This window comes from Streptomyces sp. NPDC001700, from assembly GCF_053596435.1.
Genome location: NZ_JBSFGE010000006.1, coordinates 1 through 56,488, shown reverse-complemented (window position 1 = coordinate 56,488; position 56,488 = coordinate 1). Strand labels below are relative to the sequence as shown.

Genomic DNA, 56,488 nt, shown 5'->3' with positions numbered 1-56,488 from the left:
TTCCTTGACCTTGTCGAAGACAGGACGGTAGGTGCCCCACTGCGCGTCGGGCGCCGAGAGGTAGATGTCGACCTCCCTTTCGCCCTCCCGGCCGAAGCCGAGGTCGATGGCGCGGAAGGTGCGCACCCTCCCGGCGAACGTGCACTCCCATATCGCCGCGGGCTGCCCCCGAAACGTGGTGCGGTCCAGGCGCAGCCGCCGGTACACCTCGTAGTTCTTCTTGGTGTTCGCCTCGATGTCCCGGAAGTGCGCCACGGGCGTCGGACCAGCCGGGTCCACCGTGCCGATCGAGATCTGGACCAGACGGGAGGGGTCGATGTAGCTGACCCCGTCGCTGGTGCGCTTGTCCAGCTTCCACCCGTTCGGTACGGGGAAGGAGACGCCGAGGTTCTTCTCCTCCACCAGGTGGTAGCCGTGGGGGACCGCCGGGGCCTTCGCCTTGCCGTCGTCGCTCGGCTGTACGCCGCCGTCGTTCGGCCATACGGCGTAGGCGCCCGCGACCGCCGCGGTCGCCAGCGCCACCGCCATGGCACTCCACACCACGCGGCGGCGCCTCGGACGGGTGCCGCCGCCTCGCTCCGGGGTGTCCTGCCGCGACGCCGGAGCATCTCGCCGCGGTGCCGGAGTGTCTTCCCGTGGCGTCCGGGCGGTACCGGTCGGACGCAGCGCCGTCGGCTCCTCCGCCGCCACGGCCTTCAGCTGCCGCTCCGTCTCCTCCGCCGACGGCCGCTCGCCGGGCTCCTTGGCCAGCAGCGCCTCGATCAGCGGCGCCAGCGGCCCGGCGTGCCGCACGGGCGGCAGCGGGTCGGCGGCGGTGGCGTAGGCCGTCTCGATCGCCGTATCCCGCCGGAACGGGGGAGCACCCTCCACCGCTTGGTACAGCGTCGCCCCCAGTGCCCAGAGGTCCGAGTGGGGACCGGGCTTCTGTCCCCTGATCCGCTCCGGCGCCATGTACTCGATGGAGCCGATCATCTCGCCGGTCCGGGTCAGCGTCGATGTTCCACTGGCCACCGCGATGCCGAAGTCGGTGAGCACGATCCTGTCATCGGCGCCGAGCAGCACGTTGCCGGGCTTGACGTCACGGTGCAGCACCCCCGCCGCGTGCGCGGCCCGGAGCGCGGCGACCATCCCCCGGCCCATCCGTGCCGCCTCCTGGGGCGGCACGGTACCGCGCTCCTTGAGCAGCGCGCCGAGCGTCGTGGACGGCACGTACTCCATGACGATGCACGGCAGCCCCTCCTCGTCGTCCACCACATCGTGGACGACGACGACACCGGGGTGCGTGATGCGGGCGGCGCTGCGCGCCTCACGGCGGGTGCGCTCGTACAGCGTGGAGAGTTCGTCGTCGGAGAGGTGGTGCGGGGCGTGCAGCCGCTTGACCGCCACCTGGCGGCCCAGCACGGTGTCCTCGGCCCGCCACACGGTGCCCATGCCGCCGCTGCCGATGCGCTCGGTCAGCCGGTACCGCCGTGCGACCAGCCGCTCCTTGTCCGACACCGCGTCCCTCTTCGTTCCGCCCTGCGCGTGCTCGATGTGCCTCGACACGATAACCGGCCCGACCAGCCACGTCCCCATGGCCCTCCCCGCGCGCCGGGTACTGTCCCGCGCATGGCGATGATGACGCAGCCGGACGGCAAGTGGCTCGACCGCGCCCTGCAGTTCGCGGGGCTGACCTGGACGTACCCGCCCTATGAGGCGCTTTTCGTACGCAACGGCTGGCATCTGTCGGGGCCCGATGGCGAACCCGTCATCCATGAGATGGAGATATGGCCACCGCCCGGAGAGGACCACGACGAGGGCTGGCACCTCTGGATCGGCAACCACCCCGGCTGCGAGGAAGACGGCGCGGAGGTGGCGTGCGCCCACCCCGCGTGCCGGGAGGACCGCGGGGTGCTGATGCCCCTGGCGTACAGCGCGTTCGAGGTGTGCGAGCCGGACGGGACGCCGTTGCCCCCGGAGGAGGTCTGGGAGTTCGACGCCTTCACCGGATGGCGGTGGCGGCCGGAGGCCACCGAGGACGACTGGACATCCGCGTACCGGGCGGCCGGGGAACTGCTGCGCACCCGGCTGGGCGAGCCGGTGCCCCGGCCGCCGGACGAGGCGCTGGACGCCGAGCGGGGCGTGGTCTGGGTGTACGGCGATTCCGTGGTGACCCTCTTCGAAGGCCCCGAACTGCTGAGTGACGGCCAGTACGACTGGATCTGCGTGGATGTGAGCCCCCGGCGCACACCCTGAGCCGAGGCGTCAACACCACGCACCCCGCCCGGCCCCCGGAACCGCGCGCCCCCGAATGGCGACCTGTCAGGGTAAGTCGGGGGACGGACGAAGGGGCGTGGTGGCATTGAGAGGGTTAGCCGTCGAGGACGGGCGCGGATTCGGCACCACCGACGAGATCCGCTGCTGATGGCGGGCGAGCGGGCGGGGCTCTGGGGCCGTCTGGTGGGCGCGTTATCCGGGCGGAGCGAACCCGGGCGGCCCACGGCGGAGGGGGAGGTCTGGACGTACACCCCGCCCGGCGTCCCGGCCGGTTGCCGGGAACTGCGGGTGTGCCAGGTGCCGGAGGGCGAGGACTTCGCCCGGCTCACCTGGCAGGTGTGCGGCGTGTGCCGCAGGGGTCTGATCCGGAAGATCCAGGTCGCCGACCGGTGGCAGCGCCGGGGCTACGGGAGCCGCATGATGATGCGGGCCCTGCGCGGCGGCGAGACGTACACCTGGACGACCACCAAGCAGTCGGAGTTCGGCGAGAGCTTCTTCGCGGCGCTCGAGGCCGCCACCGGCATCGAGTTCAGCCCCGGCGCCCGGGCCTGCGACCACATGCGGGCCGCGCGGAGCGCCGTCCGAGGTGAGCCGAGCAGGGAGCCCCCGCAGCCGTACGACAGCCCCGGTGAGCCCCGTTGGTCCCACCGGGACGGGCTGGGCTGAGCCGCGGGGGCGGCGCGGGGCTCACCGTCCGCCCGCGCCCTCCACCAGCACATCGCTCGCCGTGCGGCGCATCACGACACGTGGGGGCTTCCGGGCTGGCGCCGGGGGTGCCGCCGCCCCGGCGGCGGACGGGTGGGGCGGCTGGGACGGTACGAGGCTGCGCAGCGCCTGCGAGGGCTCCAGGCCCAGTTCGTCGAGCAGCACCCGGCGGCACTGCTCGAACTGCCGCAGCGCCGCGCCTCGGTTCCCGGCGGCGAGATGCGCCGTGATCAGCACGCGGTGAGCGCTCTCCCGCAGCGGCTCCGCCCGGACGGCGGCGAGCCCGGCGGCGACGGCCTCACCGTGGCGGCCCGCCGCCGTCAGCCGCTCGGTCATCGCCTCCAGGGCGTACAGCCTCAGTTCGTGGTACTGCTCCTGCTCGATCAGCACCCACTCGTTCTCCGACCACTCCGGTAACAGATCGGACGAGAGGTCGGCCCGCGTCTGGGTGGTGAGGATGTCGTCGCACGGGCGTGACATGTCGAGCAGCCGGTGCGCGCGCGTGGCCGCCGCGTGAATGTCCACGTCGATGTGTTTGGCGATCGCCAGTTCCTGTGAGGACGCGTCGATGACCTGATGTCCCGTCCGGGTCGCGCGCCACAAAGACGATCTGAGGTTGGCGTTGGCGCGGGACGCCGTGACGTCGGGCCACAGCATTCCCGCCACATAGGTGCGGGTTCGCGGCATGTCCTGCAGGGCGAGGAAGGCGAGGAGGCGTTGGGCGCTGGAAGAAAGGGGAACGCGTTTGTGATCGACCGATAGCGTGAAGCTTTTGAGCAGCCTCAACGTTAGGACGTGGCCTTCTGCGGTCATCGGCCCCCCGGGCGATATCAGCTTCGGTGAAAGATCCCCAGCAAAAGATCCCAGCAAAAGATCCTCAGTGAAAGATCCCCAACCGGCAATCGGGATGCTGCCCAGCCATGTTACGAGCAATTCATGATCGTGTGTCCAGCCCTTCGGGTACAGAATGTTATATGGCCGGGCATCACCGGGGCGTCGCGGAAACGTCACCTCTCGGGTTCGAGTAACTGATCGAGCCAGGCGCGCACGGTGCTGAGCACATCGTCCACCGCGCTCACCGCGGTCGGAGGCACCTGGTGACGGCCGCCCGTCCACACAATGCGCGCGCGGAAGCCGTCCGGCCTTCCCTCTTCCACCCACACTCGGAGGATCAGGACGCCGGCCTGCTCTGAGTGGATTTCCATGGAAGGAAAATATGCCTTATCCGTGTCACCCCGGCGTTGTCGGCGCGTGACCGCCGACGTCATCGCCGGGCGACGGAACGGGCTGGTGACGCTCGTGTGATGGATGAATCGCGATGGAGTCACGCGGGGCCCTGCATCCTCGTCGAGGCACGCTTTCGGGTGCGGAGCGCGGGGAGGATTCGCATGGGTGACTTCGGCGTCATCGCCGACGTCTCGACGGTCATCGTGGAGACCCTGACCCAGTCCTTGCGCGGGCTCAGCCAGGTGGAACCGCCGATCGCGGAACTCAACGATCTCTCCGAGACGGTGCAGACACCGCCGCCGAAACTCACCGTGTTCCTTTACGAGATCGCCGAGGACCCCACCTCGCGCAACCGGCCACCGGTGCGCTCCCAGCCGCCCGACCCGCCGGTCACCCGCAAGCCGCCGATGGCGCTGCTGCTGCGGTACCTCGTCACCCCCTGGGGCGGCGACCAGGAGACCCAGCACCGGATGCTCGGCCGGGCGATGCAGACGTTCTACGACGACGCGATCCTGGACGGCGTCCAGCTGTCCGGCAGCCTCGCGGCGAGCACCGACTCGCTGCACCTCAGCCTGACCCCGCTCACCCTCGACCAGAAGTCCTGGGTCTGGTACGCGATCCAGAAGCCGTACCGGCTCTCGCTGAACTACGAGGTCCGCGTCGTCAACCTGGACTCCGCCACCGCGACGGCGGTCCGCCCGGTGCAGAACCGGGTCATCAGCGGGGCGGCGACGCCATGAGCCGTTTCAGACCGCTGGAGCGCTCCACGCTCCACAGCCCCGCCTGGTTCATCCCGTACGACGAGTACGCCCGGCGGGTGCGCGGCGCTGGGGTGACCGTCCAACTGGACCGGTTCGAGGACGGCGCCTGGCTGCCGCTGGACGACGCGGCGGTCCGTACACCCAGCGCCGCGTTCGCCTACCCGGGGCTCGGCCGGTGCGCCGAGCCGTGGGCGGCCCCGCCCCGGCGCCACCGGGCCCGCTTCGCGGCCGCCGGATACCAGCCGCTGTACCCGGCCGACGGCGAGCCGTTCTCGTCCGGTCTGGTGGGCGTCGAGTTCCTGGTGCACCCGTACGACCACGCCCACCCGCCCGCGGTGGCGACCGCGCCACGGCTCGTCCGGCTGCTGCCGGGCGTCTCGTTCCCCTATCCGCCGGGTGTGCGCACGGTGCACGGCGCCGTGGTCGACGCGGCCACCGCCGCGCCGGTCGCGGGCGCGCTGGTGGAGGCCGAGGGGCACACCAGCCGGGACCTGACGCCCTGGCACGAGCGCACCTTGTCCGACGCCACGGGCACCTTCCGGCTGGCCCTGCGGTGGGAGGGCGAGAAGGCCGGTGAACACGCCGTCGAGGAGACCTTCCAGCTGCGGGCCACCGAGCGGCCGGGCAGGTCCGGATCGCTGGTCGTGCGGCTGCCCCAGGACGCCGAGCGCCGGCACGTCATAGAGATCCGCGAGAGTTGAGGAGCCGTCCATGGCGGAGTATCTGAGCCCCGGGGTCTACATCGAGGAGATCGATGCGGGCCCACGGCCGATCGCGGGGGTGAGCACCAGTACGGCCGGTATGGCCGGGGTCACCGTGCGCGGCCCGTACAGCGGCAAGCCCAAGCTGGTCACCAACTTCCTGGAGTTCCAGAACACGTTCGGCGGCTTCGTCCCCGAGCCCGACCCGCTCATCCGGGACACCTGGGCGGGTGATCCGGCCGAAGGCGGCCGCTGGTGGCTGTTCCCGCTGGCGGTCAAGGGCTTCTTCGACAACGGCGGCCAGCGCCTGTACATCAAGCGCGTCGCCAGCAGGCAGGCGACACCGGCCTCGGGCGTCCTGGGCCACGGCCTGGTGTCCCCGGTCGCCGGTGACGCCGCCAAGGGCGCCACCCGCCTGGAACTCGGCCACCTCATCGGGTTCACCGGCGTCGGGCAGCAGATCCAGATCTTCCGTGGCGACGACCAGCAGGCGATCCACACCGCCGGTGTCGCCGCCTACGACGCGACCGCCCGCCGGATCGAACTGGACGCGGCGCTGCCCGCGGAGGTCAGGACGACCCGCGGCGACTATGTGCAGATCGGGACGCGCGACACGGAAGAGACACTGGAGTTCAGCGCCGTCAGCCCCGGCTCGTGGGGCGGCGCCGTCCAGGTGCGGATCCAGCCGATGGCCTCGGCCGCGCTGCCGGTGCTGCCGGAGCCGCAGGAGGGCGCGCTGTTCGTCACGCAGCTGGCCGCCGACGCCGCCGCGGACAGCGAGACGGTCGAGGTCGCCGCGCGCACCGGACTCGACCCCGACGACCTTCCCGCCGAGGTGTGGGTGCAGATCGGCTCCGGCCGGTTCAAGGTCCAGGTCAGCCAGCCCGCCGACGGGAAGGTGACGCTGACCCTGCCGTCCGGCACCTCCCATGCGGCGTGGCGGCGCGGGCTGCTGGTGCGCCGGGTGCGCCGGGGCAACACCTCGGCGGGCCCGACGCTGCGGGTCGGCGGGGCGAGCAGGCTGTACGAGGGCGCCGTCGTCCAGCTCGACGACGGCACCAACCTGACCGTCCGCACGGTCGAGTCGGTCGCCGCGGACGTCGTCACCCTCGACGGGAACGTGCCCGGGACGCTGTTCGAAACCGACCGACTGCATCTGGTCGAGGCGCGGGTCGACGCCCGGTTCACCGACCCTTCGGGGGCGGTGGTGACGGAGTCGTACCCGGGCCTGCGGCTCACCGGCGACGCGCCGTCGAACCTGGTGACCACCCTGGCCGGACGCTCCCAGCTGGTGCGCGCGACCGCGCTGTCCGGCCTGTCCACCGACCCGGCGAAGTTCCCCGTGCCCGCGGTCGGCTCCTGGCTCACCCTGGCGGACGGCGACGACGCCTACGGAACCCTGAGCGTGGCCGACTTCGTCGGCGAGGACGGCGGCAGCGGCAAGCGCACCGGGATCGCCTCGCTGGAGGACATCGACGAGGTGGCCGTGTGCGCGGTGCCCGGGGTCTGGTCCGGGACCGTCGAATCGGCCCTGGTCACCCACTGCGAACTGCTGCGGGACCGGTTCGCGATCCTCGATCCGCAGGACGGCCTGGACACCGAGGGCATCCAGGCGTTCCGCGAGCCGTTCGACACCAAGTACGCGGCGCTCTACCACCCCTGGCTGGTCACCCGCGACCCGTCGACGGGCCGCGACACCGAGGTGCCGCCGTCGGGCCACATGGCCGGGATCTACGCCCGCACGGACGTCGAGCGCGGAGTGCACAAGGCACCGGCGAACGCGGTCATCCGCGGCATCCGGCTGACCGACGGCATCGCCCAGGACGTCACCAAGCGCCATCAGGACCTGCTCAACCCCAAGGGCATCAACGCGCTGCGGTTCTTCCCCGGAATGGGCCACCGGGTGTGGGGCGCGCGCACGCTCTCCTCGGACAGCTCGTGGAAGTACGTCAGCGTCCGGCGGCTCTTCCTCTACCTGGAGGAGTCCATCGACGAGGGCACCCAGTGGGTGGTGTTCGAGCCCAACGACGAGGCGCTGTGGGCCCTGGTCCGGCAGACGGTCACCAACTTCCTGACCACCGTCTGGCGCAGCGGCGCGCTCGCGGGCACCACCGCCGACGAGGCGTTCTTCGTCGCCTGCGACCGCACCACTATGACCGAGGACGACCTGGCCAACGGCCGCCTCATCTGCGTCATCGGCGTCGCGCCGGTCTTCCCGGCGGAGTTCGTCATCTTCCGGATCCAGCAGAAGACCCGCGAGTCCCAGCTCGCCTGAGCGCCCGACCGAGGACTGAGGAGAGGCCACCATGCCGCCCGTCACCAGGGACGATCCCTACGCGTCATATAACTTCCAGATCATCGTGACCAACGTCAGCGACGACGGGGTCGCGGTGAGCGGGTCCTTCACCGAGGTGAGCGGTCTTGAGCTGGAGATCCCGCCGATCGAGTACCGCACCGGGAGCGAGGACATCACCGTCCGCAAGATCCCGGGGCTGAAGAAGTTCACCAACCTCACCTTCAAGCGCGGCGTCACCGGCCACGTCGGCTTCTGGAACTGGATCGTCGAAGCGCTCAACGGCAAGGTACGGCGCACCTCCGGATCGATCGTGCTGCTGGACGAGAACCGCCAGGAGGCCATGCGCTGGAACTTCGACCGGGGCTGGCCGACCAAGTACACCGGTCCGACGCTCAGCGCCACCAAGAACGAGATCGCCATGGAGACCCTCGTCCTGGCGGTCGAGAAGCTGGAGATCGACGCCTGACATGACCGGCGAAGCGCTTCCCGGCGTATCCCTGACGTCCGCGCCCCGTGACCCGGGCACGGAGCCGCTGCGCACGGACGTGGCGGCGTTCCTGGGCCGGCTCCGCCGGGGCCCGGTCGGCACTCCCGTGCGCGTGGAGAGCTGGAACGACGTCGTGGCCGCCTTCGGACCGCCGGAGGGCGCCTTCGCCACCCCGTACGCCCTGCGCGGCTTCTTCGAGAACGGCGGCCGCACCGCCTGGGTCATCCGCGTGTCCGGGCCCGCGACCACGGCCCGGACACCGTGGGAGGCCGGACCCTTGCGCGGGCTGGCCGCCACCGGCTTCCAGGTGGTGGCCACCAGCCCCGGCGCGTGGGCCAACGGCGCGCGCGTCGCCATCCGTTACCAGGCCAGCACGGTCGCCGGACCGCCCACCGTGGGCGTACGGGTCATGCTGCCCGGCGAGCCGCCCGAGACCTTCCCCGGGCTGCCGCTCGGGGAAGTGGCCGACCGGCTGGCCGCGTCCCGTTACATCCGGCTGCTCCCGGACGGCCCGCCACCACCGGCGGGACCGCCCGGCCCGATCACCGCGTCCTGGGACCTCACCCTCACCGGCGGCACCGACGCGGCGCCCGCCCGCGACGCGTACACCGGCGCCCTGACCGTACAGGCCGAGCTGCCGGAACCGGCGCTGGTGGCGCTGCCGGACCTCGGCACCGATCTGTCCGGCACCGCCCACACCGATGTGGTGCTCGAACTGCTGCGCGGCATCGAGCCGTTGCACGACCGCCTCGCCGTCCTGGACGTACCGCCCCGGCTGTCCTCCGTGGACGAGGCGGCGGGCTGGGTCGGCGCCCTGGCGGCCACCGGCGACAGCGGGCTCCTCGGCTGCGCCGCCGTCTACCACCCGCCGCTGCGCGTCCCCGACGGACACGAGCTGCGGACCGTGCCGTCCTCCGGACACGTCCTCGGCGTCATCGCCCGCCTCGACGGCGAGCGCGGCGCCCACCACACGCCCGCGAACGCCGTGATCCTGGAGGCGGTCGACCTCGCGGCCGAGTACCCGGAACCGCAGCAGGTCCGGCTGTTCGACGCCGGGATCGACCTGATCCGCTGCACCCGGGGGCGGGGGCTGATGGTGTGGGGCGGGCGCACCCTGTCCGCCGATCCGCGCACCCGCTACATCGCCCACCGCAGGCTGGTGCACCTGCTGGTGCGGGCCATCCGGCGGGCGGCGGGCCCGCTGGTGTTCGACGTCAACTCGCCCGAGCTGCGGCTGACGCTCGTGCGGGCGCTGACCTCCGTACTCCTGGCGGCCTTCCGCGCCGGGGCGCTCGCCGGTGACCGGCCCGAGCAGGCGTTCCGGGTGCTGTGCGACGACACCAACAACCCGCCCGAGCAGGACCCGGGGCAGCTGGTCTGCGAGATCGAGGTCGCCCCGGCCGTCCCCATGGAGTTCATCCGGCTCCGTCTCGTACTCGGCCAGGACCGAGACCTGGAGGTAATCGAGGCATGACCCTGGACCCCCTGCCCAAATACCGCTTCCTGGTCACCCTCGACCCCGGCGACGCCTATCTGCCGCCCGCGCAGGCACTGCTGCTGCCACTGGCCGCGTCCGGCGCGTTCCAGGAGGTCACCGGGCTCGGCGCGCAGCTGGAGGTGACCAGCTATCCGGAGGGCGGCCGCAACGACTCGGTCCACCAGCTACCGCTGCGCCACTCCTGGAACCGGATCACGCTCAAGCGCGGCGTGGTCCGCGACCCCGGGCTGTGGTCCTGGTACCAGGCAGGGCTCGCCGATTCGCTGGGCGCCCGCCGCGACGGCGCGGTCATCGTGCTGGGCCCGGACGGGGTGCCCGGCGCGGCATGGGCCTTCCACGGCGGGCTCGCCGCCAAGTGGAGCGGCCCGGACCTGCACGCGGAGCAGAACGCGATCGCCGTCGAGTCGCTGGAAATCGCCCACGAGGGGCTGACGAAGGTCCTGCAGGACGCCGCGGCGAACGCCCTGTCTCGCCTGAGCCCGGGGAGGTGACCGGCGTGCCGAAGGTGACCATCCACCACCTGGAGGTCCGGTTCCAGGTCGACGGCGACGACGGCGCCGTCTTCACCCGCCTGTTCAACAAGCACATCCAGGCCTGGGCGAAGCTCTACGAGGACCAGTGCGCCCGCGCCGAGCACACCAGGGCCGAACGCCGCTTCGGCGACGAGGAGGTGCCGCAATGAGCGTGACGCCCGTGTCCTTCGCGAGCCAGGGCGCCGCCCGGGCCCGGCTGGAGATCGTCCGCCCGGTGATCGCCGACGAGCGGAAACGGCGGATCCCGCTGCGCTTCAACCCCACCGACTACAAGCTCAGCAAGAGCAACACGTTCGCCGAGATCACCATCCCCGGCCTGGAGACCCCGCCCCTGCAGTACGTGCGCGGCGGCACCGAAACCCTCACCGTCCAGGCCCTGGTGGACACCTCCGACACCCTGGAGAACGTACGCACCGCCTACGTCAACGCGCTGCGCGACCTGCTGCGCCCCGACAGCCGCGAACACGCGCCACCGGTCGTCCGCTTCGTCTGGGACGAGGAGGTCTTCACCGGCGTGGTGGAGAAACTCGACGTCAACTACCAGCTGTTCCGGCCGGACGGGGTGCCGCTGCGCGCCATGCTGGACCTCTCGCTCAAGGAGTTCCGTACCGCCGCCGTCCAGGTCGCCGAGACCCCGCGCTCCTCGCCCACGGTCGAGAAGAGCTATGTGGTGCGCCGAGGCGACACGCTCAGCTCCATCTCCGCCGCGCTGTACCGGCGGCCCGACGCCTGGCGGGAGCTGGCGCGCGCGAATGGCATCAGCGACCCGCGCGACCTGCGGCCGGGCCGGGTGCTGACCGTGCCCCGGCTGCCGTGAAGGGGGCCCGATGAGCACCCCGGCACCCGAGGTCGCGTCGCCCGACCGGTACGCGCCCGAGTTCGATGTGCGCATCGAGGGCCTGGAGGTGGACCCGTCCACCAAGAACGACATCATCGACATCAAGGTGAACCGGGACATCGATGAGATGTCCGGGTTCGACCTGACCCTGAACAACTGGGACGACGCCAACCTGCGGTTCAAGCACAGCGATTCGCCGAGCTTCCGGCTCGGCGGCCGGGTCTCGGTCCGGCTCGGCTACGCCGACAAGCTGCTCACCGTCGCCACCGGGACCATCTCCACGCTCAGCCCCAAGTTCACCGACGCCGCCTCGCCCACCGTGCAGGTCAGCGGCGTGGACGGGCTGCTGCGGCTGAAGGACCGCAAGCCCACCGAGAACGAGACCAAGACCTACCGCAATCTGCCCGACTGGCGCATCGCCGAGCAGATCGCCCAGCGCAACCACCTGCGCATCGAGGTCACCCGGGAGGGACCCACCCACGACCTGGTGGTGCAGAAGAACCAGGACGACGCCACGTTCCTGCTGGAGCGGGCCAAGCGGCTGGACTTCGACTGCTACATCCTGCCGGATGCGAAGACCGGCGAGGACACGCTGTACTTCATCAAGCCGACCGACGGCCGCGACGGCCGCCCGATCCGGCTGTACCGGCTGGCGTACGCGCCGGGGCTGAGCACCGGCCCCACCGGCCAGCCCGCCGGGCTGATCCCCAACCTCATCGAGTTCACCCCGACGCTGACGGTGTCCCAGCAGGTCAGCAAGGTCACCGTGCGCGGCTGGGACCCCCGCACCAAGCAGGCCATCGCCTTCACCGCCACCGCCGAGAACCTTCCCGCCGGGCAGAACACGGCCGATGGGCAGAGCGGCCCGCAGGTCGCCGAGTCCACCCTGCAGGGCCGCCAGGAGGTCATGGTCGACGCGCCGGTCGGCAGCGACCAGGAGGCCCGCGAACTGGCGATCAGCCTGCTGCGCGAGCGGGCGTACGAGTTCATCACCGCCACCGGCAAGGTGGCCGGACTGCCCGAGCTGCGCCCCGGCGACAACCTGGAGATCTACGGCCTGGGCCGCCGCTTCTCCGGCACGTACTTCGTCAAACGGGTGGAGCACACGCTCAACTCCAGTGGTTTCTTCACCCAGTTCACCGGACGGCGCATCCATCAGGGGGACCAGTGACCATGAGGGGCACGCCACGCGCACGCTCCACCGACAAGCGCTACTACGGCGTGGTCGAGGCGCTCGTCGTGGAGAACGAGGGCGACGACGAGGGCCAGGTCAAGCTGAAGTTCCCGTGGTTCGACGACACCACCGTCACCGACTGGGTCCGGGTCAGCCAGCTGTACGCGGGAAACGGCTACGGCTCGGTGTTCGTGCCCGAGAAGGGCGACGAGGTGCTCGTCGCCTTCGTTCACGGCGACATGCGCTACCCGATTGTCCTGGGTGGCCTCTACAACGGCGCGGACAAGCCGCCGACCGCCCGCACCGACGGCCGCGACCAGAAGACCATCCGGACCAAGCACGGCCACCAGGTGCTTCTGGACGACACCGAGTCCCAGGCCGCCGTACGCATCACCTCCGCCGCCGGACACGTGGTGGAGCTGGACGACCAGGGCAAGGCGATCAAGATCACCGCGGCCGAGGGCGGCAGCGTCACCGTCACAGCCCAGGGCGACATCACCCTCAAGGCGCCCAAGGTGACCGTCGATTCGCCCTCCATCGACCTCGGCGGCGGCGCCACCGAACCCCTCGTCCTCGGCAACGCGCTGCTCCAGGCGTTCAACACCCACACCCACCCCTCCGCCGCCGGGCCGACCGGCCCGCCGACGCCGCCACTCACCCCGGCCGTGCTGGCCAAGAAGGCGAGGACGGCATGAGCGAGGAATTCCTCGGCACCGGGTGGCGGTTCCCGATCCTGCCCGACGCGTCCGGGCGGCTCGGCTACGCCACCGGCGAGGAGAGCATCGAGCACTGTCTGCGGGCGCTGCTGCTCACCGGCACCGGCGAGCGCGTCATGCGGCCCGAACTGGGCACCCGTGCCCACGAGTTGCTGTTCGCGCCGGGCAGTGTGCAGAACCTGCGCGACCTGGAGCACTCGATCGCCGCCGCCGTCCGCGACCACGAGCCGCGCGTGGACCTGGAAGAGGTCCGCGCCGAGGCCGATCCCACCGACGAATCGCGGATCACCGTCTCCGTCGTCTACCGCATCCGGCGCAGCAACACCAAGGCGAACCTGGTGTTCCCGTTCTACACCGGGCTGACCGACCTCACGGGCTCCACCGGCCTCACCGGGGGGACGTCATGACCCTGCCCGCGCCCAAGCTGGACGACCTCACCTGGGCCGACATGATGGCGGCCATCCGCCGCCGCATCCCCGCCGAGTCCGACGGCACCTGGACCCTGCACGCGCCCGTCGACCCCGGCGTCACCCTCCTCGAACTCTTCGCCTACCTCCTCGAACAGCGGCTGTACTGGCTCGACCAGGTGCCGGACGCGCTCGTCGTCGCCATACTGCGTCTCCTCGGCCTCGAACCCCCGCGCCCCGCCCGCCCCGCCGCCACCGTGCTGCGCCTGACCGCCCGGCAGGAGGACACCGACGTACCCGTCGTCCCCGCCGGGACCGCGCTGACCCGCGACCCCACCGGCCGGATCGTCTTCACCCTCGACGACGAGGTGGCCGTCCTGCCGCTCGCCGAGGGCGGCGAGATCACCGTGTGGACCGACCGCGACCGCACCGCGGACCTGCGGGCCCGGCGCGGCATCGCCCTGCTCGCGAGCGACGGCGCCCCGGCCGAGGCCCGGTTCACCCTCCCGCTCACCGGGGCGCACTCCGCGCCCGGCCCGATCGGCCTGCTGGTCGAGCTGGACGCGCCCGCCGCGTCCGTACCGTCGTGGCTGCCCGGCGCGGCCGACGGGGTGCCGCCGCCCGCCGAGCTGACCTGGTCCTGGTTCCGGCCGGGCACGGACATCACCGGCGCCTTCGAGAAGGTCGAGGACGGCACGGCCGGGCTCCGCCGCTCCGGCGTCGTGCGGCTGCACCCCCCGGCCGACTGGACCACCCAGGACAGCGGGCTGCTGCTGTCGACCCCGGCCGCCACCTACGCGGCCCCGCCCCGGCTCCTCCAGCTCGCCGTCAACGTGTCCGCCGCACACCACCGCACCCACCGCACCGCGAGCGGCGCCGACCTCCAGGAGCAGACCGCCGCCTGGCTCCGGCTGCCCGGACAGCATCTGATCCTGCCGGACGCCGCCGACCGCCTCCTGGAGGCCACGCTGAGCCTGGCGGGCCAGGAGTGGCAGCCGGTCCCGGACTTCACCTTCGGCGCACCGGCCGACCGGACCTTCGTGCTCGACCGCGCCGAAGGCGCCCTGGTGTTCGGCGACGGGCTCACCGGGCGCATCCCCCGCCCCGACCCGGACGTGCGGGTCGCGTACGTCACCGGCGGCGGCCGGGACGGCAACGGCGGCATGACCGGCAACTGGCTCCCGGCCGAGGACACCCCGGCCGCGGGTGCGGTATCGGCCGCCAACCTCGTACGGGCCGAAGGCGGCGCGGACCCGGAGACGATTCCCCAGGCCCGCCAGCGCGCGGCCGCCTCCCTCGGCGAGGTGACCCGTGCCGTCACCGCCGACGACTTCGTCACCCTCGCCCGTACGACCCCGGGCGTCGCCGTCGCCCGCGCCTACCCGGCCCTCGGCAGCCACCCCGGCTTCCCGTGCGCCACGGTGCCCGGCGCGGTGACCGTCCACATCGTCCCCGCCGCACCCCGGGACGACCTCGGCCGCGAGGACTTCGTGGCCGCGCCCGTACCCGACCCGGGCATGCTGCGCGCGGTCGCCGCCCGCCTGGAAGCGGCGCGGCTGCTCACCTCCGAGATCTTCGTCCGCGCGCCCCGCTACCGCGATGTCGCCCTGCGCGTCGACCTGTCCGGCGACCCGGCCGACCGCACCCGCGTGTCCGCCGTGGTCACCGCGGCGCTGCGCCGCTTCCTCGACCCGCTGGCGGGCGGCGACGACCAGGACGGCTGGCCCTTCGGACAGCCACTGCGGCCCTCGGCCCTGCTGCGCGCCGCGCAACGGGCGCTGGGCGACCTCGCCGACATCGCCGCCGTCGCGATCGGCCTCGACGGAGCCGACGCGGCCGAGACATGCGACGAAGTGCCACTCGGCGCGGGGGAGTTGCCCGTCCTGCGCACGGTCCGCACCCGGATCGTGCCCGCCGTCGAACCGGGGGAGGGGCTGACATGACCGGCGACGTGTGGTGGGAGCGGGACGCCCGCGAAGAGGAGCGGGCGGACGGGCGGACCGTGCCAGGACCCGGACCGACCGGCGTCCAGCCCGAACTGGTCGACGCGACCCGCGAGGCGGTCCGTACCGCCGTACGCGGCCGCATCGCGGGCTACACCCCGGACTGGACCGACCCCGACCGGCAGGACGCCGGGGTCGCGCTCGTCCGCCTCTTCGGCACCCTCGCCGAACCCGTACTCGGCCGCGTCAACCGGCTGCCGGAGAAGGTGCTCGCCGAGCACCTGGCCACGGCGGGCGTACGGCGGCGCCCGCCCGGCGCGGCGGCCGCGCTCCTGGAGTTCACCGTCAACCCGCCCGACGGCTCCTCCGTGCTCGTCCCCGCCGGGTTCCAGAGCGCCGCCTCCACCCCGGCCGGGCAGGTCGTCTACGAGACGGACCAGGACCTCTACGCCACCCCGGCGACCCTCGGCGCCCTCGCCGTCCAGGAGTCCGGACGGCTGGAGACCCTGCCGCTGGGGCCGTCCGGGCCCAGCCGCCCCTTCGCGCCCTTCGGCCGGGACCCGGAACCCGGCAACGGGCTGTGGATCGGACTCGCCGGACCGGCCGGACCCTATCCGCGGCTCTCGCTGGGCTTCGTGGTCGTCGCCGCGCCGCCCGCACCCGCGGCCTCCGGCGGGCTCGTACCCCTGCCGCTGCCGCCCGCGCCGCTGCTGCGCTGGGACGTCCTGGACGGCACCCGGCTCGTCCCCGCCGAGGTGCTGCGGGACTCCACGACCGGGCTCAGCGCGAATGGCACCGTCGAGCTGAGGGTGCCGCGCTCATGGCAGCCGGGCAGCCCGCCCGGCACCCGGCCCCGGCCCCTGCTGCGCTGGCTGCGGCTGCGCATCGCCCACGGCGCCTTCCCCGGAGCCGCGCCCGTGCTGTCCGGGCTGCGGCTCAACGTGGTCACCGCCACCGCCGCCCGCACCATCCGCGACGAACCGCTGCAGCCCGTCCAGGACGCCGCGGCGACCGGGCGGCGGCGCATGAAGCTCAGCCAGGTGCCCATCCTCGCCGGGTCGGTGGTCATCGAGGTGGACGACGACACGGGCGGCGACGTGTTCGGCACCAGCGCCGGAACCTCCAGCCGGTGGCGCGAGGTGGAGAGCCTGGCCGGATACGGCGCCGACGACCGGGTGTTCACCGTGGACCACGACACCGGCGAGGTGACCTTCGGGGACGGCGTCAACGGCGCGGCCGTCCCGCCCGGCTTCCGCAACGTCCGCGCCGTGCGCTACCGCGTGGGCGGCGGCAGCGCGGGGGCCGTACGGGCGGGAGCCGTGAGCGGGGTGGTGACCGCGCTGCCGTTCGTCACCGGCGTGGCCAACCCCTTCCCGGCCTCCGGAGGAACCGACGCCGAACCCGACGCCGACGCCATGCGCCGAGGCGTCGGCGAACTGCGGGCCCGTGGCCGGGCCGTGGCCCCCGCCGACTACGGACAGCTCGCCCTCCGCGCGCCCGGCGCCTCGGTGGCCCGCGCCCGGGGCGTGCCCGGACTGCACCCCGACTTCGCGGGGGCGCCGATCCCCGGCGTCGTCGGAGTCCTCGTCGTACCGCCCGTACCGCCGGACGGCGTCACCGGCGATCCGCCCGTCCCCACCGCCGCGACCCTGCGGGCCGTGGCCGACTTCCTCTCGCGTGAGGCCGCCCCAGCCGGGGTCACCGTGGTGGCCGCCCCCGCGCCGTACCGCCGCGTCGGCGTGGAGTCCTGGGTCACGCTCGACCCGGACCTCGACCGGGCCGCCGTCCTCGCCCGGGCGGGCGACGCGGTACGCACCTATCTGGACCCGCTGCGCGGCGGGGAGGACGGCGCGGGCTGGCCGTTCGGCGGCGCGCTGCGGCATACGGCGCTGGTCCGGGCGCTCCTCGCGGTCGACGGGGTGCTGGCCGTCACCCGGCTCTCGCTGACCGTCGACGGCATGCGCCTGCCGCCCTGCACCGACCACGCTCTCCCGCCCCACACCCTCGTCTGGCCGGAGCGCCCGCTGCTGATCCCGGTAGGAGACCAGCCATGACGTGCACCCCCCACCCCGCGACGTTCCGGCTGCTCGACGCCTACACGGGCTGGGACGAGCAGGAGACGCACGGCACGGTCGGTTTTGACGACCCGTCCGGCCTCCGCCTCGCCTACGGCGGCAGCGTGCCGGAAGGCCCCACCCGCGGCCAACTGCTGCCGTGGTTCCCCGACCCCCGCCTCGCGCCCGGGTGCGGGCCGTGCGCCTGGTACCTCCTCGTCCCGGGCGAGCGGCGGTTGCTGCGCCGCGACGCGTGCGGCGCCTTCACCCCCGTCTGGCCGCCCGGCTGCGACCCCGGCCTGCTGCGCGCCCCGGTCTCGGTCGCCGCGCGCGGACACCGGCTGACCGTGGTGGACTCCGGCCGCGTCCTGGTGTGGCGCCGCGAGGGCGCGCAGCTCGCCGGGGTGATCCGCGCCGAGCGGGCCCGCTGGGCCGCCCCGGCCCCCGGCGACGAGATACTGGTGGCCTGTCAGGGCAGCACGGCCCTGCTGCGGTACGACCAGGCGGGCCGCTTCCGCGGGGTGCTCCGCACCGGAGCGCGCGGCGAGGTCGTCGGCCTGCGCACCGGACCCGAACGCAGCGTGTGGCTGCTCACCGACGACGGCGGACGGCTCACGATCCACCGGGGCGGCCACCGAGGCCCCTTCCGTACCGTCACCGTCGAAGAACTGGCCGCCGCGCTGCCGCCGTCCTCGCTCACCTCGGCCGGTGACGACGGGTTCTGCCTGCACGAGCAGGGGCCGGACGGCCCGGCCGCCACCTGCCACACCTGGCAGGGCCTGCCCCGGGACCCTGGGCCGTCCGCCACCGACGCGTACGAGACCAGCGGGTCGTACGTCACCACCCTGATCGACAGCGGGATCTCGCGGTGCCGCTGGCACCGCGTCCGCGTGGACGCCGACGTGCCCGACGGGACGACGGTCGCCGTGGCGATCGTGGTGAGCGAGGACGGGCGGTACGAGGACAGCGACTGGCAGACCTCTGCCCCGGGCATCACCGACTTCCTCGTCGACCAGCCGCCCGGCCGCTTCCTGCGGTTGCGGCTCCGGCTTCTCGGCGACGGCGCCACGACTCCGGTCGTACGCCGGATCCGCCTCGACTTCCCCCGGGCCACCAGCGCCGATCTACTGCCGCCCGCCTTCCGTCAGGACCCCGCGGCCGACGACTTCACCGAACGCTTCCTGTCGCTGTTCGACGCCACGCTTTCCCAGCTCGACCGGGTCATCGAGCGGTATCCGTCCCTCCTGGACCCCGCCGGGGTCCCCGACCGGGTGCTGCCGTGGCTGGCCGGGCTGCTGGGCCTGTCGTTCGAGGCGGGCTGGGACGCCCGCACCCGGCGCGCGCTGCTGGCCGCCGCCCCGGAGCTGTACCGGCGCCGGGGCACACCGTGGGCGCTGCGGGAGGCGGTGCGCATCGTGTTCGGCGTGACCCCGGTCATCGACGAGCTGGCGACGGACCGCCGCTGGGCCCACTTGCGCGCGGCCATCGAAGGAGCGGGACAGGGGCCGGGGCGGGACCAAGGGCTGGGCGCCATAAGGCTGTTCGGTCGGTCGGCGAGCCGGTTCCGGGTCGGCGGCTCGGCACTGGGCGCGGCGCCGCTGCGCGCGTTCGGCGCCCCCGACACCGACCCGTTCACCGCGCACGCCCACCGGTTCCGGGTGGCCCTGCCCGCCGGATCGGCGGACGGGACGGCGCTCGCGCGGCTGGTGGAGCGACAGGCGCCCGCGCACACGGTGGGGTCGGTACGGACCGGCGGCGCGGGGTTCGTGGTCGGGTCGCGGTCCACGGTCGGCGTGGACACCGCGTTCGTCCCGCTGCCCGCGCCCGTACTGGGCGGCGCGCGCCCCCTGCGGCTCGGCCGCGACGGGGTGCTGAGGCCGGGACCAAGAGGATTGCGCCGAGGGGTGGGCGTGGGAGCCGTCTCCGCCGTCGGTGTGCACACACAGGTGTCGTGAGAGGACGGGGCATGACGGAGACAGAGACATCACGGTCCGGCACGGAGGGGTTCGACGCGCCACCGCTGCGCCGACTGCGGTACTTCCACGGCCAGATGCTGGGCGCCCGGGACTTCCAGCGCGAACAGGACTACCACCGCGAGAAGTTGAAGCTGCGCATGCGCGCCCTGCTCGGCTACGGCGTGGTGTGCGGCCTCCACGTGGAACCGGCGCGGCGGGACGAGGACGACTGCCCGCCGGACGACGGCGGGGAAACACCATCCGCCGAGCAGAGCGGTACGGAAACACCCGCCGAGCAGAGCGATACGGAAACAGCGCGGCACCACCGGCGCCGGGCCAAGGTGACGATCACCCCCGGCCTCGGCGTGGACTGCGATGGCAACGAGGTCGTGGTGCGCGGCGGCTGCGTGATCGACCTGTGGAAGGCGCTGCCCCCGCACGAACGGGACACCGACACTGTCTGGGTCGGCGTCGAGTACGCTGAGCGGCCCGTCGAACCCACCCGCGCCGTCTACAACGACGCCTGCGCGGACACCTCCGACTGCGAGTTCGGCTGGACGGAGGAGTGCTACACGGTACGGGTCACCGGGTGCGAGCCCCCGGCCGACGAACGCTGCGACACCTGCTGCTCGCCGTGCGAGCACAAGGTGCTGTGGCTGGCCAGGATCGACTGCGTCGACTGGTACGAGCCGGTGCGCTGCGACCAGATCCATATGAACGTTCGCCGCGCCTTCGGCCGCCACGTGCCCACCGTGATCACCGGCATCAACTGGATCCACGGATACACCTACACCATCGACGAGGCCAAGGCCCTCCTCGGCACCCAGGACGAGGACGGCGGCCTCGTGGTGCGGTTCTCCTCCGGCGTACGGACCGACACACTGCGGCCCGGCGTGGTGGAACTCCAGGTGATCGAGGGCGGCAGCGGACGCAACGCCTCCACCTGGTACATGGGCGGCAGGTTCGCCGAACCGGACCTGGAAACCCCGGACCTGGAGACCGAGGACGGGTGCGGCGAGTTCACCGACCATTTCCGCTACCGCCAGACCACCCGCGAGACGCTGCAGGACGGCGACCGCGTACTGATCACCGTCCGGGCCGCGTTCATCCTCGACCGCTGCTGCCGCCCGGTCGACGGCACCCATGTCGGCGGGCGCGTACCGACCATCGACGACCACAACACCCGGTCGGCCGCGCACGGCGGCGGCTGCGACCTCCCACCCTCGGGCATCGGCCCCTGGACGTCCGGCACCGGAGCGGGCGGGGACGTCTTCGAAAGCTGGTTCTTTGTGAAGGAGCGCTGATCATGCGAACAGACTGCGGATGCGGCTGCGGTGGCGACGCCACCCGGACCTCCGCCTTCGTACGTCCTCGCTTCTTCGCAGGGCAACTGCTGACCGAGGACGATCTCAGCCTGCTGCTGGACTACACGACGGCGAAGCGCAGACTGCACAACCGGTCGCTCTACGGGCCGGGCGTCATCTGCGGCCTCGGCGTCACCTGCGACCCGTGCGGCGGCGGAACCGTGGCCGTCCATCCCGGGCACGCCCTCGACTGCGCCGGGAACGACATCGTCGTGCCCTGCACCGAGCGCGTCGACGTCCGGGCCCTGGTGCAGGAGCGGCGCATCAGCGCCCTCGGCGTGGACTGTGGCGAGGACTGCGACGATGAGGGGGACCGGCGCTACGGGCTCTACGTGCGCTACCAGGAGCTGCCCGTCGAACCGGTGGCCCCGTACGCCACGGAGGAGCCCTGCCCCTCACCCGGATGCGTGCCCTCCAGGATTCAGGAGGGATTCCGCTTCGTCGTCAAGTGCGACGACTCCGAGGACCACCGCCACAACCCCGGCACCCGGCTCCTCGCGTCCATCGGCGACCTCCCGCGCGCGGACCGGGCCCGCATCCGCGACCGGCGGCTCGGCCTCTACACCGACGCCCTCAACCTCGCCTCGACCGGCATCGGCCGCACCTTCCGCTTCGACGCCGCCGACGCCCAGCGGTACGCCACCGCCCTCGCCTGGCTGCGCGAGAACGCGGCCGGAGAGGGCCCGCCGCCCCCGCCGACGGCCCGCGAGATGACCGAGCACGTGCGCGCGCTCGCCGCCGCCGTCGCCCGGTTCGACACCTACGATGCGGCCGGGCAGGGCCAGCTCCGGCATGACTACCCCGACCTCGCCACCGTCCAGGAGGCCCGAGGCGTCCTGGGCACGGCGTGCGAACGGCTCCGAGCCGCCGACGCGGAGGCGGCGTGGCCCGACCCGCTGCACGCCACGATCGCCCACGCCGTCGTCACCGAGACCGCGGCCCGGGTCGTACCGCAGCGCGGAAACGAGGACGCGCCACTCGAACTGCGCATGCTCGCCCAGGGCACCCCGCTCGGCCACGCGCTGCGGGTGGAGTTCCGCGCGGACCTCGGCCTGATCCGCGAGTGGCTGCTGTGCCGCCTGGACCAGGCCGACGGCCTCGCCGACTGCGCGCTGCGCACGGACGTCGCCGCCGCCGACGTACCACCGCCCCTGCCCGCCCCGCCACCGGACAGCACCGAGACGGCGACCATCGCCGAGGTGCAGCAGATCGCGGAAGCGGCCGCGACGCTGGCCACCGCCCTCCGCCGGTTCCTGACCGACGCGGCGTGCGCCACGCTCAACCCGCCCTGCGGCGACTGCACCGACACCGATGTCCTGCTCGCGCGGGTGGAGCTGGACGGCTGCGACGTCGTACGGGTCTGCTCCGCCACCCGGGAACAGGTACTGCCCGGTGGCTCGGCCTACGGCGAATGGCTGCCCAAGCTCTACCGGCTGCGCGAACTCGCCGAGCGCGTGTGCTGCGCACCCCTGCCGCGATACCAGAAGCCCACCCTCCCGACCGAGGGCCCGGTGGCGCGCCCGTACGCGGACGGGCTGCTCGGCGACTGGCCACGCGGCGGCGACCTGGAGGAGATGCTGTCCCTCCTGCTGACCCCCGCACCCGGCGAGACACCGCCCAAGGCACTGCACGAACAGGTCTACACGACCCCCAGCGAAGTCACCGACAGCATGCGGGAACTCGCCCGGCTCAGGACCCAGGTCGCCGACCTCACCGCCGCCGTGGAGGGCCTGCGCGCCCACCTGGGCAGCACCGAGACGCAAGTGGCCCACCTGGAGGAACACCTCGGGCCGCGCGACGACACACCGGACGCGGACCCGGACGAGGGCGCGGGAGCGGACCAGGCGCCGGATCGTTCGGACGCGCCCGCCAAGCCCCCGGCCAAACGCACCCGGTCGCCCCGCCCCCGTACCCAGAAGCCCGGTGAGACACCATGACGGGCCCCCTGCGCCCCGCCTTCCACGAGGGCCAGGTGCTCGCCGCCGCCGACCTGTCGGCCACGGTCGAGTACGCACGCGGAAGCGCCGCCCGGCACGCCCGCCACCTCCACGAGTGGGGCGTCGTCGAAGGCCTCGCCCTCGCCACCCAGCCCCGCACCGACCCACTGACCAACGCCCGCTATACGGAGGTGAGCGTCGCGGCGGGCATCGCCGTCGACGGCACCGGCCGCGAGCTGGTCGTCACCGGTCCGGTCGTGCTGCGCGAAAGCGACTTCGAAGAGGTCAACGGCGCGGACCAGCCGACGGACGAGCCCTACCCGGTCTTCCTCACCTCCGCCGACCGCGAACCGGCCCAGCGGCCCGGACCCGTCTCCTGCTCCGGCGGCGCCACCAAGACCCGAGTGGAGGAGTCGTACCAGATCCTGTTCGGCCGCCTCGGCGACGAGCGGCTGGTCGCGGAGCAGCGGCCGCCCGCGATCGGCGACCCACCGGCCGACCCGCCCGCCCGCTGGCTCGTCCTGCTCGGCTACGTCCGCTGGACGGACGGCCACTTCAGCGGCGTCGAGACCACGGCGCGCGGTGTCGGGGTCCGTTACGCGGGCGTGCGCGCGGACACCGTATCGGCCCGGTCGGGCGCACTGACCCTGCGGACGGGAGCGGAGGCCGAGGAGGGCAAGCCCGCGCTCGTCCTGACCGGCGGCGACACACCGAACCTGGTCTTCGGCCTCTACCAGGGCAGTGGCACGGTCGCACCACTGATGACCGTCGCCGCCAATGGCAACCTGACCATCGAGGGCAGCTTCAGCGGCCGGATGCCCGCCGGGAGCACACTGGTGGCATCCGGCACCGCCACCGACGGCATGCTGCTGCCACTGCCGTCCGGCATCACCCCGGAACAGGTGGCGGACGGCCGGGTCGTGATCCACGTCCAGCTGACCCCGCGCATACCGCCCCTGCCGGAGGCGACGCTCTACAGCCCGGTGGAGGCCACCGTGGACGCCGACCGTCGGGTCCGGTGCCGGGTGCGCCTGCACAACCCCCTGGTCACCCCGGCCAAGGTGACCGAAGCGCCCGGGGCGGTCGACTTCCTCGTCGTGGCGACGGTCGCACCAACGAACGGCGGTGGCTGACGATGGCTCTTACCGTGGTGTACGCGGCCGACACCGGCCATGTCGTGGGCGCGCTGGCCCTGACCGGCACCGCCACCGCCGCCTTGCCCGAGGCGGCCGACCTCGTCGGGGCCGGGCTGCCGCTGCGGGTCGCCCTGGGCGACGGCCGTATCGCGACCCTTCCGCTGAGCGCCAGGGAACTGGCCGTGGCGGCCGTGGACGACGAACCGGGCGCCCTCGCCGAGCCGTTGGCCTTTGGCGTCGAGGTGACCACCGACGGCAAACCCAAACCGGCGCTGGTGCGCCTCGCGTCGTGGCCCGACGACATCGCGCTGGCCACGGACGGGCTCACCCTCACCGTGAAGGTCGCCGTGGCCCGCCCGACGCCCGTGGTCGCCCTGGTGTCCGACGAGCAGAACACCCATGTGCTGGCCGGGGAGATCCCCGCTCAGCAGACCCAGGTGAAACTGCCGGTGACCCTCGTCGCGGGCGATGTCCACGGTGTGCTGGTGCTCGCCGCGGGCTGGGCGGGCCACCTGACCATGGAGAAGGTGACATGAGCGCCCCCACCGCGCCGGACACCGGCGAGACCGGAGGTCCCGGTGAGATCACGGTGCACCGCTGCACCGTGACCGTGGTCCGGCGCGGTGGGTGGAGCTGGGGGCCCGATCCACGCGGCCTCGTCCGCCACGTAGTGGACTCCCTCCCCGAGCTGCTGGCGGACCACTTCGCCGAGCGGCTGGGGACGGACGGACCGGACGTGGAGATCACCGAACCGCTGACCGTCACCGTCCGGCCGGGCCGGACGGGCAGCACCGGCCAGGTCACGAGCGGCGGACCGCCCGTCGAGGTCCACTTCGCTCCCGTGCCGATGGTGGAGATCCCCGCCGACGCGCCCGACACAGACCTGGACCGTGTGTCGTTGGAGGAATCCTTCGCGGCGGCCCCCGTCCCGCCGACCGCACCGAGTGCCGCCGCGCTCTTCGCCGAACTCGCCGAGCGCGGCGAACTGGACGCGCTGCTCGCGCTGTTGCCCGACGCGTCCGTACGGGCGTATCTGCCCGCCCTCCTCGGCGCCGACGACGCGACGGCCGCCCGGCTGCTCGCCGAACTCGTCGTACGGACCCTCGCCACCGGGACCGCCGAAGCGCTGCCCGAGCCGCTGCGCACCGCCTTCGCGGCCGTGGGCACCGACGCCGCCGACCTGCCCCGGGCCCTCGCCGCCTACGTGGCGTCGGCAACCCCCGACGAGACGCTACGGCTGGCCCGCACCCTGGCCGCCACACCCGGCCCCTCCACCCAGCAGCCACCCCCTCCGGACCGCACCACTGATCCGCCACCCACCACCACAGACGGCGACACCAGAGCGGTGGAACCCAAGGCGGCGCGCGCCACACCGATGGTGCCGCGCACCACCGGCGAGGTACGGGTGTGCTCCGCGCTGCCGTTCCTCCTCGCCGGGCCCCTGGGCCGCATCGGATACCTCGACGCGATCGGGCCCGCCCTGGCAGGTCTCGAACTTGCCGAGGACGCACCGCTGTTCGCGGCGGCCCTCGCGTACAAGGTGCTGGGTCCGACCGCGCGCGGCTGGCGCCGCACCGAGCGGGACGGCGAGGCGGCGGCCGCCTTCGCCGGTCTCCACCCACCCGTCGCCGAGGAACAGCTGACCGCCTTCGCCCGCCAGGTGCGCCCCGCGCTCCCGGTCCTCGACGGCGTCCTGGCGCTCTCGGTGTGCCGTGGCCACGACCCCGCCGATCCGCTCCTGATCACCGGCGCCGACGACGCGCTGCTCCTGATCGACGCCCAGGGCATGTTCCCCATCGCCTGGGCCACGGACGCCACCGGGCTGCTGCCGTACTGGCAGGCGTCCGGGCGGCCGACCGTACTGCTCTGCGACGGCCCCCTGCCGCCCGGCACCCTGCGCGACCTGGCCACGGGAGGCGTACCGTTCCTTACCGGCGTACGGCCGCTGCGCGGCGATCCGGTGGCGCGGCTGCCCTGGCGCACCCCGCTGTGGACTGCGTCAGGCGTCACCCCGGACCTGCGTCACGCCGCCGAACTGCCCGCCCACGCCGAGCGGTTCGCGGACCTGGCCACCGCCCTGGTCACCGAGCGCCGGGCGGTACCGCTCGCGCCGGACCGAGGCCTGGAACGCACCGTCACCCTGGCCGCAGCCCTCGGCCTGGCCACGATCGCCTGGACGCTCTGGCGCGACCGCGAGACCCCCGATCCACTGCTGGCCCTGCGCCGCTTCGCCGACCTGGAGGCCACCGTGCGATTCGAGTCCGAGGCCGTCCGGGTCCGCGTACCGATGGGACGGCGCCACACGGACCTCCTGCGCGGCGGCCTGCTCGCCGACGTACCCGACGTGGTCTGGCTGGGCGGCCGGACCCTGACCTTCTCGGCCGGGTGAGGCACATGGGCGAACCAGCGGTCGAACACCTGCGCATGCGGCTGGCCGACACACACAGGGCCCTGCACGCCGCCGTCGAACGGCAGGCACAGCTGGCGGCCCGGCTCACCCGGCCGGACCTCACCCCGTACTGCGTCACCGACGAACAGGTCGGCGTCCTCCTCGGCGAAGTGCACGCCTTCTCCGATGCCATGGCCGCGCCGTACGCCCCCCGGCGGCAGGAGCCGGAGCCCGAACGTGACCTGCGGCGGCGCGCGTCCGCCGAGGGCACCACGCTGCCGCTGGACGCCCTCGCCACCCGGTTCGGCCTCACCCGCGCCGAGCAGGACGCGCTGCTGTTGGTCGCCGCGCCCGAACTGGACCGGGGCTACGAGCGGATCTACGCCTACATCGTGGACAACCTCAACCGCCGCCTCCCCAGCGTCGAACTGCTGGTGACCGTGGGCGCGGGCACCGGCGCCGACAGCGCGCCCGCCCGCCTCGCCCTGCGCCGCTCCCTCGGACCGGCCGGGCCCCTGCGCCGGTACGGTCTGCTGCGCGCCCACGGCGAGGCCCCGGTCGAGCTGGCCCAGGAACTGGTCCTCGGCCCCGGGGTGCTGGACTTCCTGCTGGGCTGGGGCGGCGACGTCGGACTGCTCGGCCACGACCCCGGCGATGTCGCGCCGCCCGAACCGCGCGTCCTGTCCCCGCATCTGTCCTCGGACCGGCTCATCCGGCTGGGCCGCGCGCTCGGCTCTGGCGACATCGACCTGGCCGGGCTGTGGGGCTGCCCGCCGGGCGGCCAGCTCGACGCCGTCCAGGCCCTGGCCCGGGCCGCCGGAGCCCCGCTGCGGACCCTGACCGCCGACCCCGAGGCCGACCTGCGGACGGCCGCCGCGCTGGGCGCGGTGCTGTGGATCCCCACCGACGACCTCCACGGCGAGCAGCAACGGCCGCACGTCGACGCGATCTCCGCCGCGCTGCCGCGCTCACGCGTACCGGTGTGCCTGACCGGCCTGAAGCCGTGGCGCCCCGCAGGCCTGCTCGCCGCCCGCGCCTACGCCGAACTCACCGTCCCCACACCGGAGTTCACCGACCGCCGGGCCATGTGGTCGGCCGCGCTCCCGGACCTGGACGGGCCGCTCCTCGAAGACCTCGCCGTCCGGTACCGGATGAGCGGCGGCGAGCTGCGCGCCGTCGCCTCCGTCGCGGACGCCGGGGCCCGGCTGGCGGGCAACGGACACCCGGAGCCGGTCGCCGACCATGTCGAACCCGCCATCGCCACCGTGACCCGGGGGCGCAGCGGCAGCGCCGTCCACTCCATCGTGCCCCGCCGCACCGTCGATGACCTGGTCCTGCCCGACGTCCAGTTCCGCCAGATCCTGGAGATCGCCTCGGCCTTCCGTGCCTGGCCCCGGATCTCCGAGAGCTGGGGCTTCGCCCGCCGCTCGGGACACGGCGGGGTAAAAGCGCTCTTCACCGGAGAGCCCGGCACCGGCAAGACCATGTCCGCCGAGATCGTCACCGGCATGCTGGGCCTGGAACTCCTCAAAGTGGACCTCGCCCAGGTCGTCTCCAAATGGGTGGGGGAGACGGAGAAGAACATGGAGACCGCCTTCCGGCAGGCCGAGGAGAGCCAGGCGGTGCTGCTCTTCGACGAGGCCGACGCCCTGTTCGGCAAGCGCGGCGAGGTCAAGCACGGCACCGACCGGTACGCCAACCTGGAAGTCGGCTACCTCCTGCAACGCCTGGAGGCCAGCGACGGACTGGTGATCCTCACCAGCAACCTCAAGGACAACATCGACCCGGCGTTCACCCGCCGCTTCCACTTCGTCGTCCACTTCCCCCGCCCGGCCGCCGCCGAACGCCGCAGGCTGTGGCGCATCGCCTTCCCCCCGGAGGCCCCGCTCGCCCCCGACGTGGACCTAGACGCCCTGGCGCGCCTCGACATGACCGGCGCGGGCATCACCGCGGCGGCCCGCACCGCCGCGCTCTCCGCGGCGGACGGCGACAGCGCTACGATCGGGATGCGCGATATCGTCCGCGGCGTGACACGCCAGTTCCAGCGCGAGGCCCGCCTGCTCCGCCCGGCCGAACTGGGCCCCCACGCCCACTTCCTCGACGACGCGACCCAGGGGTGACCGCCGATGCTGCCCACCGAACCTCCGCTCTCCCTGCACCGCCTGGTGGCCCCGATCCCACCGGCCCGAACCCCGGAAACCGCGGCCGCCACCCACCAGACCCCGGCCCCCACTCCTGCCGCGCCGCAGCCGGCGACCCCGCTCGACCGCCTCCTGGCGGTGGGCCAGAACCAGGTGGGCAACGCGGCCGTGGCGGCCCAGGCGAACGCCGTCCCGCACCCGCCGGTCGTGGTGGCGGTGGTGGCGCCGAAACCGAAACCCCCTCAGCCCTCCTGACCCCCGGCCACGCGCCCGGCGACCTGCCGCTGCAACTCCTCGACCCGTTCCAGCGACGCGTACGCCCGGTCCACCTCGTCGTCGTCCACCGAACCGGCGCCCCAGTTCGAGGGGGAGCGCAGTTCCTTCTCCAACCGGCGTACGGACGTGGCGTGCTCGGCGTGCAGGACCTCCAGCAGGGACCCGCCACAGCCCAGGGCGTCCCCGGCATCGGAGGACTCGAAGAGGCGGAAGACCGTGGAACGGCCCGCCCGCAGCTCGTCCATCCGGTAGCAGACGATCCGGTCTTCCCTGCCGGGATCGGCGGCGGGCACGCGGACCAGCGGCATCAGATCCGAGTCCTGGGCCAGGAGCCGCAGTTCGGTGTCGACCATGCCGTCGGGCTCAGCCGTCGGACCGCCCCGGCCGGGCGGCACGGCCAGTTGCCAGGGCTGGTTGGTGAAGAGCGCCAGCAGACGCAGCCGCCACAGCCCGCCTTCCGCGAGGACGAAGATCTCCTCGGGGAACGCGACGCCATAGCACTCGCGCAGCACCTCACGCGGGCCGAGCCCTGTCCCGTACAGCGCCAGCGCCAGCCGGGCCATCGACGCGTAGTCCTCGCGTGTCGCTTCGGCGCGCAGCCGGTCGACGTCATCCGTCATCGCGGATCTCCCGGGGTCATCACCGGCCTCCTCGCCTGCCGCCTCGTGCGGACGGCTTCTTCGTGACGGCGTCCAGCGCCCGGCTGATGTTCTTCCAGAGCTTGGCGAGCTGGGGAGCGGTCATCGCCGAGATGATCTCCTGGGTCGTCTCATGCGCCGTGTCGACCGCCTGCTTGAAATTGGGGTCCTCTGCCACCGCCTGGAGCCTGTTCAGAGCCTCTACCTCGGCATGGAGCCGGGCCTTCAGCGCCCTGACGGCCCGGCTGTCGGCCGTCAGTCTCGGGTTGTCGGCCATCAGCATGGCGGTGTCCTCGACATGGGAGAAGATCTTGTTCTGCAGGAGGCGCTGGGCTGTCTCGTCCAGCCCCGCGGTGGCGCGGGTGAACTCCCTGGCCAGGGTACGGGCGCTGGCATTCGACTGCGACTGGATGATGAGTGCGTACATCCGGTGGGCGGTGCGCAGCACCTCCTCGCCGCCGCGCACCCGCATCCTGCCCTGCTCGGCGCGGCGGGCGGCCAGCGGGGTGACAGTGAGGCCACGGGCCTCGTCGCCGGGGAGCGGGCTCGTGCCGGTGCTCGCCTCCGGCGCGTACGCCACGGAGAAGTCGCTGCCGAACGCCTTCATGAGTGCGATCTTCATCGCGCGGCCCTCGGCACCGCGCACCCCGAAGAGCAGGCCCTGGACCTCCAGCAGGGCGCGGCCCCGGGCGTCCTGGAAGATCCCGCCGACGCTGCCCTCCTGCCGGTCCCACGCCTTGATGAGCATGTTCGGCTCGGTCGGGTAGAGCATCTGCGGATACTTCCTGGCGATGCCGACCCGGATGGCCCGGTCCAACTCGTTCGCGAGCCGCGTCAGTTGCTTGGCGCGGCGGTCGGCCTTCCGGCCCCAGTCGAAGTCGTTGAAGTGGTAGCCGCCGATCGTGAGCAGCGGGTGGGACTCCATTTCGCTGAGCACCTTCTCGTACGCTCGCAGCACCCCCACCCCGCTGATCGCGGCGACACCCGTGTCGGCGTCCTGGCTCACGATATGGACCTGCTGGTTCACATCCTTGAGGATGTTCACCGCGGACCTGGTGTACTCGGAGCGGATCACCTCGTCGCGGAAGACGCCGTAGGGGAGCGAACCCTTGTCGCGCAGGCCCTTCTCGTTGGCCTCGGCCCGTCGTTTGTTGGACCCTTCGAGCTGCTGGTAGGCCGCGCGGACCTCCTCGATGTCGACCTTGCGCTTCCGCTTGCCCTTGACCCACCTGGGGGTCCAGACGAAGCCGAACACCGCCATCAGCAGCTCGGGCTTGCGGCCGACGCTGCCGATGGCACCTCGGATGGGGTCGCCCTCCTGCGGGTTGAGCCGTTCGAAGGAGTTGATGCCGATGACGACGGCCGTCCGAGCCGCCGCCATGTCCTGGGCGTGCAGCGCCCCCGTACCCCGCCACGCCTCGTCGAGATAGCGGGTCGCGACCTTGGGGTTCTTCGTGATCTCGGCGGGGATGGCGGCCATGTTGACGACGAAGCCGATCCAGCGGTCGTTCCCCTCCATGGGCTGGTCGATCGGCTGGAGCTGAACGACCGCGAACGGATGGCGCTTGATGGGGAACTTCCCCTGCGCCCGGTCGATCCGATACGGGAAGAGCTCCTTGTACGACGTGCTCTTCGAGGGGTTGATGGTCACCATCACGGAGAAGCTGTCGGAGCCCTTCTTCTTCAGCTCGATCCGGGTGAGGCGATGGCGCCGCTTGATGGCCGGAAGCCCCTCCCGTACCGACTCCTCGGTGGCCCCTTCCTCGCCGAGCAGGCGCGTCGCCTCGCGCACGGCGGCGTCCAGGGCGCGCTGCGTGTCCTTCGTGGGCCGCTTCTTCGTGCGGTCCTTCCGCCGGTCCTTCCTCGGACCCTTCCTCCGGTCCGGACGGCGCCGCTGGTCCGGACGCCTTCGCCTGCGTGGCCTGCCCGGCCGCTTCCGGTCCGGCTTCCGCTTCGGTTTGGGCTTCGGCTTCTTCTTGGTGAACTTCGGCTTGATCTTGGCCCAGAGCTTCTTCACCAGGCCCACGATCTTGTCGATCACCCAGTCCACGGCCCGGCTGACCGGCTTGGACATCGCCTGGACGATCTGCTTCACGCGGGAGGCGATCCCGCCCACGCCCAGGACCGCCGCCAGGACGCCCAGCAGGACCGGGATGGAGCGGGCCAGGGCGCGTTCGATCAGCCCCGGCACGCCGCCGCTGCCGCCTCTGGCGATGGCGATGACCGCGTCCAGCACGGCGTTCACGAACTCGAAGATCTGGCGTGCCTGGGTGACGATGAAGCGCACGAAGTCGATGATCAGCTTCACCGCCCGGATGAACGCCGACGCGGGGTTGAGCAGCGAGAGCACCCACATGATCCCGGCCTGGATGATCGTGGGCGTCACATACGCGATGACCTTGTCGAGCAGCCCCTTCTTCAGATCGCCCACGCGCGTCTTGAGGTCGTCCCACATCCCCGCGACGCCCCGCTTGCGGGTCTCTGCGACCAGTGGCACCGAGGTCTCGGCCGCCGTGACCGCCGGTTCCATCTTGGGGACCTTGCGGACGATCCGGGCGCGGATGTTCTGCCACGTCAGCCCGAGTACGGAGCCGAGCATCTTCAGGACGCCCTGGGCGTCGAACTTCGACGGCACCTCGATGCCCGCCTCGGCCGTCTTGCCCAACAGCCACGACAAGATGCCCTGTTGCAGATGGCGGCCGATGTTCGCCAGGAACTGCCGCAGACCCGCCCCGACGGCCGACACCAGATTGCGCAGGAAGCCGATCGGGTCCTTGAGGATCAGCATCACCGCCTGCGCGGCCTTGGCGAGCACCGACAGCAGCAGCCGCTTCAGCTCCAGGATGGTGTTGATGACGGCCTTGACCGCGCTCACGGCCTTGTCCACCAGGCCCTTGTTCTTCTCCTTCTCCGCGGCGATCTCGTCGTCGACCGACTTGAGCGCATCGGTGTACTTGGTGGCCAGCGTGTCGACGAGCTGGGTGCCCTTGTCGTCCACGGACTGCGTGAGTTCGTCGAACTTGTCGGTGAACTCGGCGGCCGCCTCCCGGCCGATGGACCGCAGATCGGCCGGGAGCGCCTGTACCGCGGCCTGCAGCTCCGTCCGGCCGTCCGCGATGCGCCGCTTCGCCCGGTTCAGCTCCCCGCCGATGGTGTCGGCGACGTCGGAGATCACCTGCCGCATCCGGCGGACGTAGTTGTCGCGGGCCTCCTCGAAGATCTTGTCGGCCTCCGCGGGCAGCCCCGCGAACAGGTCCCGCATCCAGCGCAGTTTGCCCGTCGCACCCGAGTACCGCCTGCTCTTGTACTCGTCCATCTTCCGCTTGTGTTCGGCGGTGAAGTCGTCCCGGGCCGCCTTCTCATCCCTGCCGAACTGGTCGTCTACCCGCTTGTCGAGTCCGTCGAGGATGGACTCGACGTCCTTCTTCATCGTGTCGAAGACGCCCTGCAGTGTGGCCGTGACCTGGGCCCGCTTGTCCTCGTCCCGGCCCTTGGCCCCGGACTTGCCCGCGCCGACCTGCTGCCCGGTGCGCACCCGGTGCGCGCCCATCGCGCCCATGGCCGCGGCGCCGAGCCGCTTCGCCCGCGCGGTGGAGGCGTGCAGCTCGCCCGCCTCATGCTTGCGCAGCTGCTTCGGGGCCGCCGCGGAATGCCGTTCGGCGGCCTTCTTCTCGCCCAGTGCCTTGCCGAACGTGGGCTCGTTGGACTTCTTCAGCTGCGCCTCGGTGACCTGCGCGTCCGCCATCCGCTGGTCGACCTGGGCAGGCCCCGCGGACATGTCGGTGGCCGACGGCGGCAGCTTATCCGGTACGGCGCTCGCGGGATTCGGCGTCCCCGGAGTGCCGGGCGGCCGGTCGGCGGCCAGCGGTACGACCTTCTTGGGCACCGCCGCCGAGGTGTCCGGCGGCGCCGCGGTCGTCGTGGCGATCTGCTCGGCCGAGTCCGTCTTGCCCTCGCCGACCTGGTCCTGTACCTCGGCCCGCACCTCATCGGCCTTGCCGGAGTCGGCGAACTTGTCCGCCTCGTCAAGATTCTTCGGCGCCTTCTCGGCGATCGCCTTCTCGACCGCCCTGATGAACGCTTCCTTGTCGAACTCCTTCGGCTTGGCCTCGTTCATCTTCTCGGCGTTGGCGGTCTTGCCCTGCGCCTCTTCGTCGTCCTTGGGCGGCAGGGCCGCGTCCTGCGCCGCCGTCGCCTCGGTCTTGGGAGGCGGGTGCGACGTCGCCACCGAGCGCTTCTTGCGCCGTACGTCCTGCTTCAGCGCCGCGAACTTCGGATCCGCCTCCGGTCCGGGACGCGCCGCCACCTCAGCCCCGCCCCCGGAGGCCGCGGCCGCCGCGACCGCGCCATTGCCGACCGTGTCCTGCCCGGCGCTCGGCTGTGCGGCCGACGCGGGCGGAAGCGGCGCCGGTCCGCGCCCGGCGGCCAGCGCCGCCGACACGGCCGCGTTGGACGCGGGGAGCGGGGTTCGCGCGGGGCCGGGGTCGCGTGCTTCCGGACGCTGCCGCACCGGGGCGGAAGCCGTCTTCGACGACTTTGGCCGCGGCGCGAGGGCTTTGGGCGGTGGCATCGGTCGGAACCCCTCCCACAGCACGTTCTTCCCGGTGAAGCGTGCCAGCACGGGCGTGACGCGACCGTCACCCCGCTGTCCCCCCAGCGTCTCCACGAGCCCGGACCGCGTATCCGCCCGCGAGCGGGGAACGCGAGAAGCCGAGGACAGAGGAAAGGAGTTCCCGTGCCCGTCACCTTCCGCAAGAGCTTCCGCATATTTCCCGGCGTCCGGCTCAACATCAACCGCAAGTCGGTCTCCGTCACCCTCGGAAAGGGCGACGCCAAGCGCACCTACTCCTCCACCGGCCGCAGGACGACGTCGATGGACCTCCCCGGCCCCTTCGGCTACCGCAAGACCACCACACGCCACTGACGACAGGGCCGGTCCCGTCCGAGGACGGGACCGGCCCTGTCGTGCGAGCAGACGGTCAGACGCGGTCGGCCGCGATCAGGACGTACTGGAAGGAGCCGTCCTTGTAGGAGTTGATGAACGCCTCCTCGATGCCGGTGACCAGGGAGGACGTGGCCCGCAGCTCCCAGTAGGGCAGCGTCGCGGGCGTGAGGTCGACGACGGCCTGCGGTACGAGGCGGTTGTCGGCCATCGCGCGCAGGTACTCCCGGCGGGAGTGGATGTTGCACTCGAAGTGCGCGTTGATCTGGGAGACCCACTTCGAGGGCTGGCCATAACGCGGGTTCCAGCAGCCGGTGATGGTCACGTAGCGGCCGCCGACCTTGAGGATGCGGGAGTGCTCGGCGAAGAGGTCGTGCAGGTCGACGTACATGCTCGACTCGTTGTTCCACGAGGCCGCGGCCTGCCCGGTCTCGAAGGGCGTACCGAGCATGTTGCAGACACGGGCGCTGACATGGTCCTCGATGCCGAGTTCGCGGGCCCGCCGATTGGCGAAGTCGGCCTGCTTGGCCGACAGCGTGACGCCCCGCACCGTACAGCCGAAGCGCTGGTGGGCCATGACCATCGAGCCGCCGCGACCGCATCCCGCGTCCACGAGCGTGTCGTCGCGCTCAATGGGGCCGAGGTGGTCCAGGAGGAGTTCGGCCTGCGCCGACTCCAGGCGGTGCAGCTCGGCGATCAGCTTCTTCTCGTACGTGCTCTCGCCCGGGTCGCCGAGGGCGGCGTGGTCGACGTCGCCGATGCCGTAATGGTGGTGATACAGGCCGTCGACATCGCCGAGACGCAGGTTCACGGGCCTGGCCTCGCGATCCCAGTAGCGGGCGATGTCCCCCTGGTAGGGCGTCACCGGGTTGGGGATGAACACGGAGGCACCGGCGGAGGTGGCGACGTCGGCGGTGAACTCGGTGCTGGTCATGAATAAGTCCATTCTCTCTACCAGAAGTCGGGCAGGCTGTAGCGGTAGGTATTGGTCTGGTGCCAGTAGTGGTTGCCGTCGACCCACACGGCCACGCCCCGCAGAAAGCGGGCCACGGTGGGCACGGGACAGGCGGCGGCCAGCGCCGCGGCCTCGGCCTCGAAGTCGTGCATGAGGTCGTTGTGGACCTCGATCGCCTTCAGATAGGCCTCGCGCTCGGAGAGGCCCTCACGCTCGGCGATCACCACCGGCAGGTTCAGGTGACGGCCGGGGCTGGCGAGTTCCTTGGTGTACGAGTACAGGTCGTTCACGATGGTGGTGGCGTTCCCGGCGAGCGCGATGACCCGCTGCATGGCGGGCTGGGCGTGCAGGTCGGCCGGGAGTTCGTAACCGCCGACGGAGTCGGTGATGGTGGGGCAGGGGCGGAAGTTGTTGAACTGGCGCATCGCCAGGTACTCCCACACCTCGGGAACGTGGTCCGTCTCGGCCCAGGCGGCCTCGGCGAGGTATCCCATGTGCAGCCGGGCCATGTCGTGCCGGAACCGGTCGGCCTGGGAGGCGCTGGCCTCGCGGCAGAAGTACTCCATGGCCGAGCGGTAGGCGCGCCGGGGCGCGTCCGAATGGAGCGACCGCGCCCACTGCGGCTCGTACTCCTTCGCCGTGTGCAGCGGATCGAGGGCGGTGTGCGCCAGCAGAAGACGTCCGCCGAGGCCGATGGGCGAGCCTCCGTGGTCCTCGCAGTAGCAGTCGTCCACCGCGTTCTCGGCGACCATCAGGCGGGTGGCGAGCATGATGTGGTCGACGGTGGGCGCGTCGGGATGGCAGGCGACCATGTAGCGCCCCACGGAGAAGCCGTCGAACTGGTCCTCCCAGTCCTCGGGGTACAGGTCGACTTCATCCAGTGCCCAGGCCTTGATCCTGCGGCTGACCTCCTCCACCCGCCCGGGGTCGGGCTCCGGCACCGGGTGGTAGTAGAGGCCCGGGATCGGGGTGCCCTCCGCTGGAGCCTCCGGCGTGGGTTCCGGCGGTGCGGACTCGCGCCGGGCCGGGTGGAGGCTTGCCGTACCCAGACCGCTGGGGCCGTGCGGGATCCGTCCCAGGCCGGGCAGGGATGTCGGAGGGGAAAACTCGGGCGCGGGCATCCAAGACTCCTCGGTGGGGTGGGTGGCTGTCCCGGACGGACCGCTAGTCGCGGCTGCGGGCGATCTGCACGTTCTCCAGCACGCCGAGGGCGTCCGGCACCAGGATGGCGGCGGAGTAGTAGGCGCTGACGAGGTACGAGATGATCGCCTTCTCGTCGATGCCCATGAACCGCACCGACAGGCCCGGTTCGAACTCCTCCGGCAGACCGGTCTGACGCAGGCCGATGACACCCTGGTTGTCCTCGCCGGTGCGCATCACCAGGACCGAGCTGGTGTTCTCCTTGGAGATGGGGATCTTGTTGCAGGGCAGGATCGGGACACCGCGCCAGGCCGGGACCTGCTGCCCACCGAGGTCGACATGGGTCGGATAGAGCCCCCGGGAGTTGAACTCGCGCCCGATCGCCGCGATCGTCCGGGGGTGGGCGAGGAAGAACTTGGACCCGCGGCGGCGGCAGAGCAGCTCGTCGAGGTCGTCCGGGGTGGGCGGACCGGAGTGGGTCTGAATGCGCTGCTTGAAGTCGGCGTTGTGGAGCAGACCGAACTCCCGGTTGTTGACCAGCTCGTGCTCCTGGCGCTCGCGCAGCGCCTCGATGACGAGCCTCAGCTGCTCCTCGGTCTGGTCCATCGGCTCGTTGTAGAGGTCGGCGACCCGCGTGTGGATGCGCAGCACGGTCTGCGCCACGGAGAGTTCGTACTCGCGCGGCTTCAGCTCGTAGTCGACGAACGTGCCGGGCAGCGCGGGTTCGCCGGTGTGACCGGCCGACATGGCGATCTCGGCCTCGCCGCGATGGTTCTGCCGCTGGCCGAGGCGCGAGCGGAACTCCTGGACGTGGGCCTGGAGGCTTGGCGCCGAGGAGAGCACGGCGCTGAAGTCGGCGCGGGACAGGGTGAGCAGGGTGCCGAAGGTCTCGGCGGTGGCGGTGGCGTCCCATGTGGCGTCCGCGTCCAGCAGGGCGTCCTCACCGAAGCGGTCGCCATCGGCGAGTACGGCGACGGCGACCTCGTCACCGTACTTGCCGACGGTGGTCCGGCTGACGCGGCCGTGGGCGATCATGTGGAACTGCTCTGCGGGCGTCCCGCGTTCGACCAGCGTCTCCCCGGCGCGGAAGTCGCGCTGGACGCACCGGTCGGCGATGGCCGTCAGCACCTCCACGTCCTCGAAGCCGCGCAGCAGGGCCAGTTCGCCGAGTTCGCGGGGGATCACCCGGACGGTGCCACCGTCCTGGACGAACTCCACGCGCCCGTCGCCAACGGTGTAACTCAGCCGACGGTTCACCCGGTAGGTGCCGCCCTTGACCTCGACCCAGGGGAGCGACCGCAGCAGCCAGCGGGAGGTGATCCCCTGCATCTGCGGCGCGGACTTGGTCGTGGTGGCAAGGTTGCGGGCGGCCGCCGTGCTCAGGCTGGACTGCCGAGTCGGCTCCTGAGGGGCTTCCGGGCTGGTACCAACAGTCATCGGGCGAGCTCTCCTTCGTAAGGGCGGTGGCCCCGCGCGCGTGCGCGTCACCGGAAAAGAGGAAGGGAGGGGGACAAACGTCCGGGAATCCGTCCAGACCCGGGGAACAGTAGCCGCCGGTACGTCCAGTCGGCCTCAGGTAACTGTCGGTATTAACTCGATAAGATGATCGTGGCCCGTCCGGGGTTTGCCGACGTGGCCGACGGTAAATCAGACGCGACCGCCCGGCGCCCCCGATGCGCGGCGGCGCCCCTCCCTTCCCCTCTCGTGGCGCATGCCCGAGGACCGTTGACGAAACGGAACGCTGCTCCGTATGTTAACCGGAACGGCGCTCCGCTTTCGATCGCGGTCGAAGCGCAGGTGCTTTCTGTTCTGGAAGGAAACCCGCATCATGAGTGAACTGCCCTACACCGACGCCCCGTTCAGCTCGCCCGCGCCCGTCCTGTCGGTCGCCCCGGTCGTGCTGCCCGCCCCCGACCGGGCCGTGGACCTGGCGATGCGCGTCTCGGCGCCCGTGACCGGGAGCGACCTGCCGGTCCTCCTCCTCTCGCACGGCCAGGGCTACTCGAACCACCTCTCCTCGCTCAACGGCTACGCGCCCCTCGCCAACTTCTGGGCCGCGCACGGCTTCGTCGTCATCCAGCCCACCCACCTCAGCTCCAGGTCGCTGAAGCTCGACCCCGACACCCCCGGCGCGCCCCTGTTCTGGCGCTCACGGGCCGAGGACATGACGCGCGTCCTGGACCAGCTCGACGCGATCGAGGCGGCCGTCCCGCAGCTGAGCGGGCGGCTGGACCACGGCAAGGTCGCCGTGGCCGGGCACTCGATGGGCGGGCACACCGCGAGCCTGCTGCTCGGCGCCCGGCTCACCGACCCTGACGACGGCCGCGAAGTGAACCTGGCCGAGCCCCGCATCACGGCGGGGGTCCTGCTCACCGCGCCCGGCCGGGGCGGCGACGCCCTCACCCCGTCCGTGGCCGAGACCATGCCGTTCTTCCTGACCACGGACTTCTCCGCGATGACGACACCCGCACTCGTGGTCGCCGGAGACAAGGACGCCTCCGCCCATCTGACGGACATGGGCCCGGACTGGCACACCGATCCGTACACCCTCGCCCCGGGCCCCAAGTCCCTGCTCACCCTGTTCGACGCGGAGCACGGGCTCGGCGGGATCGCCGGATATGACGTCGCCGAGACCACGGACGAGAACCCGGAGCGCGTGTCCGCCGTCCAGCGGCTCACCTGGGCCTACCTCCGCAGCGAGCTGTACCCCGGGGATTCCGCGTGGAAGACGGCGGTTGACGCGCTGACGGCGGACACCAGCCCGCTCGGGCGCGTCGAGTCCAAGTAGGCCGACGAGGCACCTGATGAGCGCGCGGCGGACCGGTGACGACACATCACCGGTCCGCCGCGCGCGATCGCCCGATCAGGCCTGCGCGACCACCCCGTCGGTGGAGGCGCCCGAGGCGATTCCGTGGGCGGGCTCGGGTACCGACTCCGGTGCCAGCAGCACCGAGCGGCGGCCGTCCACACCGACCGGCACATCGCCGTCGATGGTGACGCGGCGCAGGGTGCGCTCATGGGCGTCGGAGTCGTCGACGCCGTAGTGCTGGGTGGCGCGGTTGTCCCAGATGGCGACGTCACCGGCGCGCCACTGCCAGCGCAGGGTGTTCTCCGGACGTTCGATGTGCGACTGGAGGATTTCGATGAGGGCGCGCGAGTCGCGGCCGTTGAAGCCGGTGAGTTTCTGAATGAAGTTGCCCAGGACCAAGGTGCGTTCGCCGGTCTCGGGGTGGACCCGCACCACCGGGTGCTCGGTCTGGAACTTGATCGCGGTGAACACCGTGAGGTGCTGCTTCAGCGCCGCAGCCGGTGCGTCGGGGCGTGAGGCGGCGTAGTCGTAGTCGTTGGTGTGCACCCCGCGCAGGCTGTCGGCCAGCACCCGCAGCGGCTCGGGGAGGTTGGCGTAGGCGGCGGCGGTGTTGGACCAGAGGGTGTTGCCGCCGTACGGCGGGATGACCTCGGCGCGCAGGATGGAGAACGCCGGATAGGCGGGCACGAACGTGACGTCCGTGTGCCACTGGTTGGCCCGCCCGCCGTGCTCGTTGTCGATGGGGAACGCGTAACGGCCATCGGCGGACGGCACGGTGGGGTGCGCGACGGGCTCGCCGAGGAGCCTGCCGAACGCCTCGTGGCTCTCGGCGTCGAGGTGGTGCTGGTCGCGGAAGAAGACGACCTTGTGCTGGAGCGCGGCGGCCCGGATCGCGGCCACGGTGGCCTCGTCCAGGTCGCCGCCGAGCCGCACTCCGGAGATCACGGCCCCCAGGCGGCCGCCGACCTTCTCGACGGTGAGGTTGGTAGCGGTCGCGGCGGGTGCGGTGAGCGTCATGGTGGAGGTCCCTTCGCCGGGGCGGGTGCCGGGTTCGTTGCTGTCGGAGCGGAAGGAAATCCGCGCAGGTGAAACGCGCGGATGACACGGGGTGGGCCCGCAGAAAATGGGGTGAGGGAGGGTGTCGCGCGGTCAGCGACACGCACACCCGGCGCGGGCGGCGGGGCGTCCCCGGCCCGCACAAGGCCGCGGAACGCGGAGATTCATCGCGGTCACGTCCACGAGCTTGGACATCGTGCTGATGGCCGGTCAAGGCATCCCGGGTCGGCTTCACGACCTTGCAACACGCCTGACACCCGGGCCTGCCCCCAGTCGCCAGAACACCACCGCGCACGGCATGTTGGGAGCGCGTCACCGCATCCACCAGGAGGACCCCCATGCCCACCAGCCCGCCCCCGGGTACCCGTACCTCTGGCGACGGCCGCCGGGAGGCGAACGCCGCCTCGGTGCTGCGCGCCGTACTCGACCACGGCCCGGTGGCCCGCAGTGGCATCGCCCGGCTGGCCGGGCTGAGCCCGGCGGCCGTGTCCCGGCAGTGCACCGATCTGACCCGGCTCGGCCTGGTGCGCGAGGTGCCCGAGCTGGTCGCCGCGAGCGGTGTGGGCCGACCGCAGATCCCGGTGGACCTGCACACCGGCGACGCGGGCGGGCCACTCGTCGCGGGCGTGCACATCGGCGTCCCCGGGTCCAGCTTCGGCCTGACGGATCTGCGTGGCACGGTGGTGGCCCGGCAGGACTTCCCGCACGACGGGATACCCGCCGCCGAGCTGCGGACACGCCTCGGCCGGGCGCTGGCCGCGTTCCTCGCGGAACACCGGCCGGACGGCGCCAGGCTCCTCGGCGTGGGCGCGGCCATCGGCGGCTGGGTGGACCCGGCGCACGGCACCGTCGTACGGCATGAGGCGCTCGGCTGGGACCACTACCCGCTGGGAGCGGACCTACAGCGGCACACCGGGCTGCCCGTCCGGGTCGACAATCACGCCCGCGCCGTCGCCCGCTCCGAGCTGCTGTTCGGGCGGCCTGCGGCACGGCGCTCCCTGGTGCACCTGTTCGTCGGCAACGTGGTGGACGCGGCGCTCGCCATCGCGGGCGTCGTGCACAGCGGGCCCAGGTCGGGCGCCGGGGATGTGGCGCACCTGCCGGTGCCGGACAGCACGGCGCCCTGTCCGTGCGGCCGCACCGGCTGCCTGGAGGCGACCGTCTCCGACACCGTCCTCGCCCGGCGCGCGGTGGCGGGCGGGCTGATTCCCGAGCCCGACGCCGCACTGCTCGTGGACGCGGCGGCAGCGGGGGAGCGGCGTGCCGACGCACTGCTGCGGGAGCGAGCACGGGCGGTGGGCCGGGCCACGGGACTGCTCCTCGATGTGCTGGGCCCCGATCTGGTGGTGGTCACCGAGCGGTCGAGCACACTCCAGCCCGCCTACCTCGATGAGATCCGGACGGCCGCGGTCGCGCACGCACACGTCTGCGACGACCCCGAGCGGATCGTGGTCCCACATGCTGGACCGGCGGCGCTTCTCGTGGCGGCGGCCACCGTCGTACTGAATCCGCTGCTCACAAGCCCGCTGCAAGCTTGCCGCAATACGGCCGCAATACTCCCGTAGGACCGTCAAGCCGCCCTGCCCGAACGGTTGTTGACCACCGTGCGGGACCGCTGACATTCTGCTGCGCGTGCCCCCGGACCTGCGCCTCGTCTCCCGCTGCCATGTCGATCTGTGTCGACAGGCCAGCGCGATCTGTGCTGCCCGCCGATAGCGCACCGCTGATCCGCCACCGAGTCACCGCTGATCCAGCCTGACTCCGCGTCCGGCGGACGTCCTGAACACCTCACAGCGGAACACCTCGCAGCGCGTCACCTCCCCCCGGCCGTCGGCCGCGCCCCGGGATCCGCGTGCGCGCCCCCGATTACTTCCTGCCGAAGCGAAAAGAAATAGGTCTTCCCTCATGCGCACACCTCCCCTCCCGCCCCCGGACCCGCTGCCCCGGCGCACCGCCCTGCGGGCCGCCGGTGCCGGGGCCCTGCTGCTCGGGGCGGGTGGCGCGCTGACCGGCTGCCGTTCGGCCGTCTCCACGGTCGGCGGGTCGGCGGGCGGACCCAAGCGCGGCGGGACGCTCACGGTCGCGGTCAACGAGGACTTCGAGCCCTCCCTGCTGTTCACCCAGGCCGACCAGTCGCTGCAGAACCGGCTGATCTACAACACCCTGATCCGCTACGACGAACGGCTGCGGCCCCAGCCGGAGCTGGCCACCTCGTGGCAGTACGCCGCCGACGGCCGCAGCATCACGCTCACCCTGCGCGACGACGTCACGTACCACGACGGCCGCCCCTTCACCGCGGACGACGTCATCTTCGCGGTCAAGAACCTGCGTGTGCCGGAGCGCTCCTCCCAATTCGCCGCGACCGCCAAGGCGGTGACCGGCTTCGAGAAGCGCGGCGACCATGAGCTGGTGCTGAGACTCGCCCACCCGGTGAGCAACCTCTTCGACCTCTTCGAATTCATGATCATCGCGGACCGGCACACGATCGAGGACACCCTGGCGGGCCGGAAGCTCAACGGCACCGGCCCCTTCAAGTTCGTCAGCCGGAAACCGGGGGTGGGCCTGAGCCTCGTACGCAACGACACGTACTGGATGCCGAACCGTCCCTACCTCGACGCCGTCGAACTCCGCCTCTACACCCAGCCGGACGCCCTGCTGTCCGCGCTGCGCTCGGGCCAGGCGCAGCTGTCGTACCACGTGTCGGGCAAGTACCTGGCCACGCTGAAGGTCGGTGCGAGCTTCAGCGTCAAGCGATACGACACCGGCACCGGCGCCATGTACATCGGCGCCAGCGTCACCAAGGCACCGGCCGACAACAAGACCTTCCGGCAGGCCATCGCCTGGGCGGTGGACCGGGACCGGATCGTGGCGCAGGCGCTCGGCGGCTACGGCCTCGCCTCGGCGGCGCCCTGGCCCCGGTCCTCACCCGCGCACAGCGAGGCCACCCGCACCCACTACACCCACAACCCGGCCAGCGCCCGTGAACTGCTGAAATCCTCCGGGGTGTCCACGAAGCAGACCCTGCCGCTGGGCCACCCCACCACCTCGGTGCACACCACCATCGCCGAGATCGTGCAGAACGACCTGAAGCAGGTCGGCATCAAGACCGAACTGGAACCCACCGACCCGGCCGTGTTCCAGAAGCAGCTGATCTCCGGCACGATGCCCACGCTGTGGATCAACAGCCACTCCTTCGCGCAGGTCCACCCCTCGACCCTGGCCATCAGCGCCTACCCCTTCAACGAGGCCAAGAACACCTCGCACTACCGCTCCCAGCCGTACACCGAGGCCGTCCACGCCGCCTGGCGGCACAAGAGGGCCGACGGCGCCGAGGCGAACGCCCTCTACCGCCACGTCTCCGACCTCCTCCTCGACCAGGCGTTCATCATCGACCTCGCCATCGAGGACGCGGTGCAGGTGGCGTCGAAGAGACTCCACGGGCCGACGCTCAACAAATACATGTACCTCAACCTCGACAACGCCTACCTGGACTGACCATGCGTGGCTATCTCCTGAAGAAAATCCCCTCGGCGCTGCTGGTCCTCCTCCTCGCCTCCTTCCTGATCTTCGCGATCCTCCGGCTCGTCCCCGGCGACGCCGCGGACGCCCTCGCCGGACCGGACGCCTCACCCGAGTCCGTCGCGGCCATCCGCCACCAACTCGGCCTCGACCAACCGATCCTGACCCAGTACGTGAGCTGGATCGGCGACCTGGTCACCGGTGAGCTGGGCCCGTCGTACGCCATCGGCGGCGAAGTCGCCGACCTCATCGGCGACGGATTCGCGGCCACCGCCGAACTCACCGCGGGCGCCTTGTTCTTCACCGTCGTCATCGGTCTGCTGCTCGGCGTGCTCGGCGCCACCTCCCGGCGCCCCGCCGTGCGGGCGGCTGTGCGGGCCCTGACCACCGCCGCCCTGGCGGTGCCGCCGTTCGTGACCGGTGTCGTGCTGGTGCTCGTCCTCGCGGTGCAGTTCGTCGTGCTGCCGTCCGGCGGCCGGATCGGGCTCTTCGAAGCACCCGACCTGGAGCTGCAGTACCTGCTGCTGCCCTCGCTGTGCCTCGCCCTGCCCAGCGCGGCCGTGCTGGGCCGCTACCTCAAGGACAGCCTGGAACGCGCCCTCGGTGAGGACTACATCCGCACCGCCACCGCGGCCGGAGTACCCCGGCGCAGACTGCTGTGGCGGCACGCCCTCCCCAACGCCCTGCCACCCGTCGTCACCCTGCTCGGCATCCAGACCGGCCAGCTCCTCGGCGGAGCCGTCCTGGTGGAGGCCATCTTCGCCTGGCCCGGCCTCGGCCAGCTCGCCGACCAGGCGCTCACCCGCCGCGACTACCCCGTCGTCCAGGACGTGCTGCTGCTCCTGGTCGCGGTGTTCGTCGTGATCCAACTGCTGACCGACATCGTCTACGCGCTGCTCGACCCGCGCATCCGGTGGGAGTGAACACCCCCATGACCACGCTCTCGACCGCGACCCCGCGAAGGGTACGCAAGCGGGCCACCCGCCACCCCTACCTCACCGCCCTCACCACCACCCGCGGCCGCGTCGGCCTGGTGCTGGTCGGCCTGGTGGTGCTCAGCGGCCTGCTCGCCCCGCTCCTCACCGCCTACGACCCCACCGACCAGAGCGGCGACACCCTGCTCGGGCCCGGCAGCGCCGGACACCTGCTCGGCACCGACGACCTGGGCCGCGACCTCCTCAGCCGGGTGCTGTACGGCATCCGCGCCGACCTGGAAGTGATCGCCACCGCAGTGCCCCTCGGCGCCCTGCTGGGCTGCGTCTTCGCCCTGCTCGCCGCCGTCCACCCGGTGCTGGACACCGTGGCGCAGCGGCTGTTCGACCTGGTGCTGGCCTTCCCGGGGCTGATCCTGGCGCTCGCCATCACCGCGGTCCTCGGCCCGGGTCGCCTCCCCGTGATCGTCGTCATCGCGCTGGCCGAACTCCCCGTTTTCGGACGGCAGTTGCGGGGTGCCATCCTCGTCCAGCGGGAGCGCGAGTACGCCGTCGCCGCGCGGGTCGGCGGCACCGGCCGGGTACGGCTGCTGCTGCGGCACATCCTGCCCAACTGCACCGACCCACTGGTCGTCCAGCTCGCCGTCTCCCTCACCATCGCCGTCTTCCTCGAAGGCGCGATGAGCTTCCTCGGGGTCGGCATCCGCCCGCCCGAACCCACCCTCGGCAGCCTCCTCAGCCAGGCGCTGCCCTACCTGGCCCAGGCGCCCTTCTTCGCCGCCGGACCCATGCTCTCCGTCACCCTGCTCGTCCTCGGCTTCTCGCTGCTCTCCGAGGCCCTGAACCGGGAGATCCGCCGATGACCCCGCCCCTGACATCCCCTCTGCTGGACGTACGCGGCCTCAGCGTCGACTTCAGCGCTCCGGACGGACGAACCGTCCACGCCGTACGCGACGTGGACTTCACCCTGGAACGCGGCGAAACCCTCGCCGTCGTCGGCGAATCCGGCTCCGGAAAGTCCACCACCGCGCTCGCGCTGACCCGGATGCTGCCGGGCACAGGACGGATCACGGCCGGATCGGTGCTCCTGGACGGCACCGACCTCGCCACCGCGACCGAGGAGGAGCTGCGCGCGGTGCGCGGCGCCCGGATCGGGACGATCTTCCAGGACCCGATGACCTCCCTCAACCCCGTCCTCACGGTCCGCACCCAGCTCGACGAAGTGCTGCGCGCCCACCGCCACGGCGACCGCGCCACCCGCCGGGCCCGCGCCGAGGAACTTCTCGACCTGGTGGGCATCCCGGAACCCCGGCGCCGACTGAACGACCACCCGCACCAGTTCTCCGGAGGCCAGCGCCAGCGCATCCTCATCGCCATGGCCCTCGCGGGCGAACCGGACGTCCTGGTGGCCGACGAACCGACCACCGCACTCGACGCCACCGTGCAGGAACAGATCCTGCGGCTGCTGGCCACGCTCAACGAGGAGACCGGCACGGCCCTCCTCCTCATCACCCACAACATGGGCGTCGTCTCCCGCTCCTGCGCCCGGGCGCTGGTGATGTACGGCGGCACCGTCGTCGAGAACGGCCCGACGACCGACGTCCTCACCCGGCCCCGGCACCCCTACACCACGGGGCTGCTGGCCGCCGTACCGCGCCTGTCGTCCCCCTCCGGCACCCGCCTCACCGGCATCCCCGGCACCCCGCCCGACCTGTCGCTGCCGCTCGCGGGCTGCGCGTTCGCGCAGCGGTGCGCGTCGGCGGACGAGCAGTGCCGGACCGAGGCGCCGCCCCTGGTCGACGGCGTGGCCTGCTGGCACCACGACGAGACCCCGCCCGCCAAGCGTCCCGAGCCCGCCGCCCGCACCACCCCCGAAGAGGGCACACCCCTGCTGGAGGCCACCGCCCTGCGCAAGGAGTTCCGGGCGCGCCGCCACGCCCCGCTCGTCGCCGTCGACGACATCTCCCTCACCCTCCACGCGGGGGAGACCCTCGGCATCGTCGGCGAGTCCGGATCCGGCAAGTCCACCCTGGCCCGGCTGCTCGCCCACGCCCACCCCGCCGACAGCGGCACGATCCGGCTCCGCGGCGAGGACGTCACCCGGCCCTCCCGCACGGCGCTCCGGGCCCTGCGCCGCCAGGTGCAGATGGTCTTCCAGGACCCGTACGCCTCCCTCAACCCGCGAATGACCGTGGGCGACATCGTCGGCGAACCCCTCCTCGTCCACGGCCTTTACCCGGACCGCGCCGCACGTGCGCGACGGGTCGCCGAGCTGCTGGAACTCGTCGGACTCGACCCGGCCGTCGCCGACCGCCGGCCGCGCGCGTTCTCCGGCGGCCAGCGCCAGCGCATCGGCATCGCCCGCGCCCTGGCCCCGGAACCCTCCGTGCTGCTGTGCGACGAACCCGTCTCCGCGCTGGATGTCTCCGTACAGGCCCAGATCGTCAACCTCCTGGCCGATCTGCAGCGCGACCTCGGCCTCGCCCTGCTGTTCATCGCCCACGACCTGGCGGTCGTACGGCAGGTCAGCCACCGCATCGCGGTCATGCACCGGGGCCGGATCGTCGAGACGGGCCCCGCCGACGAGCTGTGCGCCGCTCCGCAGCACCCCTACACCAGCGCCCTGCTGGCGGCCGCCCCCGAACCCGACCCGGTACTGGAGACTCATACGGTATGAAGACACCCCCGAGACCCCTGCGGAAGCTCGGCTTCCTGACCATCGGGCTGTTCGACGAGGCCGACCCCTACCAGGGCCATGAGTCGACACTGGAGATCATCGAACTGGGCGAACGCCTGGGCTTCGACAGCGCCTGGGTGCGCCACCGCCACCTCCAGTACGGCATCTCCTCACCCATCGCCGTCCTGGCGGCCGCCTCGCAGCGCACCCGCCGTATCGAGCTGGGCACGGCCGTCATCCCCCTGGGCTGGGAGAACCCACTGCGGCTGGCCGAAGACCTGGCGACGGTCGACATCCTCTCCCGAGGCCGCCTCAACCCAGGAGTCAGCGTTGGCCCGCCAGGCCACTACGACCAGGTCAAAGGCGCGCTCTACCCCGACACGGCCGACACCGAGGACTTCAGCCACGAGCGCGTACGAAGGCTCCTGGACTGCGTACGCGGCGAACCCGTCACCCGCTTCAGCGGCGCCGAAGGCTTCGAGGTGTTCTCCGACCGCGTCCAGCCGCACGCCCCGGGCCTCGGCCGCCGCATGTGGTACGGCGGCGGCAGCCTGAGGTCGGCCCGCTGGGCCGGTGAGCAGGGCATGAACCTCCTCACCAGCAGCGTCGTGAAGGCGGAGGAGTCCGAGGACTTCGCCGAGATCCAGCTCTCGCACCTACGGACCTTCCGCGCCCACCACCCCGACGGCGACCATGCCCGCGCCTCCCAGGGCCTCGTCGTCATCCCCACCGACACCGCCTCACCGGAGCAGCGCGCGAAGTACGAGGCCTACGCCCGTAAACGCCTGCCGCGCACCACCACGCCCCAGGGCCCGGCGCGCATGATGTTCGCCCCCGATCTCGTCGGCACATCCGAGGAGATCGCCGAACGGCTCACCTCCCACGCCGCCTTCCGGGAGGTCGAGGAGGTCGCGTTCGCGCTGCCCTTCACCTTCGAGCACGAGGACTACGTCCAGATCCTCACCGACATCGCCACCAGACTCGCCCCGGCCCTGGGCTGGCAGCCGCCCGCCTGACCCAAAGGCTCCGCCTCAGCCTCCGTCCGATCCCTTCCGGTGGGGCAGCAGCGCCACCGCGAGGGCCGGAACGGCGGCCAGGACCAGCCAGGGCACGGCGGCCGGGAGGCCCAGGTCCAGCAGGGAGCCGGTGGCCGAGCTGCCGATGAGGACGATCAGACCCGATACGGAGGACAGCGCGCCGGTGTAGAGGCCGAGCCGCCCGTCCTCGGCGAGGTCGGGCACCCAGGCGCGGGCGGCCGGGACGACCAGCATCTGGCCCACGGTGAGCAGGACGACGAACCCCGCGGCGGGCAGCAGTCCCATGGCGCCCGACCACTCCGCCGGGCGCGCGGCGGCCACGACCGCGAAACCGGCCGCGATGAGCAGCAGCCCGCCCGCCATCGAGCGGCGCAGATCGAGCCGGTCGCCCGCCCAGCGGGTCACCGGCAGCTGCGCGCACACGACCAGCAGGGAGGACAGCGCGAACAGCCAGGACAGCGGAGCCTGGGAACCCGTGGCGCGCTCCACCTCGTCCGGCAGGGCCAGATAGAGCTGGTTGTAGGCGAGCAGATAGCTGCCGTACGCGCAGCACAGCGCGAGGAAGCGGCGGTTCACCAGCATCGCGCGCACCCCGCCCCGCTCCCGGACGCGGACCCGGCCGGGTATGTGCTGCGGCATCAGCCGCAGGTGCCCCGCGAGGACGAGGACGAAGACCCCCGCGCCCGCGAGGCACGCGGTACGGAAGTCCACGACCAGCAGCAGACCGCCGATCAGCGGCCCGACGAAGGCCCCTGCCTGCCCCGCCGCGCTGAACAGGGCCAGCACCCTGGTCCGGGGCCCGCGCCCCTCCTGCTCCCAGAGCACCGCCTGCCGCGCCACCTCGGACTCCACCGCCGGGGAGAACAGGGCCGCGGCGAACCCGATCAGCAGCACCGCGCCGACCACGGCCCCGACCGACTCCGCGTACCCCAGCCAGGCGAACCCGGCGATCCGCAGCACACACCCGGCCAGCACCACCGGCCGCACACCGTACCGGTCCACCAGCCAGCCGCCGACCACGAACAGACCCTGCTGGCTGAACGTCCTCAGACCCAGGACGAATCCGACCAGCCAGCCCGCCATGCCGATCGCGGTGCCGAGGTGCTCGGCGAGGAACGGCAGCACGGCGTAGAAGCCGATGTTGAAGGCGAGCTGCGTCAGGATCAGCAGCCGCAGCAGCGGCGACAGGTCCTTCCAGGTCCGTGTCCGTGGCGGCTTGTCGGCCCGGGGAGCCCGGCTGGTCCGGCCGGTTCGGCCCGGGGCCTTGGAGAGGGGATCGGTCATCCCCTCATCCTCGCCGACCGCCCCGCGCCGCGACCGCCCGGGCCCCGGGCCCCGCCTGCTAGGAGGCCTGTGCCGTGTCGTACAGGGCCTTCGCCACATCCCCGAAGTACGGGCCGTACATCGTGTTCGGCAGGAAGACGTAGCCGAAGCTGTTCACCGACACCTGCAGCCCGGTACCGGTGGCCTCATTGAAGCCGGTGAACCAGGGTCCGCCGCTGGAGCCGCCCGTCATATTGCAGGCGAGGCTGTGGTCCTGTGTGAGCAGCCAGTCCTTCGAGCTGTTGCCGCTGCAGTAGATGAGCTTCGTCCCGTCGTACGGCGAGGCCGCCGCGAACCCGAAGGCGTACATCTGCTTGTTGTAGCCACCGTTGAACTGGAGCCCCTGCGCACCGACGACCGACGTGAGCTTCTGGCCGTTCAGCGGGGCCACGACCGCGGCGCCGACATCGTTGTTGATGTCCTCGGTGGCCTCCCACTGCGGGGTGGTGAGCGTCTTCGCCGCGGTCCACTGCCCGTACGGCGCGTTGCCGTTGTCGTAGGCGGGCACGAAGACCCAGTTGGTGTGCCAGCTGCCCTGGTACTTCACACAGTGCCCGGCGGTGATGACGGTGCTGGCGTTCTGGCTCGTCACCGCGTTGCCGGAGCAGGAAGCCGTACGCCCCTGGAAGGTGAAGAACACCCGCCCCGAGGTTTTGACGACGGCCCCGCCGCCCGCCCACGGGCCACCGGCCTGCGGGAACGAGGCGGGCGCGGCGGTGGGCGCGACGGTCGTCGACGGCCCGCCGGTCTCGGGGGCCTTCAGCCGCTTGGCGGCCTGCCGGGTCAGCAGCAGATCGAGCGGGGTGGCCGCGCGCATCCGCTCGGCGGTCCAGAAAGTGCGGGCCCGGTGCTGCTCGACGGCCGAGGCGGTACGGGCCGCTACCGGCGACCCGGAGGCCGGTTCGGGTGTCGCCGCGGTGGCCGCGGCCGAACCAAGAAGGCCGCCGCTCAACAGGGCTCCAACGGCCAGCAGAATGCCCGCGGCAGTGCGATGGCGTCTCACGCATGTCTCCTTCTGCCGTGCCCGCACTGGTGGCGTCCGGGCAGGGTGGGGGAACGAAGAGCGGTGCGGATAGACGTGCGTCAGGCAGCGTGCCACGGGAATCTTGACTTGTCAGGGTCGAGTTGACGCCTTTCTCGACGGGGCTGGCTTCACGCCACGTACAGCTCCACGGCACGCCCGTCCGGATCCTCTACGACGTGGCGGCCAGGAGCCAGCGGCGGAGTCACCGTTCGGCTGTCGACGGTGAAGCCCAGCCGCACACTGGAGGCGGGCCGCCGAGCGGTGGCCGGATACAGCTCGACCACGGTGCCGTCCGGCAGGGTGGCGGCGTAGTGGATCGGGCCGCGCCCATGCTGTTCTTGGACGAGGGGCAGCCCCAGACCGCTGTAGAAGACGCGGGACTCCTCCACGTGGTCGGTATAGAGGACGATGAGGGCGATGCCGACGGCTTTGCGGGGCGCGGCAGACATGACGACTCCCTGCTGATCGTTCGGGACGGGGTCCGCTGGAGACACCTCAGACCTCCGGCTCGCCCCAAGAAGCGACGTGCACTTCGTCGCCCACCGACAGTTTGCCGGGACGCAGCACGGCGTACTTGGTGCCGAAGGCGATGCCGCCCTCGGCGGCCCGGCGGTAGGTGGCCAGCGTACGCAGCGGCTCGGGGCCCGCCTTGGCACCCGCCTGCTGGTCGACCATGGTCACCCCGCAGCGGATGGCGAGCTTGGCGTAGCCGAGTTCCGCGTCGGCGACCGTGATCCGGTGGGCGCGGTCCTCGGTGTGGGGGACGTCCCAGCCGTCGACCACGATGTTCGGGCGGAAACGGTCCATGGCGAGGGGAGGGGCGCCGCGCTCGCCCAGCCGCTCGTTGAGCAGATCCAGGGTGGACCGGGAGAGCACGTGGATGGCACAGCTGTCGGCGTATCCGGAGGTGCCGGGCGTCAGGCCATCGGTGACCCGTTCATGGTCGGCCGGAACGCGCACCAGGCGGCTCGGCGTACCGAGGACGCCGGACAGCCACGCCGCCGCTTCGTCACCCTGATCGATGCCTCTGAACGGCACCCCGAACAGATCCACCGCCCGAGGGCGCCCAGACGTGTCGACATCGATCCCCACCGGCTCCGAACCCGAGGCGCGCAGTGTGAGCTGTTGACCGTCGGTGCTGACCTCGGGACGGATCAAGGCCAGCCGAGGGTGGCGCCGTTGCGTACGGTAGACGCCGTCCTCGCTGGTCACCATGAAACTGCGGTCATGGGCGAGACCCGCGGGCGTCAGTACCGCCGCGTGCGAGGGCATCCCAGCGCACCCCTTGATGGGATAGGACACCAACTCCACGACCCTGGCCACATGCTCCCCCTCGCCCGCGCGCATCCCATTCCGCTGTGATCATCATGGACGTGCGACCACGCGGGCAATCGAAATACGCCCAGTGTCCAGAACACCTCCGAGCACCCCGGTCGTCACAGCGACCTGGGCCGCCGACACCCCACGGGCCGCCGAGTTGGCCGGGGCGCTGCGCATCCTCGGCGCGGGCAAGCCACGGATGCTCGGCTACGCCGACGCGCGCGTACCGCAGTCCGCCCCGGGCCGCGTACGGTTCCTCGACGCGCCGCTCGACGAGGCGGTGCGGAGCCTGGTGGCGCACATCCGGGAATTCCGCTCGGACATCATGGTCACCCACGACGCCTACGGCGGGCTGCCCGGCCACCCGGACCACGTACACACCCACCGGGTGACGACGCTCGCCGCCCAAGCGGCCGGGCTCGAGCGGCTCTACCCGGACACCGGCGCCCCCTGGCAGCCGCGCGCCCTCTACCTGGCCACACACCCACACTCGGCCGTACCGGCGCTGAGAGACGTGATGGGCGAGCGCAAGACGGCGTACAGCGTCCCGGACGCACAGGTCACCGCGACCGTCGACGTCGGCCCATGGATGGAGCAGAAGATCGCCGCCGTACTGGCGCATCGCTCCGAGGCCGAACGGGGAGCCCTGCCGGGAGTCATCGCGGGCCTCGCACCGGACGCACGGGAGCGGCTGTTCGCCACCGAGTGGTTCATCCGCCACGCTCCCACCGCTACGGCGCCGCCCCAGACGGAACTGACCACCTGACACACCCTTACGATGTTTGCGTGAACATCCGACGGGACGACGGGACCGCGCCGAGGATGCCCGCCGGGTTGGCCGCGCTCGCGCTCGGCAGCTTCGGCATCGGCCTGACCGAGTTCGTCATCGCGGGCCTGCTGCCCCAGGTGAGCCGCGACCTGGACGTCTCCGAGGCGGCGGCCGGGTGGCTCATCTCGGGATACGCCCTGAGCGTGGCGATCGGCGCGATCCTGCTGACCGCCGCCACCACCCGCCTCCACCGCAAGGCCGTCCTCATCGGACTGGTGGCGCTCTTCGTCCTCGGCAACCTGCTGTCCGCCATCGCCCCCACCTACGCCATGGCACTGCTGGGCCGTGTCGTCGCCGCTCTGTGTCACGGCTCCTTCTTCGGCATCGGCTCTCTCGTCGCCCGCCGGATGGTCCCGCCGGAGCGCGCCTCACGCGCGGTGGCCGTGATGTTCGCCGGGCTGACGGTCGCCAACGTACTGGGCGTCCCGTTCGGCGCTCTCGTCGGCGAACGCTGGGGATGGCGCGCCACGTTCTGGGCGATCACCGGAATCGGCGCGCTGGCCGTGGCCGCGATCGCCGTGTGGGTCCCGGCCTGGGCGGGCACCGTGGACGAGGCCCACCGCACGACCGGCCTGCGCCCCCAGCTGCGCGCCTTCCGCTCCCGGCAGGTCTGGTTGACCCTCGCCGCCACCGCCCTGAGCTACGGCGGCATGTTCGGGGCGTTCAGCTACATCGCGTACACCCTCACCGAAGTGACCGGCTTCTCCGCCGCCGACGTCGCCTGGCTGCTCGTCGTCTACGGCAGCGGCCTGGTCATCGGCAACGTCGCCGGAGGCCGGGCGGCCGACCGTAACCGCGACCGCACACTGATCGCCTCCCTGGCCGGACTCGCCACCACCCTCGCGGCCTTCGGCCTGCTGGCCGAGGGACGGGCCGCGTCCGTAGCACTCATCTTCCTGATGGGCGTCTTCGGCTTCGCCAGTGTCCCCGGCATGATCACCCGCGTCACGGACGCCGCCGGTGGCGCACCCCTGGCCGCCAGCGCCAACGTCTCGGCCTCCAACGTCGGCAACGCCCTCGGCGCCTGGCTGGGCGGCCTCGCCATCAGCACCGGCCTGGGCTACACCGCACCGCTGTACGTGGGCGCCGCGGTCGTGACCCTGGGCCTGGCCGTCATGGTGACCACCGCCCGCACGGCCCGCCCCCTGGACGCCGACTGCCCAAGGCAGACCAGGACGCCCCGGTAACGGCCGGGTCAGCCAGCCAACTTCACCTTGGTGGCCTTGGCGATCTCACACGTCTTCGGCATCGCGTCAGCCTCGCCCTTCCACGCGGTGGACGCCAGTGCGCTCTTCACGGCTCCGGCCTGGACGGGTTGCTGGGTGAGGGTGGTGTAGACCGCCGCGTCGGGGTGCGCGGAGTTCAGAAAGCGGACCTTGACGCTGTAGGCGTAGTCCGCCGGGCCGTCCGCGTTGTCGAGCTGGACGATCGCGAACAGCTTGGCCGCGTCGCGCATCTGGCACGACTTGATGCTGACCTCGGCCTTGGACGTGACGGCCTGGGCGGGGCCGGATCCGTCGGCCGGCTCACCCTTCGCGGCGGACCGCGACGACGTGGCGGCCGGGCTCGGCGACCCGCTGCTGCTCGTGTCCTTCTTCCCGTCCTTCCCGGCGGCGGACGACGCATCGTCCGACCCGCTGCTGGAGCAGGCCGACAGGGCGAGGAGAGCGCAGGCGGAAAGCGCGCCGAACACGGCGCGGGAAGAAAGGTGGTGCATGGGAAAGGGTCCCCCGTCAGGACACGGATTCGCCGGACGGACCGGCCCAGTCCGCTTCACGCTAGCACCTGCCCTCAGCGCCGCCTGCGACGCGGGCTGCGCGTACATGGGGTGGGCACAGCCCAACTCCATCCCGTGGCCGATGTCCTCTGGGCGGGCGATACCGGTACAGCCGGGCCAGGGCACTGAGTACCCTCAGCCAAGGCGCTGAGTGTCACGGCTGCGACTACTCGTCTCCCAACGTCTTCTCGATCTTCTGCACCACGCGCCACAGGGGAGCGCTCCGTGGCGCCACCATGACGATCACGTCGTCCTCCGGCGCGGGCGCGGCGCCGCTCTCCGCGGATTCGTCGGCAGCGCCCCACGTCTGACGGACGAATGTCAGGGCCTGGTCCACCGTCTTCGCGGCATCGCCGCGCCCGCCGTCCCGCAGCCAGGTCCGCAGCCCGTTGTTGTGCGCGGCGACGACGGCCGCGGCCTGCACTTCCGCCCGGAGTGCTCCGTTCCGGTCTCCCGCGTAGCGTTGCCGGAGGTAGTGGGCCAGGGTGCGTTCGTAGCGGTGCACCACCGACAGCTCGTACCCGCGCAGGCTGGGCACTTCGCGTGTGAGTCGATAGCGCTGCACGGAGAACTCGGGGTTCGCGGCGTACATCCGCATGACGAGACGGGCCGCGTCGCAGACCACGTCGAGCGGTTCGCCGTCGGTGCCCGCCGCGAGGAAGGCGCTCATCTCGGTCAGGCAGCGCTCGTGTTCGGGGAAGACGACGTCTTCCTTGGACGGGAAGTACCGGAAGAACGACCGGCGCCCCACTCCGGCCCGCGCCACGATGTCGTCCACTGTGGTCCGCTCGAAACCGTGCTCCATGAAGAGCTGGAACGCGGCCTCGATGAGCACCTCACGCATGGGCGTTTTCCCGGATGGCCCAGACCCGCTGACCGCCGCGGTCGCCCTGCCGTCCTCACGTTCGTCCGTCATGGAGGGAACGTAGCACCAGCGCCGGGCAAGAATGGCACTCAGTACCTTTACGAAGGGTACTGAGTGCCATACGCTCGCTCGGAGACCGTAAGGAGATTCGGCGTGAGCTTGAGGATCGTTGTCTGTGTGAAGTACGTACCCGACGCCACCGGCGACCGGCACTTCGCCGAGGACCTGACGCTCGACCGTGACGATGTGGACGGCCTGCTCTCGGAGCTGGACGAGTACGCGGTCGAGCAGGCCCTCCAGATCGCGGAGGAGCGTCGGCGGGAGGGTGACGACGCGGAGATCACAGTGCTGACCGTGGGTCCGGAGGACGCCAGGGACGCGCTGCGGAAGGCGCTGTCGATGGGCGCTGACAAGGCCGTGCATGTCGAGGACGACGATCTGCACGGCACCGACGCGCTGGGCACCTCGCTGGTGCTGGCCAAGGCGGTCGAGAGGACCGGCTACGACCTGGTCGTCTGCGGCATGGCCTCCACGGACGGCACGATGGGCGTGCTGCCTGCGATGCTCGCCGAGCGCCTGGGCGTCCCGCAGGTGACGCTGCTGTCGGAGGTCTCGGTCGAGGGTGGCGCCGTGAAGGGCCGCAGGGACGGTGACGCGGCGACCGAATACGTGGAGGCGTCGCTACCGGCTGTGGTGTCGGTGACCGACCAGTCGGGCGAGGCCCGTTACCCGTCGTTCAAGGGCATCATGGCGGCGAAGAAGAAGCCGGTGACCTCCTGGGATCTGTCGGACCTCGACATCGAGGCCGAGGAGGTGGGCCTGGAGGGTGCCTGGACGAAGGTCGACGGCGC

General features: G+C 72.0%; 49 protein-coding genes and 1 pseudogene (1 of these 50 cut by a window edge). 35 read left to right on the top strand and 15 right to left on the bottom strand.

The window, feature by feature from the left end; translation table 11 throughout:
* Window positions 1–1,497 carry the 5' portion of a serine/threonine-protein kinase gene (locus ACWC5C_RS13765; RefSeq protein WP_450875866.1) on the bottom strand. 18 nt of this gene lie to the left of the window's left edge, so only the first 1,497 of its 1,515 coding nucleotides appear in the window; it begins with the start codon at window positions 1,495–1,497; its stop codon lies beyond the left edge, outside the window.
* A 111-nt stretch (window positions 1,498–1,608) separates the two neighbouring features.
* Between ACWC5C_RS13765 and ACWC5C_RS13760 the strand changes: the two genes are divergently transcribed.
* On the top strand, window positions 1,609–2,235 hold the full coding sequence (locus ACWC5C_RS13760; RefSeq protein ID WP_450875606.1) for a hypothetical protein: 627 nt from the start codon (window positions 1,609–1,611) through the stop codon (window positions 2,233–2,235).
* A gap of 168 nt (window positions 2,236–2,403) precedes the next feature.
* On the top strand, window positions 2,404–2,922 hold the full coding sequence (locus tag ACWC5C_RS13755) for a hypothetical protein (protein ID WP_450875605.1): 519 nt from the start codon (window positions 2,404–2,406) through the stop codon (window positions 2,920–2,922).
* Between the two features lie 21 nt (window positions 2,923–2,943).
* Here ACWC5C_RS13755 and ACWC5C_RS13750 read toward each other — a convergent pair whose 3' ends face one another.
* Window positions 2,944–3,648, bottom strand: coding sequence for an AfsR/SARP family transcriptional regulator (locus tag ACWC5C_RS13750; protein ID WP_450875604.1), 705 nt, complete (start codon window positions 3,646–3,648; stop codon window positions 2,944–2,946).
* A gap of 320 nt (window positions 3,649–3,968) precedes the next feature.
* Window positions 3,969–4,289, bottom strand: coding sequence for a hypothetical protein (locus ACWC5C_RS13745; protein WP_450875603.1), 321 nt, complete (start codon window positions 4,287–4,289; stop codon window positions 3,969–3,971).
* A gap of 60 nt (window positions 4,290–4,349) precedes the next feature.
* Here ACWC5C_RS13745 and ACWC5C_RS13740 point away from each other — a divergent pair, with 60 nt between their 5' ends.
* The 21 genes from ACWC5C_RS13740 to ACWC5C_RS13640 are packed head-to-tail and all read left to right on the top strand — an operon-like array spanning window position 4,350 to window position 28,773.
* Window positions 4,350–4,928 carry a DUF4255 domain-containing protein gene (locus tag ACWC5C_RS13740; protein ID WP_385443763.1) on the top strand — a complete coding sequence of 193 codons (579 nt, stop codon included), beginning with the start codon at window positions 4,350–4,352 and terminating at the stop codon, window positions 4,926–4,928.
* On the top strand, window positions 4,925–5,650 hold the full coding sequence (locus ACWC5C_RS13735) for a carboxypeptidase regulatory-like domain-containing protein (protein ID WP_450875602.1): 726 nt from the start codon (window positions 4,925–4,927) through the stop codon (window positions 5,648–5,650). The genes ACWC5C_RS13740 and ACWC5C_RS13735 overlap by 4 nt, the downstream gene beginning before the upstream one ends.
* Before the next feature lie 10 nt (window positions 5,651–5,660).
* The gene (locus ACWC5C_RS13730) at window positions 5,661–7,925 is read left to right on the top strand and encodes a phage tail sheath family protein (protein WP_450875601.1); all 2,265 of its coding nucleotides are present in this window, start codon (window positions 5,661–5,663) and stop codon (window positions 7,923–7,925) included.
* A 31-nt stretch (window positions 7,926–7,956) separates the two neighbouring features.
* Complete coding sequence (locus ACWC5C_RS13725; protein ID WP_385443756.1) at window positions 7,957–8,412, top strand: phage tail protein; 456 nt, start codon at window positions 7,957–7,959, stop codon at window positions 8,410–8,412.
* A 1-nt stretch (window position 8,413) separates the two neighbouring features.
* Window positions 8,414–9,907: a phage tail sheath family protein gene (locus ACWC5C_RS13720; protein ID WP_450875600.1), complete on the top strand. Its 1,494-nt coding sequence runs from the start codon at window positions 8,414–8,416 to the stop codon at window positions 9,905–9,907.
* A complete protein-coding gene (locus ACWC5C_RS13715; protein ID WP_385443752.1) occupies window positions 9,904–10,422 on the top strand; it encodes a phage tail protein in 519 nt (172 codons plus the stop codon). The genes ACWC5C_RS13720 and ACWC5C_RS13715 overlap by 4 nt, the downstream gene beginning before the upstream one ends.
* A complete protein-coding gene (locus tag ACWC5C_RS13710) occupies window positions 10,419–10,613 on the top strand; it encodes a putative phage tail protein (protein WP_450875599.1) in 195 nt (64 codons plus the stop codon). Before ACWC5C_RS13715 ends, ACWC5C_RS13710 begins: the two co-directional genes overlap by 4 nt.
* Entirely contained in the window at window positions 10,610–11,281 is a 672-nt protein-coding gene (locus ACWC5C_RS13705; protein WP_385443748.1) for a CIS tube protein, read from the top strand. Before ACWC5C_RS13710 ends, ACWC5C_RS13705 begins: the two co-directional genes overlap by 4 nt.
* A gap of 10 nt (window positions 11,282–11,291) precedes the next feature.
* A complete protein-coding gene (locus tag ACWC5C_RS13700) occupies window positions 11,292–12,473 on the top strand; it encodes a phage late control D family protein (protein ID WP_450875598.1) in 1,182 nt (393 codons plus the stop codon).
* A 2-nt stretch (window positions 12,474–12,475) separates the two neighbouring features.
* A complete protein-coding gene (locus ACWC5C_RS13695) occupies window positions 12,476–13,171 on the top strand; it encodes a phage baseplate assembly protein V (protein ID WP_450875597.1) in 696 nt (231 codons plus the stop codon).
* Entirely contained in the window at window positions 13,168–13,599 is a 432-nt protein-coding gene (locus ACWC5C_RS13690; protein WP_450875596.1) for a GPW/gp25 family protein, read from the top strand. Before ACWC5C_RS13695 ends, ACWC5C_RS13690 begins: the two co-directional genes overlap by 4 nt.
* Window positions 13,596–15,542, top strand: coding sequence for a putative baseplate assembly protein (locus tag ACWC5C_RS13685; protein ID WP_450875595.1), 1,947 nt, complete (start codon window positions 13,596–13,598; stop codon window positions 15,540–15,542). Before ACWC5C_RS13690 ends, ACWC5C_RS13685 begins: the two co-directional genes overlap by 4 nt.
* Complete coding sequence (locus ACWC5C_RS13680) at window positions 15,539–17,596, top strand: putative baseplate assembly protein (protein ID WP_450875594.1); 2,058 nt, start codon at window positions 15,539–15,541, stop codon at window positions 17,594–17,596. The genes ACWC5C_RS13685 and ACWC5C_RS13680 overlap by 4 nt, the downstream gene beginning before the upstream one ends.
* Window positions 17,593–19,551, top strand: coding sequence for a phage tail protein (locus ACWC5C_RS13675; RefSeq protein WP_450875593.1), 1,959 nt, complete (start codon window positions 17,593–17,595; stop codon window positions 19,549–19,551). The genes ACWC5C_RS13680 and ACWC5C_RS13675 overlap by 4 nt, the downstream gene beginning before the upstream one ends.
* Before the next feature lie 11 nt (window positions 19,552–19,562).
* Window positions 19,563–20,855 carry a hypothetical protein gene (locus tag ACWC5C_RS13670; protein WP_450875592.1) on the top strand — a complete coding sequence of 431 codons (1,293 nt, stop codon included), beginning with the start codon at window positions 19,563–19,565 and terminating at the stop codon, window positions 20,853–20,855.
* Window positions 20,856–20,857: 2 nt separating this feature from the next.
* The gene (locus ACWC5C_RS13665; RefSeq protein WP_450875591.1) at window positions 20,858–22,852 is read left to right on the top strand and encodes a hypothetical protein; all 1,995 of its coding nucleotides are present in this window, start codon (window positions 20,858–20,860) and stop codon (window positions 22,850–22,852) included.
* Window positions 22,849–23,985: a hypothetical protein gene (locus ACWC5C_RS13660; RefSeq protein WP_450875590.1), complete on the top strand. Its 1,137-nt coding sequence runs from the start codon at window positions 22,849–22,851 to the stop codon at window positions 23,983–23,985. The genes ACWC5C_RS13665 and ACWC5C_RS13660 overlap by 4 nt, the downstream gene beginning before the upstream one ends.
* 2 nt (window positions 23,986–23,987) lie before the next feature.
* Window positions 23,988–24,524, top strand: coding sequence for a hypothetical protein (locus tag ACWC5C_RS13655; RefSeq protein WP_450875589.1), 537 nt, complete (start codon window positions 23,988–23,990; stop codon window positions 24,522–24,524).
* Window positions 24,521–26,377 (top strand): hypothetical protein, encoded by a 1,857-nt coding sequence (locus tag ACWC5C_RS13650; protein WP_450875588.1) that lies wholly within the window; start codon window positions 24,521–24,523, stop codon window positions 26,375–26,377. Before ACWC5C_RS13655 ends, ACWC5C_RS13650 begins: the two co-directional genes overlap by 4 nt.
* A gap of 5 nt (window positions 26,378–26,382) precedes the next feature.
* Window positions 26,383–28,497, top strand: a complete 2,115-nt coding sequence (locus tag ACWC5C_RS13645; RefSeq protein WP_450875587.1) for an ATP-binding protein — start codon at window positions 26,383–26,385, stop codon at window positions 28,495–28,497.
* A 6-nt stretch (window positions 28,498–28,503) separates the two neighbouring features.
* Complete coding sequence (locus ACWC5C_RS13640; protein ID WP_450875586.1) at window positions 28,504–28,773, top strand: hypothetical protein; 270 nt, start codon at window positions 28,504–28,506, stop codon at window positions 28,771–28,773.
* Here ACWC5C_RS13640 and ACWC5C_RS13635 read toward each other — a convergent pair.
* A complete protein-coding gene (locus ACWC5C_RS13635; protein ID WP_450875585.1) occupies window positions 28,761–29,414 on the bottom strand; it encodes a hypothetical protein in 654 nt (217 codons plus the stop codon). The genes ACWC5C_RS13640 and ACWC5C_RS13635 overlap by 13 nt on opposite strands.
* A 19-nt stretch (window positions 29,415–29,433) precedes the next feature.
* Window positions 29,434–34,002 carry a phage tail protein gene (locus tag ACWC5C_RS13630; RefSeq protein WP_450875584.1) on the bottom strand — a complete coding sequence of 1,523 codons (4,569 nt, stop codon included), beginning with the start codon at window positions 34,000–34,002 and terminating at the stop codon, window positions 29,434–29,436.
* 165 nt (window positions 34,003–34,167) lie between these two features.
* Here ACWC5C_RS13630 and ACWC5C_RS13625 point away from each other — a divergent pair, with 165 nt between their 5' ends.
* Entirely contained in the window at window positions 34,168–34,356 is a 189-nt protein-coding gene (locus ACWC5C_RS13625) for a DUF4236 domain-containing protein (protein ID WP_450875583.1), read from the top strand.
* A 55-nt stretch (window positions 34,357–34,411) separates the two neighbouring features.
* Here the strand turns inward: ACWC5C_RS13625 and ACWC5C_RS13620 are convergent, their stop codons facing one another.
* From ACWC5C_RS13620 to ACWC5C_RS13610, 3 genes and pseudogenes are all read right to left on the bottom strand, one after another.
* A complete protein-coding gene (locus tag ACWC5C_RS13620) occupies window positions 34,412–35,308 on the bottom strand; it encodes a geranyl diphosphate 2-C-methyltransferase (protein WP_450875582.1) in 897 nt (298 codons plus the stop codon).
* 17 nt (window positions 35,309–35,325) lie between these two features.
* Window positions 35,326–36,681 (bottom strand): family 2 encapsulin nanocompartment cargo protein terpene cyclase, encoded by a 1,356-nt coding sequence (locus ACWC5C_RS13615; protein WP_450875581.1) that lies wholly within the window; start codon window positions 36,679–36,681, stop codon window positions 35,326–35,328.
* A pseudogene (locus ACWC5C_RS13610) lies at window positions 36,566–37,798 on the bottom strand (family 2B encapsulin nanocompartment shell protein); the annotation flags it as partial. The pseudogene ACWC5C_RS13610 and the gene ACWC5C_RS13615, both read right to left, overlap by 116 nt.
* A 499-nt stretch (window positions 37,799–38,297) precedes the next feature.
* Between ACWC5C_RS13610 and ACWC5C_RS13605 the strand changes: the two are divergent.
* Entirely contained in the window at window positions 38,298–39,257 is a 960-nt protein-coding gene (locus ACWC5C_RS13605) for an alpha/beta hydrolase family protein (protein WP_450875580.1), read from the top strand.
* Window positions 39,258–39,332: 75 nt separating this feature from the next.
* On the opposite strand, the gene ACWC5C_RS13600 is transcribed toward ACWC5C_RS13605, so the two are convergent.
* Entirely contained in the window at window positions 39,333–40,295 is a 963-nt protein-coding gene (locus ACWC5C_RS13600) for a TauD/TfdA dioxygenase family protein (protein WP_450875579.1), read from the bottom strand.
* 377 nt (window positions 40,296–40,672) lie between these two features.
* Here ACWC5C_RS13600 and ACWC5C_RS13595 point away from each other — a divergent pair, with 377 nt between their 5' ends.
* The 7 genes from ACWC5C_RS13595 (at window position 40,673) to ACWC5C_RS13565 (ending at window position 48,478) form a co-directional block, all read left to right on the top strand.
* Window positions 40,673–41,899, top strand: a complete 1,227-nt coding sequence (locus ACWC5C_RS13595) for an ROK family protein (protein ID WP_450875578.1) — start codon at window positions 40,673–40,675, stop codon at window positions 41,897–41,899.
* 67 nt (window positions 41,900–41,966) lie between these two features.
* Window positions 41,967–42,050: a putative leader peptide gene (locus ACWC5C_RS13590; protein ID WP_385448628.1), complete on the top strand. Its 84-nt coding sequence runs from the start codon at window positions 41,967–41,969 to the stop codon at window positions 42,048–42,050.
* Window positions 42,051–42,239: 189 nt separating this feature from the next.
* The gene (locus ACWC5C_RS13585; protein ID WP_450875577.1) at window positions 42,240–43,829 is read left to right on the top strand and encodes an ABC transporter substrate-binding protein; all 1,590 of its coding nucleotides are present in this window, start codon (window positions 42,240–42,242) and stop codon (window positions 43,827–43,829) included.
* A gap of 2 nt (window positions 43,830–43,831) precedes the next feature.
* Entirely contained in the window at window positions 43,832–44,776 is a 945-nt protein-coding gene (locus tag ACWC5C_RS13580; RefSeq protein ID WP_450875576.1) for an ABC transporter permease, read from the top strand.
* 8 nt (window positions 44,777–44,784) lie between these two features.
* Window positions 44,785–45,648, top strand: coding sequence for an ABC transporter permease (locus tag ACWC5C_RS13575; protein WP_450875575.1), 864 nt, complete (start codon window positions 44,785–44,787; stop codon window positions 45,646–45,648).
* Window positions 45,645–47,462 carry an ABC transporter ATP-binding protein gene (locus ACWC5C_RS13570; protein WP_450875574.1) on the top strand — a complete coding sequence of 606 codons (1,818 nt, stop codon included), beginning with the start codon at window positions 45,645–45,647 and terminating at the stop codon, window positions 47,460–47,462. Before ACWC5C_RS13575 ends, ACWC5C_RS13570 begins: the two co-directional genes overlap by 4 nt.
* Window positions 47,459–48,478, top strand: coding sequence for an LLM class flavin-dependent oxidoreductase (locus tag ACWC5C_RS13565; protein WP_450875573.1), 1,020 nt, complete (start codon window positions 47,459–47,461; stop codon window positions 48,476–48,478). Before ACWC5C_RS13570 ends, ACWC5C_RS13565 begins: the two co-directional genes overlap by 4 nt.
* Before the next feature lie 15 nt (window positions 48,479–48,493).
* Here ACWC5C_RS13565 and ACWC5C_RS13560 read toward each other — a convergent pair whose 3' ends face one another.
* The 4 genes from ACWC5C_RS13560 to ACWC5C_RS13545 all read right to left on the bottom strand — a co-directional run bounded on the left by ACWC5C_RS13560 (window position 48,494) and on the right by ACWC5C_RS13545 (window position 52,118).
* A complete protein-coding gene (locus tag ACWC5C_RS13560) occupies window positions 48,494–49,783 on the bottom strand; it encodes an MDR family MFS transporter (protein WP_450875572.1) in 1,290 nt (429 codons plus the stop codon).
* 58 nt (window positions 49,784–49,841) lie between these two features.
* A complete protein-coding gene (locus tag ACWC5C_RS13555; RefSeq protein ID WP_450875571.1) occupies window positions 49,842–50,825 on the bottom strand; it encodes a trypsin-like serine peptidase in 984 nt (327 codons plus the stop codon).
* Between the two features lie 149 nt (window positions 50,826–50,974).
* Window positions 50,975–51,295, bottom strand: a complete 321-nt coding sequence (locus ACWC5C_RS13550; protein ID WP_450875570.1) for a VOC family protein — start codon at window positions 51,293–51,295, stop codon at window positions 50,975–50,977.
* Window positions 51,296–51,341: 46 nt separating this feature from the next.
* Window positions 51,342–52,118 (bottom strand): MOSC domain-containing protein, encoded by a 777-nt coding sequence (locus tag ACWC5C_RS13545; RefSeq protein ID WP_450875569.1) that lies wholly within the window; start codon window positions 52,116–52,118, stop codon window positions 51,342–51,344.
* 133 nt (window positions 52,119–52,251) lie between these two features.
* On the opposite strand from ACWC5C_RS13545, the gene ACWC5C_RS13540 reads away from it, so the two are divergent.
* Together ACWC5C_RS13540 and ACWC5C_RS13535 are read left to right on the top strand one after the other, a co-directional pair.
* Complete coding sequence (locus ACWC5C_RS13540; RefSeq protein WP_450875568.1) at window positions 52,252–52,932, top strand: PIG-L family deacetylase; 681 nt, start codon at window positions 52,252–52,254, stop codon at window positions 52,930–52,932.
* Window positions 52,933–52,988: 56 nt separating this feature from the next.
* Entirely contained in the window at window positions 52,989–54,182 is a 1,194-nt protein-coding gene (locus ACWC5C_RS13535; RefSeq protein ID WP_450875865.1) for an MFS transporter, read from the top strand.
* An 8-nt stretch (window positions 54,183–54,190) separates the two neighbouring features.
* On the opposite strand, the gene ACWC5C_RS13530 is transcribed toward ACWC5C_RS13535, so the two are convergent.
* On the bottom strand, window positions 54,191–54,712 hold the full coding sequence (locus tag ACWC5C_RS13530) for a hypothetical protein (protein ID WP_450875567.1): 522 nt from the start codon (window positions 54,710–54,712) through the stop codon (window positions 54,191–54,193).
* A 226-nt stretch (window positions 54,713–54,938) separates the two neighbouring features.
* Window positions 54,939–55,688: a TetR family transcriptional regulator gene (locus ACWC5C_RS13525; RefSeq protein WP_450875566.1), complete on the bottom strand. Its 750-nt coding sequence runs from the start codon at window positions 55,686–55,688 to the stop codon at window positions 54,939–54,941.
* Window positions 55,689–55,790: 102 nt separating this feature from the next.
* On the opposite strand from ACWC5C_RS13525, the gene ACWC5C_RS13520 reads away from it, so the two are divergent.
* On the top strand, window positions 55,791–56,488 hold a 698-nt coding region (locus ACWC5C_RS13520; protein ID WP_450875565.1), incomplete at its 3' end, for an electron transfer flavoprotein subunit beta/FixA family protein.

What these genes read in the sequence shown, in the direction of transcription:
- ACWC5C_RS13760 (WP_450875606.1), top strand. Translation starts at nt 1,609, where the DNA reads ATGGCGATGATGACGCAGCCGGACGGCAAGTGGCTCGACCGCGCCCTG.
- ACWC5C_RS13755 (WP_450875605.1), top strand. Translation starts at nt 2,404, where the DNA reads ATGGCGGGCGAGCGGGCGGGGCTCTGGGGCCGTCTGGTGGGCGCGTTA.
- ACWC5C_RS13750 (WP_450875604.1), bottom strand. Translation starts at nt 3,648, where the DNA reads ATGCCGCGAACCCGCACCTATGTGGCGGGAATGCTGTGGCCCGACGTC.
- ACWC5C_RS13740 (WP_385443763.1), top strand. Translation starts at nt 4,350, where the DNA reads ATGGGTGACTTCGGCGTCATCGCCGACGTCTCGACGGTCATCGTGGAG.
- ACWC5C_RS13735 (WP_450875602.1), top strand. Translation starts at nt 4,925, where the DNA reads ATGAGCCGTTTCAGACCGCTGGAGCGCTCCACGCTCCACAGCCCCGCC.
- ACWC5C_RS13730 (WP_450875601.1), top strand. Translation starts at nt 5,661, where the DNA reads ATGGCGGAGTATCTGAGCCCCGGGGTCTACATCGAGGAGATCGATGCG.
- ACWC5C_RS13725 (WP_385443756.1), top strand. Translation starts at nt 7,957, where the DNA reads ATGCCGCCCGTCACCAGGGACGATCCCTACGCGTCATATAACTTCCAG.
- ACWC5C_RS13720 (WP_450875600.1), top strand. Translation starts at nt 8,414, where the DNA reads ATGACCGGCGAAGCGCTTCCCGGCGTATCCCTGACGTCCGCGCCCCGT.
- ACWC5C_RS13715 (WP_385443752.1), top strand. Translation starts at nt 9,904, where the DNA reads ATGACCCTGGACCCCCTGCCCAAATACCGCTTCCTGGTCACCCTCGAC.
- ACWC5C_RS13705 (WP_385443748.1), top strand. Translation starts at nt 10,610, where the DNA reads ATGAGCGTGACGCCCGTGTCCTTCGCGAGCCAGGGCGCCGCCCGGGCC.
- ACWC5C_RS13700 (WP_450875598.1), top strand. Translation starts at nt 11,292, where the DNA reads ATGAGCACCCCGGCACCCGAGGTCGCGTCGCCCGACCGGTACGCGCCC.
- ACWC5C_RS13695 (WP_450875597.1), top strand. Translation starts at nt 12,476, where the DNA reads ATGAGGGGCACGCCACGCGCACGCTCCACCGACAAGCGCTACTACGGC.
- ACWC5C_RS13690 (WP_450875596.1), top strand. Translation starts at nt 13,168, where the DNA reads ATGAGCGAGGAATTCCTCGGCACCGGGTGGCGGTTCCCGATCCTGCCC.
- ACWC5C_RS13685 (WP_450875595.1), top strand. Translation starts at nt 13,596, where the DNA reads ATGACCCTGCCCGCGCCCAAGCTGGACGACCTCACCTGGGCCGACATG.
- ACWC5C_RS13680 (WP_450875594.1), top strand. Translation starts at nt 15,539, where the DNA reads ATGACCGGCGACGTGTGGTGGGAGCGGGACGCCCGCGAAGAGGAGCGG.
- ACWC5C_RS13675 (WP_450875593.1), top strand. Translation starts at nt 17,593, where the DNA reads ATGACGTGCACCCCCCACCCCGCGACGTTCCGGCTGCTCGACGCCTAC.
- ACWC5C_RS13670 (WP_450875592.1), top strand. Translation starts at nt 19,563, where the DNA reads ATGACGGAGACAGAGACATCACGGTCCGGCACGGAGGGGTTCGACGCG.
- ACWC5C_RS13665 (WP_450875591.1), top strand. Translation starts at nt 20,858, where the DNA reads ATGCGAACAGACTGCGGATGCGGCTGCGGTGGCGACGCCACCCGGACC.
- ACWC5C_RS13660 (WP_450875590.1), top strand. Translation starts at nt 22,849, where the DNA reads ATGACGGGCCCCCTGCGCCCCGCCTTCCACGAGGGCCAGGTGCTCGCC.
- ACWC5C_RS13655 (WP_450875589.1), top strand. Translation starts at nt 23,988, where the DNA reads ATGGCTCTTACCGTGGTGTACGCGGCCGACACCGGCCATGTCGTGGGC.
- ACWC5C_RS13650 (WP_450875588.1), top strand. Translation starts at nt 24,521, where the DNA reads ATGAGCGCCCCCACCGCGCCGGACACCGGCGAGACCGGAGGTCCCGGT.
- ACWC5C_RS13645 (WP_450875587.1), top strand. Translation starts at nt 26,383, where the DNA reads ATGGGCGAACCAGCGGTCGAACACCTGCGCATGCGGCTGGCCGACACA.
- ACWC5C_RS13640 (WP_450875586.1), top strand. Translation starts at nt 28,504, where the DNA reads ATGCTGCCCACCGAACCTCCGCTCTCCCTGCACCGCCTGGTGGCCCCG.
- ACWC5C_RS13635 (WP_450875585.1), bottom strand. Translation starts at nt 29,414, where the DNA reads ATGACGGATGACGTCGACCGGCTGCGCGCCGAAGCGACACGCGAGGAC.
- ACWC5C_RS13630 (WP_450875584.1), bottom strand. Translation starts at nt 34,002, where the DNA reads ATGCCACCGCCCAAAGCCCTCGCGCCGCGGCCAAAGTCGTCGAAGACG.
- ACWC5C_RS13620 (WP_450875582.1), bottom strand. Translation starts at nt 35,308, where the DNA reads ATGACCAGCACCGAGTTCACCGCCGACGTCGCCACCTCCGCCGGTGCC.
- ACWC5C_RS13605 (WP_450875580.1), top strand. Translation starts at nt 38,298, where the DNA reads ATGAGTGAACTGCCCTACACCGACGCCCCGTTCAGCTCGCCCGCGCCC.
- ACWC5C_RS13600 (WP_450875579.1), bottom strand. Translation starts at nt 40,295, where the DNA reads ATGACGCTCACCGCACCCGCCGCGACCGCTACCAACCTCACCGTCGAG.
- ACWC5C_RS13595 (WP_450875578.1), top strand. Translation starts at nt 40,673, where the DNA reads ATGCCCACCAGCCCGCCCCCGGGTACCCGTACCTCTGGCGACGGCCGC.
- ACWC5C_RS13585 (WP_450875577.1), top strand. Translation starts at nt 42,240, where the DNA reads ATGCGCACACCTCCCCTCCCGCCCCCGGACCCGCTGCCCCGGCGCACC.
- ACWC5C_RS13580 (WP_450875576.1), top strand. Translation starts at nt 43,832, where the DNA reads ATGCGTGGCTATCTCCTGAAGAAAATCCCCTCGGCGCTGCTGGTCCTC.
- ACWC5C_RS13575 (WP_450875575.1), top strand. Translation starts at nt 44,785, where the DNA reads ATGACCACGCTCTCGACCGCGACCCCGCGAAGGGTACGCAAGCGGGCC.
- ACWC5C_RS13570 (WP_450875574.1), top strand. Translation starts at nt 45,645, where the DNA reads ATGACCCCGCCCCTGACATCCCCTCTGCTGGACGTACGCGGCCTCAGC.
- ACWC5C_RS13565 (WP_450875573.1), top strand. Translation starts at nt 47,459, where the DNA reads ATGAAGACACCCCCGAGACCCCTGCGGAAGCTCGGCTTCCTGACCATC.
- ACWC5C_RS13560 (WP_450875572.1), bottom strand. Translation starts at nt 49,783, where the DNA reads ATGACCGATCCCCTCTCCAAGGCCCCGGGCCGAACCGGCCGGACCAGC.
- ACWC5C_RS13550 (WP_450875570.1), bottom strand. Translation starts at nt 51,295, where the DNA reads ATGTCTGCCGCGCCCCGCAAAGCCGTCGGCATCGCCCTCATCGTCCTC.
- ACWC5C_RS13545 (WP_450875569.1), bottom strand. Translation starts at nt 52,118, where the DNA reads ATGCCCTCGCACGCGGCGGTACTGACGCCCGCGGGTCTCGCCCATGAC.
- ACWC5C_RS13535 (WP_450875865.1), top strand. Translation starts at nt 52,989, where the DNA reads ATGCCCGCCGGGTTGGCCGCGCTCGCGCTCGGCAGCTTCGGCATCGGC.
- ACWC5C_RS13530 (WP_450875567.1), bottom strand. Translation starts at nt 54,712, where the DNA reads ATGCACCACCTTTCTTCCCGCGCCGTGTTCGGCGCGCTTTCCGCCTGC.
- ACWC5C_RS13525 (WP_450875566.1), bottom strand. Translation starts at nt 55,688, where the DNA reads ATGACGGACGAACGTGAGGACGGCAGGGCGACCGCGGCGGTCAGCGGG.